A 57,671-nucleotide genomic window follows, 5' to 3' on the forward strand; every position below is an offset into this window, starting at 1 on the left:
GCCATTGCTCAGCCAATGTGTACATCTGTTCTTGTTGATTCATGTCTAAAATTTTGAATCAGCAAATTTAAACTAGATGATTTATGAATCAAAGATGCTTTTAGTGGGACCAATACGATTATGGAGGTTTTTTGGATTCGAAACTTATTTAAAAAATATTTTAATAGCTATCAACCTTTAATTTACGTGGATTATTGGTTTTAACAACTTAAGCTATTTCTATAAAGTGATATTATTTTACCCTCCGAGTTTCAGTATTGCACCCGCCGTTCTGAGGCCTGGCGAGGTTGGGGAAATAGGAGCAGAGTATTTTCTGTTTTGCGAATATTTAAGCAGCTTGTTATATGTCTTTTTTCTTTAGACACCGTCCTCTTGGAGCATCACTCTCATGAAGCACAATTTCGGAATGTAGGAACTGTGCGGCCTCTGCTGAATCTTTCACTTTGGAAGCACTGCGTTCTAACATTTCTGATTCAAACTCAGTTAATACACTTTGCCTCACTCCAGCTTTTCTCCATTGGGATAAAGATCTACATCCACTTGAGATCCCCCGAGCCAGCGTGAGCGCATCCAGCAGAGCCTGATTTGCTCCCTGCCCTTTGAATGGACTCATTGGATGAGCCGCATCTCCGATCAGAGTCACTTGGCCACCTTTCTCCAATAATTCTGACTCGAGTAATTCTCGGTCATACACGGGATAGCCGGAAATCTGAGCTTCTAGGGTTGCTACTAAAATCTGAGGAATGGGGTCGTGCCACTGAGTTCTGCGACACGCTTCTTCCTTGAGTGCCCGAGGTCCTTGAGCACTTAACGCCTTAGCCTCTTTTTCTGGCATTGGGAAGCTAAGTTGCCACATCACGGAGTCTGACGTATAAGGCATTATGTAGATCCGCTCCTTGCCATTGGCGGTTTGAAATACAGTGGCCGAGTCCAGTAAAGAATTATTAAGACCTTTGATAGCCGTCAAAGGACAAATACCCAATATCACAATACAGCCGAGGTAACGTAAAGGGGTAATATTCTCACCGATCAACAACCGCCGCACGGAACTACGAATACCATCGGCTCCAACCACAAGGTCAGCCTTGGAACTTTTTATCTTCCCGTCCACTTGAAAGCTTAGATCAACACCTTCACCCTCACATTCCTTAAAACCTACTAATTGGTGCCCCCACTGTACTGCATCATCTCCGCCAAGCTGCTTAAGTAGCGCTAAGCGCAATGATTGCCTTGAGATATGTATGTTTGAACGTTTCGAAGACTTTTTCGCATCTGACTGCATCCACTTTCTGATCCCCCATTCACCAATCACTTTTCCTTCTGTAGTATGAACCAAATGTCTTGTTGAAATCACCCCTTCTTCTAACGAGAAAACACCCAATCCCTCGATCGCTTTACTAGCTTGTTGCAAAGTGAGACCGTAGCCCTGAGATCGAGCATTGAAATCGGTATCGCGCTCATAAAGGGTAAAAGGAATCCCGCGGTGCAAACAAGCCACAGCTAGAGCCACTCCTCCGATACCACCACCAATAATAGCAACGTGTGGGTAGTTTTCTTTATCCGCAATAGGATAGCTAGTAGAGTGAAGCAGACCGGATCCGCAACACTTCAAGCATGAGTATAGGTGGGCCTTAGGACGAACTGGAGCCGTCCCTTCGTCTTTCTTTTTTTCAAATTGATCGAATGCCATTTGGTAGCGGAGTCGCACTTTATTGCTGAGCCCTCGACTTTTTTTGCCGCGTCCTTGACATTCCTGACAAGCAGTCCAGCTTGCTTTTTCATTTTCCACTTTTTTCACTTCCTCTTTACTTAACTTGATTTTGACTCCATTTTGTAAGAAAAAAACTTATCCGATACAATTGATGCTGGGCCTACTAGCAAAGTTGTGACTATGACTTTCATTACTTTTATATAATTTCACTTGATAAATTTATGTTTTTCAGCGTTTTGTCCCTTGTAGCAGTTGCGCAAATTTAGTCAAAAGATTACCAGTACAAAACTACTTTAGAATTTTCGCCTTTTTTCTATTGAAATCTTCAAATTGCCTGTTCTATAATTTAAGTGCCCTAAGAACATTTTTTGACGCTTTTTTCAACTCCTTTTTTGAAAAGTTAAATCAAACTTCTTTTTTCAAAAATAGAAATTATTGTAGTTTAAATCATATATATTTACATTGAAATTAACGGAAACTTGTTCGTTTATAGGTTTTTATACGTACTGACGTTGTGCGTAATTTTATAGGAGCAACGACAAATTCATTAACCGAAAAGCAACAACTTGTAAAAAAGTTGTTAAAAAAAGTAAAATGTTATACCTATGAAAAATATTCTAAGCCTATTATTCTTTATTTTCATGGGAACAGTTTCCGGACAATCCCTAAAAATAAAAAATCTTGAACAAAGTCTTTCTCAAACAAATTCAGATACTGGTAAGATAGAGCTGTTGATAAAAATTTCTTCAGCCTATACCAGCCATAATCCGATAAAGTCAATCCATTTTGCAGAAGAGGCTTTGTTACTGTCTAAAAAAAATCAGTATAAAGAAGGTGAAATGCGTAGTCTGAATAGCTTAGCTTTCTCCTTATTTGTTACCGGCAACTACTCAAGAGGATTGAAGACTTCTTTAGAAGCGCTAAAATTAGCTCAAAAACTAAGGAGTAAAGAAGGTCTGGTTTTGGCTTACAATAATATAGGAAATATTTACAGAAGACAAGGTGTTTACAAAAGTGCTATTACAAATCTTCTGCTTGCCAAAGATATTTGTGATGCAAATAAAAGTATTTCGTCCGCTCATATTATATCTACCTTGGGAATATGTTATTTAGAAATCGGCAAAACCGATTTAGCCATGGATTTCCTGCAAAGGGTTTATCAACAAGATATTAAATCAAAAAGCGAAAGCATATCTATTACCTATAATCGTCTGGGTGATTTACAATATAGGATAAATAATATTCCGCTTGCCTTAGAATATTACCGCATGGGTGTTAAAAGTGCCAATGAGTATGATAAACCCAGATGGTTGTGCTTTAATTATGTTTCTTTGGCAGAACTTTATCTCAAAGTGCATCAAACTGATTCCAGCATTGTATATGGTAAAAAGGCTCTTAAGCTGGCAGAAAATAAATTTCTGCATCAAGCACAAAAGACTGCTGTAATCCTGTCTGATAATTATACCCTGTTAAAAGAATCGGACAGTTGTCTCAAATATCTAAGATTGGCCATCGTTATCAAAGACACTATTCAAAGCAACAAAGAAGAATCTCAAATTCAGAATCTTGTGTTTGAAGAGCGCCTGCAAAAAATAGAGTCAGCTGAAAATGAAGCCAAACTTAAAGAAGAACGGTCACATAATCTTCAGTATTCTGCTATTGCAGCCACGTTAATTCTTTTCATCATTGTATTTCTATTATTGAGCCATTCGATATTAGTGAATGAGTCGATTATCCGTTTTTTAGGAATTCTGTCTTTATTAATTGTATTTGAATTTATCAATTTGCTGCTACATCCTTACTTGGGTGAATTTGTACATCACTCTCCAATACTAATGTTATGCATGATGGTATTCATCGCAGCACTTTTAATTCCTTTGCATCACAAATTAGAGCACTGGATAACAAATAAACTAGTAGATAAAAATACTCAAATAAGATTGACTGCTGCGAAAAGAACAATAGAAGCGATAGAAAAAAATAATCCAACATAAAAATGCAAACAAAACGAACGCACCAAAGCTACTGCAATCGAGTTGGGTATCAGCCTAATGGAAAGTTGGTTTTGTATTATGAAATTTAGCAGATCTGAATAATTGTTTTAATTTACCCAAAGCACTTAAATCTTATGTATTACCTACTGTTTATTTTTAGTAATAATATATTTGTCAAGTTTGTCTAAAAATCGTTCGTCAGCTATACCTGTACGATTAAACATTATCACACTTCCAATTCCCAAGTCTGGATAAATTCTGATTTCGCAATAATAACCACCGCCGCCACCTGCGTGGGCATAATATTGTTTGCCGTTTAATTGTCCTTTAAACCAAGATAAACACATCCCCGTCGCTTTGTTATTGTTTGTGTAATTTTCGATGAAAAGCATTCTTTTATAATGATCACTTATTAGTTTGCAATTAGGCTTTAAGAGTTCCTGAATGTATTTTACAAAAGCATTTGAAGTGCCAATCAAGCCACCATAGGAAACCCCGTTAACATAATTGTCTTTAAACGAATTCCATTTGCCTTCAGTTATGTCTATATATTTTGATTTGCTTATAAGGAAGCCTAAAAAAATATTTGACAAACTATATTTTTTATGATAACCTTTTGCGTGTTGATACATGTCGGTTACTGTAAAATCCAGTTCGGTTTGTTTAATATTTAATGGGTATAAAATATTTTCCCGGACATAATCCTCATAGCTTAATCCGGAAACCTTTTCTATGAGTTGCCCAAGCAAAACATACCCAAGATTTGAATAAGCATATTTTTCATTTGCTTTTGATTTCGTCTTGTTATTTTTTTTGAAAATTTGATTAAAAAAGGCATTCCTGTCAAACGATTTGTGCTCTTCTGCTAAATGTATCCAGCTTAATGGAATAGGGTTAGGGATACCGGAGGAATGCGTCATTAATTGACGAATTGTAATTTCTGATGAATAGGGAAATTCGGGCAAATATTTTTTTACGGGTTGCTCTATATCAAGTTTTTCCTTTTCTGCTAAATGCAAAATTGACAAAGCTGTAAAGGTCTTTGTTATGGAAAAAGCATTGTAAGTGGTATTTTCGGTTGTTTCTTTTTGCTTTTTTATATCCGCATATCCAAACTGAAATTTATGAATGATACTGTCTTTGTCAAAAATAACATATTGAACAGAAGGCGTTTTATGGCGCTCGACTAGTTTTTTCAAAATACTATCTATTTCATTCATAAGTATTTTTATTGTCTATGAGTTGCAAGAATTTGCAAAAGTTCCGAAGCAAAAAAAACACTGAATTTACTTTGAATTAAATTCTCCAAAATGCCATAAAATCCCCGAGGGATCGTGTAAGAAACACTCTTTTCCCCAAGCAAGCTCTCGTACAGGGACTAATTTAACATTTTCATATTTTACAGTAAGTTCTAATTCCAATAATTCGTTCCAAAATCGGGTGACATTTTCCACTTCCATAAAAACCATTGTGTTGTCTATCCACTCTTTCACGTAAGCATCTTGTAAATAAAAACCCAAACCATCAGTATTGAAATAACTCATGTTTGGAGATAAAATGATTTCGTTGAATCCTAGATCAAGATAAAAATCCCGAGACAATTTATAATCCTTAACTCCTATAAAAGGTCGAATAGATTTTGCTTTATGTTCCATTTTTTTTTAGATTAGTATTTTATTTTCCATTTTATCGGCTCAAACAAGGGGTTTTCTATATGAAGTTTCACATAATAACGTTAGTAAAGTCTTTCGTTATTTTTCTTTCTATTATTTCCAAACTCCGAATTGATTATTAAATTGGTTATGCTTTTTCATTTGCATCTAGTTCTAAAGTCAACAAAGTAATTACTTAAAGTCATTCTGAGATATTATTTTTTTTTTGACCGCAAATTTTCCTGCTATGTAAGCCGTAGGTACATATGCTCCAACTAAGTCGACAATATTATACCAAGTTGGAGAAGGAAGCATAAAAACACTGGCGATTCCACCCGCTAAGAAAAAAACACCAATGCCCAAAGCAAATTTCATCTTATGATTGGCGGCAATTAATGCAGCCAGAAAAGCACCTGTAAAAGTCCCGATAGCATGTGCCAAAAAGGGAAAAATAAAATGTTTGGGTTGGAATAAATGCATGGATGCTTTTAAACCTTCCGTAGTGGTAACATCCGCACCCTCCGGTGGAGGAATGATTGAACCGCTAACCATGATAATTCCCATATTAACGGAACTGCCAATGATAATCCCAGCTATAATTGCCAAAATGTTTTTAATGATGGGATTCATAGTTTGTTATTTATTTGTTAGGTTTTATTTATTATAAGGGCACATTGATAAAGAGCTAATTTATAAAAAAATGTTTACAAATTATAGGTAAACCTTTGGTAATCAAATACGAAATTATTTTAATAATCTGGTTCCTCTAAAATAACGTATAAAAGGATTCTTAAAAGGCGTCGTATGGGCCACAAAAAAAATTAATTAAAATATTCGATTTTTTTTTTCTGTAAATGACTTTATTACAGTTTTAATATTTTAAAGTTAAATTACTTTATTTTCTTATCCATTTACCGATCATTTAATCCCTTTCTATTGAGAATTTGCGGCGTATATTTTTCGACCCTTGACTCACGAGTTTTGGATTGTTTAGGTGCTGAAAAATAAAAAATATATGCTCTTTGTCGTCCTGGCGTCAATGCATCAAAAGCAATTTTCAAGGCAGGGTTTTTATTTAATTTATTTTGAAATTCCTTAGGAAATAGGAGTGCCGTACTTTTACTAAAATCTACTTTCATACCAGCTTTTTCCACTTCAATGGCTTCATAAATATAAGCTTTTATGATTGATTCCATCTCAATAATTTCTGGAACATTGGTGAACCGAATCAGGCGCGCCGACCGTGTATTATCCCCTGGCTTGTTTAGAATGCCAGCAGTATCCTTCAATAAAGCCCCTTTGAAAAAACTAAGTACACAGTATTCTTTTAATCCACCTATTATAACGATGTTACTTTTCTGAAACGTATAACAAGGAGCACTCCATTTTAATTCTTCAATAAGCTGACATTCAAGAATGATCCTTCTCAATTGTTCCAATTCTTCATGCCACTTTTCGACTTTATTTAAATATTCATCAATCTTAGAATTCATTCTATTAGTTTATTGATTAGCTGAAATTATTTTTATACCCGTTGATCTACGATACCACTACATTAAAAACCAAGTATAGAAGTTACAACGAAGGAAATAGTTCACTCATTTAATCCCCTTTTATTGAGAATTTGCGGTATACATTTTTCAACCCTTGATTCCCGAGTTTTGGATTGTTTAGGCGCCGAAAAATAAAGTATGTATGCTCTTTGCCTTCCTGGTGTCAATGCCTCAAAAGTAGTTTTTAAGTTAGGGTTTTTGTCTAATTTATTTTGGAACTCTTCAGGAAACAGGAATTCCGTACTCTGTTTAAATTGTACTTTTAAACCGGCTTTTTCCACTTCAATAGCTTCATAAATATAAGCTTTTAAGATGGTTTCCATTTCAACTATTTCGCGAATATTTTTGAACCGAATCTGACGTCCTGCCTGTGTGTTCTCCCCAGGTATTATTAGAATACTTTTGGTATCATTTAATAAGGCACCTTTAAAAAATAGAAGGGCACAGTATTCTTTTAATGGTAGTATGATAACTATATTGTGTTTTTGAAACGTGTAACAAGGCTTACCCCACTTCAATTCCTCAGTTAGCTGACAGTCAAGAAGGATCTTTCTTAATTTTTCCAATTCTTCCTGCCACTTTTTGGCTCTGGTAAAATATTCATCAACCGTAGGATTTATTATAATCTTTGTCATAGTATATAATTACATTCAAAAGTGTAGGGTTATTTGGTCTTTGTTCAAGTTTTCAAGTCTGTTATTGCAACCGTAAAATACTGATATACAATCAATGTACATTGTAATTCATTTTGGTTTAGCTAATATAGAACTTATTTAAGTAAAATAACAAACGTATTTTGATGAATTCTCCAGTTGTAATTATACAAGTACATAGTAATTATTTTAAGGTAATCTCTTTAATTCCAAATTCATAAAACACTGCAACAAATAGGTCTTCGGTAACGCGGTGTAAAACATTTATAGTTGTATCACCTGTGAAGGTTAATCCGTTTAACCTGCCAACATGGAATCGACCTGTTTTTTGCATGCTCACTGAGGATCTTGCATAACGTTTAATAAGAATACAATTAAATTTGTACGTTTGCAAAAAAATAGTAATTGTCAAAAATTATTAAATTAAAAACCAACTAAAGAGGATGACTTTATTATTTAAAATTTGCGCGTAATTATATAAAAAAAAAAAACAAAAGAATTCGATAAAATAATAACAACAAATGAGAAATTTTTTTTTACTGGTATTTGGGCTTACCTTCAGCATTACGACCTTGTTAGCGCAGACGAAAGACACGGTAAAAGTTAATCAACTTTCACCTGTAATTATTGAAGGATTATTACCCAAATACACAATTACAGGACTGGAACCTATTGTAGGAACTTATATTTTTTCGGGAAAGAAGAACGAAGTTATTTCACTTACTCAAATTAACGCAAACATTACAGATAAAACAGGAAGACAAATATTTGCAAAAGTACCAGGGGTTTTTGTATATGATATGGATGGGACAGGGAATCAAATCAATATTTCTTCCAGAGGACTTGACCCACACAGAGGTTGGGAATTTAACATTCGTAAAGATGGTATTCTAACGAATTCTGATATGTATGCATATCCTGCAAGTCATTATAGTATTCCATTGGAAAGCATAGAACGAATTGAATTAGTAAGGGGAACCGGTTCACTTCAGTATGGAGCTCAATTTGGAGGCATGCTTAATTATGTATCTAAGAAAGCCGACACAATTAAAACATTTAATTTTGAAAGTTTTAATACAATTGGTTCGTTTAATTTATTAAGTTCTTATAATGCAATAAGTGGAAAAGTTGGTAAATTAAAGTATTACGCCTATTTCGCAAAAAAAGCACGGGATGGATATCGTAAAATAGAACATACTAGTTATGATGCAGAAGGAATAACACTTACCTATGACCCCAATAAAAGCTTATCGTTTCGTTTAGAATGGGCAAGGTCTAATTATTTGTATCGTATTCCCGGACCACTAACTGACGCTATGTTTGCAACAGACCCAAAGCAAGCAACGAGGTCAAGAAATTATTTTAATCCAGCCATTAATATTCCATCATTTACTTTAAATTACAAAATCAAAAACAATACAAAATTTCAATTTATTTCATCCGCTGTAATTGGTTTAAGAAATAGTGTTTTATTTGATAAACCTGCAAATGTAGATGATGTAATTAATCCTCTAACCCTTGATTATGCAAACAGACAAGTTGATATTGATCGTTTTAAAAGCTTTACCAACGAATTAAGACTACTTCAACGATACAAATTAGGAAATCAAATAAGTTCACTTGCTGCGGGAGTGCAATATATGAATAACGATTTACACAGAACACAATTAGGAAAAGGTACTACAGGAAGTGATTTTGACTTAACACTTGTTGATCCAAATTGGGGTAGAGATATTCATTTTAAAACGCAAAATATGGCGATTTTTGCTGAAAACAACTTTATAATTCTTAAAAATATTTCAATCAATGTTGGTACAAGATTTGAAATTGGCGAAAGCAAAATGTCAGGAACTATAAACTATTATCCTGAAAATAAAATACCGGTTAGTATAAAACATAAATATCCATTATTTGGAGCAAGTTTTAGCTACAAGCCAACAGATTTCACAGGTGTTTATGGCGGTTTTTCACAAGTATACAGACCTGTCCTTTTTAAAGATATTGTTCCAAATTCTATGTATGAAAAAGTAGATGAGAATATCAAAGATGCAAGAGGATATAATGCAGAATTAGGTTTCAGGGGAAATTGGAAATCTTTGAAGTGGGACATTACAGGTTTTTTACTTCTATACAATAATCGTTTTGGAACTTTGGCATTAACTGATGACGAAGGAGTTTTTTACACATACAGAACAAATATTGGAAATTCTTTGACTAAAGGAATTGAATTATTTATTGAAAGAAACTGGGTTCTAAATAAAAAAACAGAAATTTCATTATTTACTTCAACTTCGTTTATGGATGGTCGCTACACAACAGGAAATGTTAAAACAGGAAATTCAAATGTAAATATTGAAGGTAACAAACTTGAAAGTGTACCAAACATTATTTCCAGAAATGGAATTACAGTTCATTATTGGAAAATAAGTTTGTCTGGACTTTATAGTTATACAGCTACAAGTTTTGCAGATGCATTAAATACAGCTGTACCAACAGCAACCGGTGCAGTTGGTTTAGTTCCTTCCTATGGAATATTTGACCTTAACGCAACAATAAAAATAACAAGCAAATTTGAAATAAAAGCAAGTTTAAATAACGTTTTTGATAAACAATATTTTACTAAACGGCCTTTATTCTATCCAGGTCCAGGAGTATGGGGATCTGACGGAAGAAACGGAGCAATTTCATTTATCGCAAAAATATAAGATAAAAAAAATCTGATTTTTGTTGTATCTGTATCGAGTGACACGTCGATAAAAAAAATGAAATCAGTTAATCCAATGTTAATGCACCTAATATTTCTTCAGATAAAAAAGGTCCACCAGGATAAGTAGCGGTGTAATCCAAGTTTAACCAGACTTGCCCTCGCTCATCAATGTGATAGTGTAGTTGTTTTTCATTACTTTCAGTTACAAACAAAACATTCTTTATTAGAAAATTCACTTTTTCTAAGTCATTTAGAGAGCCAATTAATATTTCCGGATAAATATGACCCTTAGTATGAATTAACCTAGGAGTTCCGCCAATCGATTTTATAGTGGCAGCCATTAATATGGAATGGTCATCACAATCACCCGAAAAATAGCCCAGCGATTCGCTTGCAGTTGCAATGTAATCTCTTTCTTTTGGATCACTTACATAATTCCATCGATGATTTATCTCTTTAAATACTGCAAAACATTGGACAATGGTCCTGTAATCAGAATATCCTTTTACATTTTTAAAATGTTTTGAAGTGGCCATAACCGCAAAATTTCTAATTTTCGGATTCTGATACTCTATAGCATTAATGATTTTTGATTTGTTCGGAAAAGGAAGTAGTTTAGCAATGATTATATCTTGTGGATATGGATTATCCGACATCGAATACATCATTGAATTATAATCTTCAAAAACATTGTTGAAACCATAATTACCGATCACCGAACCGTAAAGTAAAACTAATAAATACAATACAATGCAAATGAGAATGATTGTCCTTAAAAACCGTAGAATTAATTGAATAAGAACTATAATTAACAGGAATAAAAGAACTCTATCTATATTAAAAAACCAGTTGGGATTGATTAAATTTTGATGTATAATTATAAAAACCGGAATAGCAATCAATATGTTCAAAACAAAAATAATAACATCGTCCCAGGGTTTTTTGACCTGAAATTTTTGTTTAATACCTTGAAAAGTAATGTTTTTTATTTTTATCATAATAAGAATAAAAACAGTAATCTAGACTGTTTTTACAATATCTTCAAAAGTACCTTTTTTATCGATAATTTTAAGTTGAAAAAGTTGATTTTGAACTTTGTTTAACATTTTTTCTGATAATGGTTTTTGTGACCATTGCGTTAACGACAGCCATTCCTGAATATCTTCTATTTTTTGATGATAATTTGAAGCCAGCGTTTTGTCTATACTTGGGATATTTTTGAATTCCTGAGTAGCTTTATTAATGATTTCAAGAACTTTTGAAATAACTGTAGGCTCTTTTTCTAAGATTTCATCACGGACGGCAAGTACAAAACAGGGCCAAGGTGTTGGACAATCGGCTATACGACGGAAAATTCCTTTATCCACTAGTGGTTTTGTCATAAAACGCTCCCACATAAAATAGTCAGCAGTTCCATTGGTCAGGGCTTCAACTGCACCATCAATGGTGTTTACAATTTCAAACTGAAGATTGTCTGTTTTCCAACCATGATTACTGGCATTCATATATGCCATTAATTGCGAGCCTGAACCTAATCTGGAAATGGCAGCTCTAGTGTTTTCTAAATCCGCTACTGTTTTATAGCTAGATTTTGCTGCAACGTGAATCCCCCAAATTAACGGGCTTTCAACGTAAACCTGAACTATTTTACTTGGATTTCCGGCCACTATATCTTTGACGATTCCTTCAGTTAGGATTACTGCAATGTCCGTTTCTCCGTCACGAAGCATTTGGCACATTTTCCCAGTTCCTTCTGGAACATTAGTCCATTGTAAATTAATATTTTCTTTTTCAAACGCTCCGTTTTCTATTGACAAATGCCACGGAAGATTAAAATGTTCCGGGACACCGGCAATTTTTATTGTCTTCATTATCTATTAGGATTTTTTAATTCATACCAATTCCAACAAACTTCATCTTCCATATACTGCCCTGTCATTAACATTCCAATTTTTTGCAAGATTTTATTAGATGCAGCATTATCAGTATGAGCTGCGGCATCCATAATTTTAATTTTCATCACATTAAAACCATAATCCAACCAAGCATAACTGGCTTCACTTGCGTATCCTTTACCCCAGTGTTTTTCATTTAATCGATACCCGATGTCATAAAAATTAACTTTATTATTTACAATTTCAGTGTTGTATTTTAATCCTGCCCAACCGATTAATTCATTCGTTTCTTTTAAAACCACAACAAATCTTCCAATATTATTTTGAATGTATTGCTCCCTGACAAGTTCTATATAGGAAAGAACTTCGCTAATTTCAGTCAAAGGTTTCTTCCAAAGATAGTTATGTACATTAGGATTACTGTCCATTTCAAATAAAGCTTCAGCATCTGATGGCAGCATTTCCCTTAAAAACAATCGGTCGGTTTCTAAAATAAGATTCATTGATAAAAAAAGTTGGTGGTTAATAATTTGCGCCTCGATACAGTGGAATACTTTTCCTTCTTTCTATAGACTGTTATTCCAGGAATTAGCTCCTAAATTACACATTAATGTCTTTAAAATTATTCAATCTTGCATAACGTATCATATTAGTGAAAGACTCCTGATCCAGTTTTGGTATTTCTAGAATGGAGTTCAGTAAAGTCGTGTCATATTCATTGGCCTCGGTTATGAGATATGGTTTTAAATGTTTACCAATGCTCTCGTAATAAAGTTTTTCAATGGTGTTTTTGTATTTAAAATCAAGTGAGTTTTGAATTAGTGTGAAATTAGTATAACCTACTTCTTTCATAATCAATTGAAGTCCCTTTACAATATTAAAACTTTTATCATTCACAATGTTGAGTTGTTGAATGTCTCCTCTCTCAAATGTATTTACGATAACTTTTGCCACATAATCAACTGGAATTATGTTTAATCCTGTCTTTTCGTTGATGATAAAACGCACATTTTCCTGTTCACTTTTTCGTTGCGCAGTAAAATGGAAAAATTTTGCCAATAGATAAAAAACCATATATTTTGAAATAAAATAATTGCTTTCCTTTCCGAGCATTTTTCCGCCTATTACGCTTGGACGCAAGATTTGATATGGCAATCCTAAAGATTTACATTGCTCTACAACAAAATTTTCCGAATGAAATTTGGCGTTTTCATATGCATTGCGATGTTCTGGAACGAAATCTAAATTATGAAAGTCATTGTCTATAAGTCCTTTTCTTTCACCTGACGAAAAGGCGGTGCTGATGTAAATGAACTTTTTTATAAACGGATGGAATATATTAAAAAGGGATTTTGTGATTTTAGTGTTTTCGTCAAAAATCTTTTCCCTTTGTTCTTCATCTGTTGATAAATTCACGTATCCAGCCGAATGAATGAAATAAGCATCTTTTATTTGGCTTGAAAATGTATCCTGAATTTCAGCCAAATCGGTATCAATGATTTCTATATATTTGTGCAGTTTTTGTATTCCTTTGTCTTTTATGATTTTAGGTGTATAACTGCTGGATAAAAGCTCATTTATTCTGTCTAAAGCAGAATTTTTACCTTTATTTCTGGCGATAAGAAAAAGTTTTCCGTCAATTTTAGTTTTGATGAAAAGTTCCAGAATTTCATACATAATATGAGATCCCAGAACTCCTGTTGCACCTGTAAGTATTATTTTCATTATCGTTTTGTTGTAAAAACAAAGGTAGTTTTAAATACCAAATATTTCAGATTTAAAGTCGCGTCTGATTTTTGAAATCTTTAATCAATAATGATCAATTTTTTGCTTTCAAATCGGAAATAACAATTCTATAACCATCAGGATCAAAAATCATTTTTCCATTTTCATTCCAATATGGATTTTTTGAAGTTACAATTGAAATGTTATATTCTAAAATCTTTTCTATCAAATTATTATATTCGAAAATAGTTTCAGGATAGAAGACTAAAATAGCATCTTCATCAAAATGATGATTGGTTTTTTCGTTGGATATTGTAAATTCTAAATGCCAATCTAAATTGGGTTTTCCAATGAAAACACCACTATAAGTAGCATGGTTTTCAAAATTACCAAGTAAATCAAATCCCAAAATTTCGATATAAAAGAACTTTATTTTTTCTAAATTGTTTGTGTGTCTGGCAAATCGTAGTTTCATTTACTGGATTAGTATTAAATCAAAAACTATTTACTCAATTTATCCAAAGTATACGCAATCAATTCATCAACTGCTTTGTATGGATCTTCGCTAAAGGTTCCAGAAGCTCGATTGGCAATTATGGCATTCAATGACAAAGCATTATGTCCTAAAAGAGCTGAAAGTCCGTATATAGCGGCAGTTTCCATTTCTAAGTTTGTGATTTGGTTGTTACCAAATTTAAAATTATCCATTTTAGAATTTAGTGTCTCGTCTTGAATATTCAAGCGTAACACACGCCCTTGTGGACCATAAAATCCACCGGCAGTTGCGGTAATTCCTTTGTGCATTCTATTGCTTTCTATTCTTTTTTCAAGTTCTTCGGAACACGAAACCACATACGGTTTTCCTTTTCGTAAATCCCAATCTGTATGTTTTACAAAAGCATCTTCTATTTCGATATTCGAAACTTCATCAATTAAATAGGAGCGAAGCATGTTGTCAAGACCCAAACCAAATTTAGACATTACAAAACTATCAACAGGTATATCAGCCTGTAAAGAGCCAGAAGTTCCTATTCGGATTATGTTTAAAGGAGTTAAATCTTTTTTTGGTTGACGCGTTTTTAAATCAATATTAACTAAAGCGTCCAATTCATTCATGACAATATCAATATTATCTGGACCAATTCCCGTAGACATTACTGTAATACGTTTGCCTTTGAAAATTCCGGTTTGTGTTTTAAATTCTCTTTTTTGGGCTGAAAATTCGATACGATCAAAAAATTGCGTGATTTTTTCTACTCGATTTTGATCACCGACAAAGATGATATCGTGTGCAATATGTTCTGGTTTTAAATTCAAATGGTATACACTACCGTCCGGATTTAATATTAATTCTGATGCTTGTATCATTGATTTTTTGTTTTAAACACTAAGTGCACAAGGTTTTTCGCAAAGGTCGAAAGGCTTTTGTTTGTAATCTGTCTGTGATATGAAATCTCAAATCAGTAATCTTATCCCCCTACACGTTTTACTTTGAAGCCCTTAAGTTTTAAGATTTCCATGATTTTATCACGATAATCGCCTTGTATAATGATAGAATCGTCTTTAAAGGTTCCACCAACACTCAATTTTGTTTTTATTTCCTTGGCCAAAATTTTAAAATCCTCGTCAGTACCTTCGTAACCTTCGATTATAGTTGTAGCTTTTCCTTTCCGTTTTTCGAATTTGCAAATCATAGGTTCTTTTTGAACGTATAATTCGTGAGCAACTTCTTCAATTTTTTCTTCCGGACCAACCTGATGATCGGGAAAAAGATTTTTTAATTGGTCTTGTAAATCCATGTTAGGTTGTTTTTTGAACGCTGGCAACGTTAATTTTTTGATTACCACAGATTTAAATTAGTAAAAAACAAAAGACATTAAGCATAAACTTAATGTCTTTTATTAATTGACGCAAATTTAAGTTTATTTTTTGATAAGCCCTAAGTCTACTAAACGTTCATATAAATAGGCTCCCGCAGTAATATCTTCGAATTTTTTTGGATTTTCCGCATCAATACAGTTTTCCAAACAGTCCAATTTCATATCACTTACCGGATGCATAAAAAACGGAATTGAATAACGTGAAGTTCCCCATAATTCTCTCGGTGGGTTTACCACTTGATGAATTGTAGATTTCAATTTGTTATTGGTGTGACGCGATAACATATCTCCAACATTGATTACCAATTCATCCGATTCAGCTACGGCGTCAATCCATTCACCATTGTGATTTTGTACCTGCAATCCTTTTCCTTGAGCACCCATTAATAAAGTAATTAAGTTGATGTCGCCATGTGCCGCAGCACGAATAGCATTTGCAGGCTCTGAGGTAATGGGTGGATAATGAATAGGTCTTAAGATGGAATTCCCTTCTTTAGCATAATTATCAAAATAAAATTCATCCAAACCAAGGTGTAATGCTAAGGCTCTCAATACATAAATACCTGTTTTTTCCAGCATTTGATATGCTTCTTTGCCGACAACATTAAAACGAGGTAATTCTTTTACTTCGACATTTTCAGGGTATTCAGAGGCATATTTTGAATCTTTGGACACATATTGTCCAAAATGCCAGAATTCTTTCAAATCCCCTTCTTTTCTACCTTTGGCATGCTCTGTCCCAAAAGAGACATAGCCTCTTTGTCCGCCAATTCCAGGAATTTCATAACTGCGTTTTTTTTCTAAGGGCAGAGCGAAAAAATTTCTGATTTCACCATACAATTCATTAACCAATTGGTCGTCTAAAAAATGCCCTTTGAGTGCTACGAAGCCAATATCTTCAAATGCACTTCCGATTTCATTTACAAATTTTTGTTTACGTTTCGGGTCGTCCGAAAGGAAATCACGCAAGTCAACACTAGGAATGTTTTGCATATTTTTAAATATTTTTTAATAATTGCAAGGTTAAAAACCTTGCAGATACAAATGTAAAGAATAATTTTATATCTGAATTTTAAAACTTATAAACAAAATTAAAAAATATAACAATATAACACTAAACTGTTATATTTTTTTATCTTTGAACCATACAATAAAACGCAAAAAATGACCTTTGATAGAAAAAATCTTACTGACGATCAATTATTAGATTTATATAAAAGAATACTGAAACCAAGGCTTATAGAGGAGAAAATGTTAATACTGATTCGTCAGGGAAAAGTATCGAAATGGTTCTCTGGAATTGGTCAAGAGGCTATTTCTGTTGGGGTTACAGCAGTTTTAGACTTGGACGAGTATATTTTGCCTATGCACCGAAATCTTGGTGTTTTTACAGGAAGAGACATTCCGTTGTATCGCCTTTTTTCACAATGGCAAGGAAAAGCCAATGGGTTTACCAAAGGTCGTGATCGAAGTTTTCACTTTGGAACACAGCAGTATAACATTATTGGTATGATTTCACATTTAGGTCCTCAATTAGGAGTTGCCGATGGAATCGCTTTAGCCAATAAACTAAAAAATAATGGAAAAATTACCGCAGTTTTTACCGGTGAAGGTGCAACAAGTGAAGGAGATTTCCATGAAGCGTTGAATATTGCTTCCGTTTGGGAACTGCCAGTGCTGTTCGTGATAGAGAATAATGGTTACGGGCTTTCGACACCAATCAATGAACAGTATCGTTGTGAAAACCTGGCCGATAAAGGAATAGGATACGGAATGGAAAGTCACATTATTGATGGTAACAATATTCTTGAAGTTTATAATTTGTTATCCGAACTGAAGGCTTCAATGAAAATAAATCCACGTCCTGTTTTATTGGAATTCAAAACCTTTAGAATGCGCGGGCATGAAGAGGCGAGCGGAACCAAGTATGTTCCGCAGGAATTAATGGATATGTGGTCAATTAAAGATCCGGTAGAAAATTATAGAAAATATTTGACTGAAAACGGAATTCTTACAAGCGATTTTGATGCGACTTTACATACTGAAATTAAAGCTGCTATTGATGAAAGTTTGGCTACGGCCAATGCTGAACCGGAGATTGAAGCTTCGCTAACCGAAGAGTTAAATGACGTTTACAAACCGTATGTTTTTGAACAGGTTAACCCAACAGGGGAAAAAGAAAATATTCGTTTTATAGACGCAATTTCTAGCAGTCTGAAACAATCAATGGAGCGTCATGAAAACTCCGTTATTATGGGTCAGGATATCGCTGAATATGGCGGTGCTTTCAAAATTACAGACGGTTTTGTAGCGAAATTTGGCAAAGAGCGCATCATTAATACACCTATTTGTGAAAGTGCAGTTGTTTCGGCAGCAATGGGATTATCAATTAATGGATATAAAGCGATTGTAGAAATGCAATTTGCTGATTTTGTTTCAACAGGATTTAATCCAATTGTGAATTTATTAGCGAAATCACATTATCGGTGGTTGGAAAAAGCCGATGTGGTAGTACGTATGCCTTGTGGCGGTGGAACACAAGCAGGACCCTTTCATTCGCAAACCAATGAAGCCTGGTTTACTAAAACACCTGGTTTAAAAGTTGTTTATCCCGCATTTCCCTATGATGCCAAAGGCTTATTGAATACTGCTATAAATGATCCGAATCCGGTGTTGTTTTTTGAACACAAACAATTGTACAGAAGCATTTATCAGGATGTACCCAAAGATTATTATACTATTCCGCTGGGAAAAGCAGCTTTGTTGAAAAAAGGAAATGATGTTACAATTATTTCATTTGGAGCAGCGGTGCATTGGGCTTTGGAGACGTTATCAAAAAACCCTGAAATTTCAGCTGATTTATTGGATTTGAGGACCTTACAGCCATTGGATACCGAAGCAATTTACGCCTCAGTTAAGAAAACGGGAAGAGTTATCATTTATCAGGAAGATAGCATGTTTGGTGGAGTTGCCAGTGATATTTCGGCAATGATAATGGAAAATTGTTTCCAATATTTGGATGCGCCGGCGAAACGCGTGACAAGTTTAGACACACCAATACCATTCACAAAAGCATTAGAAGATCAATATTTGCCAAAAGGCAGGTTTGAAACTGAATTAAAACAACTATTGAGCTATTAACATGAATTTTTTATAGGTTATGTTTAGAATTTTGATTTTAAAAATAACCTAGTATCCAATATATTATTATAAAAATAATGATAGTACCGAAACAGCCGCCGCCTAATTTCTTGGCGCCGTAACCAGCCAGTATTGTTTTGAAGAAACCATTCATAAAGCTGTAATTTAAATGTTTTATAAATTTAGACTATATTTTTAGAATAGCAAGTTTTAGTTTAGTTCAATGAAGATTTTTTTAATTAAAGCTATTTCTTCCTGATACATTGTTTTTTTTCTGGTGGCGAAATAAAGTGTGTTTTTCAATGGATGATTTCCTTCCCAAATCAGTTTTATGGAACCATTATCCATTTCTTTTCTGCAAAGAAAATCGGGGACAACAGCTAATCCTTTGCCACTGCTCAAACAACGTATGATAGAATTTATATTTGGAACAATATAATTAGGTCTGAAATCAGGATATTTATTAAAATTGAACTGCCAAAAACGACGTAGATGCTCCATATCTCCTGTAGTTCCATACCATTTTTGTTGTTTTAACCAAAGCTCAGTTTCTTGAATAGTTCCATTTTTTTCAATGTTCTTAAATTTAAAATCATCTGTTTCGGAGCCTCCGACAAGTACAATGGTTTCCGATGAAAAGGGTTGATATTCAATGGTGTTTTTAACTACCATCTGAGGGGTAATGATTAAATCCAAAATACCTTTTTCTAAACTTTCCACCATTTCCGGATATTCACCAAACTGAATAATAACATTAAATGGCAATGTCGAAATGTACTGTTCTAGAGTTATTTGAAATGTTTCAAAACACATTCCAACGCTTATTGTCGGCGTATTTTTTTCGGTACTTCGCTGGAAGTTTTTTTCGGCTTCTTCTAGTTTGGTCAATGCTTCGATTATAAAATTATAAAGCACTTTTCCTTTTTCAGTTGGAACCATTTTTCGGCCTGTTCGATCAAATAACTTATAACCGACATAGTTTTCCAATGAACTCAAATGCAAACTCACACCTGGTTGGGATATAAACAATACCTCCGCTGCCTTAGTTAACGTTCCTGTTTTATAAACTGCTTTAAAGGTACGATACCATTCTAAATTCACCATAACTATTATATTTATGATACAAAGGTATGAATTATGTTATTTTAATAATGGAATTTCTCGTTCTAACTTTGCACCATCAAATTAAAAACAAAAATCATGACAAAAATATTTATAATTAATGGTGGACAAAAGTTTGGCCATTCAGGTGGTAGATTTAATGAAACTATTTCGAATGAAACATTGAGCTTCTTTAAAAATAATACTGCTTTTGAAATAAAAACCACAAATATTAATGATGCGTACAATCCTGCTGCAGAAGTTGAAAAATTTGTTTGGGCAGATGTAATCATTTACCATACACCAATATGGTGGTTTCAGTTACCTCACGGCTTTAAAAAATACATTGATGTGGTTTTTACTGAAGGGCATGCAAAGGGGATTTACAAAAGTGATGGAAGATCCTCAGAAAATCCAACTATTAATTACGGAACAGGGGGGATGCTTCATGGTAAAAAATATATGTTAACTACGTCTTGGAATGCACCAAAAGAAGCTTTTACTTTGCCAGGAGAATTTTTTAATCAACATAGCGTTGATGAAGGGCCGTTGTTTGGATTTCATAGAATGAATGCTTTTACTGGTATGGAACCATTGCAAAGTATTCATTTTCATGATATTGAAAAGAATGCAGATGTTGACAACGATATTAAGTTATATCAGAAACATTTAACACAACTATTTTTAAATTAATTATGCCAATAAATCTAACAGTTATTCTAAAAAGCAAGCCGGAAAGTGTAGAGTCATTAAAATCTCTTTTGCTCGATTTAGTTCAAAACTCTAAAAAAGAAATAGCTTGCATTCAATATGATTTGCAGCAAAGCATCGAAGAGCCAAATACTTTTATTTTTCATGAAATTTGGGAAAATCAGAATGGATTAGATAATCATAATCAACAGGCTTACATTCAGTCTTTTTTCGAAAAGTCGCAATTTTTTTTGCAAGAAATACCCATTCTCTATAAAACAAATAAACTAACATAATTGAGTGGCTGTCAGAAATGATAGCCTTTTTTTTGCGTATATTATCAAAAATAGTTTAGTTACAACGCAAAAGAAATACGCTATAATTTGGGTAATACTATTTCATAATTTAATTTTGAAAAAATTTAGCATTCCTAAAATTATGCAAGGCAGAATGAAACCTCTAAGAGAAAAATTGCTTATAAAAGACGCGACAATCAACAAAGTACAGTTTGATACCGAATGGTTTTATAAGCTAGATGATATGGCTTTTTATTTAAAGGAAGATTTATCTGAAGTTGAATTTGTTTATTTGCCAATGCTTATTGATGGCGAAAAAGAATTCGTCAAATGCGCTACGTTTGACGACATCATAAGAGGCCGAAAAGAATTATAAGTAAAATTAGTTGCTCTTGAGAAAATTTTTGAAAACCGATCCTAAAAAATGTCATTCTGGTTTTTCATTGATCTGTTTCTTCTTGCCTTACCTGTTTTTAAAATAGGTAAACCTGTTTAGAAAGCGAGTCTAAGCCAAATCAATACCTATTTTTTAACTTTTAATGAAATTGTTAGTCTACATGCTACTGTTCGAAAATATAACTTCTAACTGAACCAGTTGTATCAGATAAAAAAGACTTTATCGATTACTCAATTTAGCTTTTTCCTTGATAATATCACTGATTTTTCGATTTTCAATTTTACTTTCTAACCAGGAAATAATATCAAGATAAAGAAATGCCCTTTTTTCATAAGTGTTTTTCTCCAATTCGATAAACCGCTCTCTCATTTTTACAAATTCTTTTTTGATGTCACCAGGGTAAATAGAGTTTAAGTTTTTCATGAATTTGATAATTTCCTTTTGGACCTCATGCAAATCATTCATTTTTAACAGAAATTTATAGGTGTTTTTCAATTGGTTTTCCAAGTAATAATCCTTTCCTAATTCATAATGTGCTATCAGGCAAAGAATTCGGGAAAAGCACATTAAATCTTCTCGCATCGTAAGATTTTTGTTGTTTATGATTTTCTCCAAATAAAAGATGGATTCATTGTATTTTTCGTTACCAAAGTAAATCGAAGCTATCTTATAGTAAAATAACATTTCGTGATGTTCATCAAGATGTTCACTGTGTATTTTTAATTTCTCTAGGACTTCAGGAATTAAGTATTCGCTTTCAGCAAAGGTGCCTTCCAGAATATGATAATTTAATTTGTTATTATATAGATATAGGAATGATAAAGAAGCAATATTATCGTTCACAGGAAAGCGTCGATCTTTGATGGTTTCCTCCAGACGTACTAGGTATTTCTTGAATTTTGTTTTGTATTTGAGCATAAATAAAGACTCTAATAAATAATGATTTCCTTTTAAGAAAAATACAGGATTAAGGTAAATCATGTTAGGGTTGTCATAAAAAAGAGTCACCCATTTATAGGCATACTTGTAGCTTGCTAAAAAGTCCTGCACTAAAAAACTATGCCAAAGATTAGCATTGTAAAACCAGTATTTTTCACGAAATCCAAATTTTTTCTCGTCAAATTTAGAAATGTGTTTATTGAAATAATCATCAATATATTTATACTCTTCGTCACTTTTTACATAACCTGTTTTAAGCATAATACCATACAGCTGGAGGGATAAATTAGATAATTTACTGGAAATAGTATTGCGATAATTTAATTCTTTAGCTTGAATAACTAGCTCATCGGCACGTCCTTGAATACTTCGTGTAATGTATTGCGATTCTATTAATTTTTCGAATTCTACAATCTCATACGCCATTAGTTTTTCATCATTCTCTAATGCCAGAATCTTTGTTTTATCTAATATTTTTAAGCTTTGCTTGTATAAACCCTTATTATACAAAATAGCTGCAAAATCAATCTGTTCCCGTAGTTGATACCGAATGTTTTGGCTCGGAATATTCAAGCGGATACTCACTAAAATTTGCTTATATAAATAAGACTTAAGATTGGATAACTGCACTTTTTTGATGATGCCACTTTTCAAGATGAGCTTCTCATCATATACTTCTGATTTATCTAAAATATTGAATAATTCGATGAACTTTGTATTGGAACTCGTCTCGAGTCGGCTTGCAAAAATCTTAAATTGTCTTTTTTCAGACTTTGAAAGGGATTTTATTAATACAAATAAGAAATCTTTTTGATGGTTAGCCATTGTAAAATATTGTAGCTTAATTGGTTGTTAATCAGTTGCTTACAAAGTATTACTTCCCTTTATAAGCAGTATATTTCCTTAAAATGAATTTTATATTAAAGTAATGAAATATAAATTTGTTATCGAGATGTGAAATTACATTAAATAAATGAAAATGAATAGAGAGAAAGTTCAAATTTTTGATACCACTTTACGAGATGGAGAACAGGTCCCAGGATGTAAATTAGATACCAAACAAAAACTCGTTATAGCAAATCGCTTAGACGAAATGGGTGTTGACATTATAGAAGCTGGTTTTCCTGTTTCTAGTCCAGGTGATTTTTTGTCTGTTTCTGAAATTAGTAAGGTTGTGAAAAATGCAACTGTTTGTGGTTTAACCAGAGCAGTGAAAAATGATATTGATGTTGCTGCAGCTGCCTTAAAACATGCTAAAAAACCACGTATTCATACTGGAATTGGTACTTCAAATTCACATATAATACATAAATTAAATACCACTAGAGAAGATATCATCGCCAGAGCAAAATTTGCTGTTTCTCATGCTAAATCGTATGTTGAAGATGTAGAATTCTATGCAGAAGACGCTGGTAGAACTGATAATGATTTCTTAGCAAGAGTTTGTGAAGAAGTAATAAAATCTGGTGCGACAGTACTTAATATACCTGATACTACCGGATATTGCTTGCCTGAAGAATATGGTGCAAAAATAAAGTACCTAAAAGAAAATGTAAAAGGAATTGAAAATGTTATTCTTTCTTGTCATTGCCACAATGATTTAGGAATGGCGACTGCCAATTCAATTGCTGGGGCTGTAAATGGAGCGAGACAAATAGAATGTACGATAAATGGAATCGGAGAAAGAGCAGGAAATACAGCTCTTGAAGAAGTGGTAATGATTTTCAAACAACATCCTTATTTGAATTTATATACTGATATCGATACGAAACAGTTGAACGAAATGAGTCGTTTAGTTTCTGAAAGTATGGGAATGATGGTACAGCCTAATAAAGCAATTGTTGGTGCTAATGCTTTTGCGCACAGTTCAGGAATTCATCAGGACGGCGTGATTAAAAACAGAGCAACTTATGAAATCATGGATCCTTTGGATGTAGGGGTCAATGAATCTTCAATAGTTCTTACTGCCAGAAGCGGTAGAGCAGCATTGGCTTACAGAGCAAAGAAAGTAGGGTATGAACTTACTAAAGTGCAATTGGATATAGTATATGTTGAGTTTTTAAAATTTGCCGATATCAAAAAAGAAGTTTTAGATGATGATATTCACCAAATTATTGAAGCTTCTAAAATTTCAGTAATGAGCTAAGAATAAGCTAACAAAACATAAGTTACAGATAAAAATATAAAGAACGAAACATGAATTTAAAAATAGCCGTATTGCCCGGAGACGGAATAGGACCAGAGGTGACCTTACAGGCAAAGAAAGCTTTATATGCTATAGGTGTAGTGTATGATCATGAATTTGTTTTTGAAGATGCTCTTATGGGAGCTGTTGCTATAGATAAAACCGGAAACCCTCTTCCGGAACAAACGCTTAACCTTTGCCTTAATACCGATGCAGTTTTGTTTGGTGCCATTGGTGATCCAAAATACGATAACAATCCAAGTGCTAAAATACGTCCTGAACAAGGATTATTAAAATTGAGAAAAGAATTAGGTCTTTTTGCAAATATCAGGCCTATAAAGCCCTATAAGTCATTATTAGATTCTTCTCCTTTAAAAAGAGAAATAATCGAAGGTGCTGATTTTACTATTTTCAGAGAACTGACCGGAGGTGTTTATTTTGGTGAAAAAAAAATAAACGATGCTGGTACAATCGCTTCTGATTTATGCGAATATTCAGAAGAAGAAATCACCAGAATTACCCATTTGGCTTTTAAAGCAGCACAAAACAGACGTAATAAAGTAACGATGGTGGATAAAGCCAATGTACTTGAAACTTCTCGATTATGGAGAAAAGTCGTCAAAAAAGTCAGTGAGAGTTATCCTGAGGTAGTATTAGATTTTCTTTTTGTTGATAATGCTGCGATGCAAATAATTTTAAACCCAAAACAATTTGATGTCATTTTAACCGAAAATTTATTTGGAGATATTTTGTCTGATGAAGCTAGTGTAATTACTGGTTCTATAGGATTATTAGCTTCGGCCTCTTTAGGAAATAAAAATGCGCTTTTTGAGCCGATTCATGGTTCTTATCCGCAGGCAAAAGGAAAAAACATTGCTAATCCAATTGCTTCTATTTTATCAGCAGCAATGCTTTTGGAACATTTTGGACTTCATAAAGAAGCTAAAAAAGTGTACGAAGCAGTAGAAAAAGCCATTGAATATAATGTAGTCACAATTGATTTGAAAGCAGATTCAAAATTTGGCACAAATGAAGTTGGAGACTTTATTTCGAATGTCATTTTAAGTAAAGATGATTTATATTTTAAAAGTGACAATGTCCAAATAGGACAATCGACTATTGTTTAACAAAACAACTGTCAAAAGCGTATTTAATAATTGAAAAGTAGTAATAATTTTAAGGTTATTTTTTTTTTGTTCTATTTGTTTTTCATAATTTTGATGCAAATAAAAAAAATGAAAACCGTAATTATTATTTCTTCAATTATTAATGTCAATGTGGTAAACACAGATGCAATAGGAATGTTATAGATATAATTAAAAAAATATTTAAAAACCTTCCAATTATTTTGGAAGGTTTTTTTTTGGAAAAAATTTAAAAATTACACAAACATAGAATCATACAATGGAATTAAATAAATACAGCAAAATAATCACACAAGATGAAACACAACCAGCTTCTCAAGCCATGTTGTACGGGATTGGATTAACTGAAGAAGATCTTAAAAAAGCGCAGGTAGGAATCGTGAGTATGGGCTACGATGGAAACCCTTGTAATATGCACTTAAATGATTTGGCTAAAGATATTAAGACCAGCGTCTGGAAAGAAGATTTAGTTGGTTTGATTTTTAATACTATTGGTGTAAGTGATGGTATTTCAAATGGTAATGATGGAATGCGTTTTTCTTTAGTTTCTCGTGATGTAATTGCAGATTCTATCGAAACTGTTATGGGAGCACAATGGTATGATGGTATGATTGCTGTTCCAGGCTGTGATAAAAATATGCCCGGAGCCGTAATGGCTATGGGTAGAGTAAATCGCCCTTCTATTATGGTATATGGCGGTTCGATTCATCCTGGAAAATGGAAAGGTGAAGATTTGAATATTGTTTCTGCTTTTGAAGCATTAGGTAAAAAATTCAATAACACTATTACACCTGAAGATTTTAAAGGTGTGATACAGAATGCCTGTCCAGGAGCGGGTGCTTGCGGTGGTATGTACACTGCTAACACGATGTCATCAGCGATTGAAGCTTTAGGGATGAGTTTACCATACAGTTCTTCTAATCCTGCTTTGAGCCCAGAAAAGAAACAAGAATGTGCTGATGCTGGTAAAGCAATCAGAATATTACTGGAAAGAGATATTAAGCCTAGAGACATTATGACTCGTAAAGCATTCGAAAATGCTATTACAATAGTGGCTGTACTAGGAGGTTCAACTAATGCTGTTATGCACTTAATTGCAATAGCACATTCAGTAGGTATTGATCTTACATTAAAAGATTTTCAAGATATTAGTGATAAAACACCATTGCTTGCTGACTTAAAACCAAGTGGTAAATACTTAATGGAAGATTTACATAATGTAGGTGGCGTTCCGGCAGTAATGAAATATTTATTGAAAGAAGGTTTGTTGCATGGAGATTGTTTAACGGTTACCGGGAAAACAATTGCTGAAAACTTAGCTTCAGTTCCTGATTTGAATGATGGACAAGAAGTGATTCATGAAATCCAAAAAGCGTTAAAAGCTACTGGAAATATTCAGATTTTATACGGAAACATAGCTTCAGAAGGTTGTGTGGCTAAAATTAGTGGTAAAGAAGGTGAATATTTTGAAGGTACAGCGGTAGTTTTTGAAAACGAACACGATGTAATTAAAGGAATTAGAGGAGGCGAAGTAAAACCAGGAAATGTGGTTATTATTCGTTACTGTGGTCCAAAAGGAGGTCCAGGTATGCCTGAAATGCTTAAACCAACATCTGCAATTATGGGAGCTGGCTTAGGAAGTACTGTTGCTTTGATTACTGACGGTAGATTCTCCGGAGGTTCTCACGGTTTCGTGGTAGGACACGTTACTCCAGAAGCCTACGAAGGTGGAGGAATTGCTTTAATACAAAACGGTGATGTGATTTCAATTGATGCGGTGAAAAACACTATCAATATGAAAATATCTGACGAAGAATTGGCAAAACGTAAAACCAATTGGAAAAAACCAGAATCACCAATTAAACAAGGAGTGTTACTTAAATATATGCGTTCGGTCTCAAGCGCCTCTGAAGGATGTGTAACTGATAAGTAATTACTTTAATCATCGAAGGGAATAATAAATAGGTTTGGACTTTTATTTGAAAGTAAAAAATAGGAATACTATAGCAATCTCGACTCTCTCTCTCTCTCTTTTTGGAGAGGGTGGGGTGAGGAAAAATAATAAACGTACCCATGGGAACAAATAAAATATCAGGCGCAGAAGCCGTTATTAGATGCTTATTAGAAGAAGGAGTAGACTTGGTTTATGGTTATCCAGGAGGAGCCATAATGCCTGTTTATGATGAATTATATAAATTTAAAGATCAGCTGCATCATGTATTAGTTCGTCACGAACAAGGTGCTACACATGCCGCTCAAGGATTTGCAAGAGCGACAGGGAAAGTTGGAGTGGCGATCGCTACTTCAGGTCCAGGAGCAACAAATCTTGTAACTGGTATTGCTGATGCCCAAATTGATTCAACACCAATGGTTTGTATTACCGGCCAGGTCGGAAAACATTTATTAGGTTCAGATGCATTTCAGGAAACGGATATTATTGGAATTTCAACTCCGGTTACCAAATGGAATTATCAAATTACTGAAGCGCATGAAATACCTGAAATTATTGCAAAAGCATTTTATATTGCAAGATCAGGTCGTCCAGGTCCTGTTTTGATTGATATTACAAAAAATGCACAATTTGACGAAATTGAATTTAGTTATAAAAAATGTACCAGCATTAGAAGTTACAACCCAAAGCCAACTTTAGATATTGAAAAAATCAAAGAAGCAGCGGAACTAATCAATAATGCAAAAAAACCATATATCGTTTTTGGTCAGGGAATCATTCTTGGTGAAGCCGAAGAACAATTGAAAGCGCTAGTTGAAAAATCAGGAATTCCTGCCGCTTGGACTATTTTAGGACTTTCTGCATTGCCAACTGACCATCCATTAAATGTTGGGATGTTAGGAATGCACGGGAACTATGGGCCTAATTTATTGACAAATGAATGTGATGTTCTGATTGCTTTAGGAATGCGTTTTGATGACCGTGTTACAGGAAATTTAGCTACTTATGCGAAACAAGCCAAAGTAATTCATTTTGAAATAGATCCTGCAGAAGTAGACAAAAATGTAAAAACAACTGTCGCTGTTTTAGCCGATGTAAAAGAATCTCTAACTGCTTTACTTCCTTTTATCAAAAGTAATACACATGAATCTTGGCACAACGAATTCAAAGAAATGTATAAAATCGAATTAGAAGCGGTAATCAATGACGAGTTAAAACCTAAGAAGGAAGGAATTTCTATGGGGGAAACGATCGAAATGATTAACAAACATTCTAAAGGCGATGCAATTATGGTTTCGGATGTTGGACAACACCAGATGTTTGCTTGTCGTTATGCCAAATTCAATTCGACAAAAAGTAATGTTACTTCCGGTGGTTTAGGAACGATGGGATTTGCTTTACCAGCTGCTATTGGTGCCAAAATGGGAATGCCGGAACGTGAAGTGGTAGCGATTATTGGTGATGGTGGCTTTCAAATGACTATTCAGGAATTAGGAACTATTTTTCAAACCAAAGTTCCTGTTAAAATTGTGGTCTTGAACAACGAATTTTTAGGAATGGTACGTCAGTGGCAACAATTGTTTTTTGACAAAAGATATGCTTCTACTGAAATGATCAATCCTAACTTTATTGCGATTGCTGAAGGCTATTATATTAAAGCCAAAAAAGTAACTAAAAGAGAAGATTTAGATGCTGCCGTTGCGGAAATGATGGCTTCAAAAGAATCTTATTTCCTTGAAGTTATGGTAGAAAAAGAAAATAATGTATTCCCAATGATTCCAACAGGAGCATCGGTTTCTGATATGCGATTAAGTTAATATTATGGAAAATAAAACATTCACCATTTCTGTTTATTCAGAAAACAACGTTGGCTTATTAAACAGAATATCAGGAATATTCTTGAAACGCCATATCAATATTTTAAGTTTAAATGTATCCGAATCAGAAATAGAAAATGTTTCCAGATTCATCATTGTTGTGGACACAACTGAAAAATGGGTGCAAAATATTGTGGGTCAAATCGAAAAACAGATCGAAGTAATTAAAGCCTTTTATCATATTGATGAAGAGACCATTTTCTTAGAAAGTGCTTTGTTCAAAATAAATTCGAGTTTGTTATTTGACGAAAGACAAATACAAAATATCATAAAAGAAAGTCATTCTGAAATCGTTACAGTATCAAGAGACTTTTTTGTGATTTCAAAATCAGGTAGGCGCTCTGAGATTGAGGAATTATATGAAAAATTAAAACCTTTCGGAATCATGCAGTTTGTACGTTCAGGAAGAATATCTGTTTCCAAAGAAAAAATGGAAATATCAACTTTATTAGAAGAGCTTAAATAGAATTCATTTTGCAGTAACACTTTAGGGTACTGCAGTAATCAAAATTTCAATTATTAAATTTTAAAATCATTAAATAAAAAAAGATGGCAAATTATTTCAATTCATTACCACTTAGATTACAGTTAGAACAATTAGGCGTTTGCGAATTCATGGATCAGTCAGAATTTGCAAATGGTATAGCAGCATTAGCAGGAAAAAAAGTAGTTATCGTAGGTTGTGGAGCTCAAGGTTTGAACCAGGGTTTAAACATGAGAGATTCAGGATTAGATATTTCTTACGCGTTGCGAGCAGAAGCAATTGCACAAAAAAGAGCTTCTTTTATGAATGCTGCTGATAATGGTTTCAAAGTGGGAACTTATGAAGAATTAATTCCAACTGCTGATTTGGTTTGTAACCTTACACCAGACAAGCAACATACTGCTGTAGTAACAGCAATCATGCCTTTGATGAAAAATGGTTCAACATTAGCCTACTCTCATGGTTTTAATGTCGTAGAAGAAGGAATGCAAATTCGTAAAGACATCACTGTAATTATGTGTGCTCCTAAATGTCCAGGATCTGAAGTTCGTGAAGAATATAAAAGAGGTTTTGGTGTGCCGACTTTAATTGCGGTTCACCCTGAAAATAATCCAAACGGAGATGGTTTCGAACAAGCAAAAGCATATGCAGTTGCTACTGGTGGTCACAAAGCAGGAGTTTTGAACTCTTCATTTGTAGCGGAAGTAAAATCGGATTTAATGGGCGAACAAACCATTCTTTGTGGAATGTTGCAAACGGGATCAATTTTATGTTTCGATAAAATGGTTGAAAAAGGTATCGAGCCAGCTTATGCTTCAAAATTAATTCAATACGGTTGGGAAACTGTAACGGAAGCTTTGAAACATGGTGGAATTACAAACATGATGGATCGTCTTTCAAACCCTGCAAAAATCGAAGCGTATGAATTAGCAGATGAACTTAAAGACATTATGCGTCCATTGTTTCAAAAGCATATGGATGATATTATCTCTGGTGAGTTTTCAAGAAATATGATGATTGACTGGGCAAATGATGATATTAATTTATTGACGTGGAGAGCTGCAACTGCAGAAACTAACTTCGAAAAAACCGCGCCAACAGCAGCACATATTTCAGAACAAGAATACTTTGACAATGGAGTATTGATGATTGCGATGGTTAAAGCGGGTGTAGAATTGGCTTTTGAAACAATGACTCAAAGTGGAATCATTGAAGAATCAGCTTACTACGAATCGTTACATGAATTGCCTTTGATCGCTAATACAGTAGCAAGAAAAAAATTATATGAAATGAATAGAATCATTTCGGATACTGCAGAATATGGTTGTTATTTATTTGACCATGCTTGTAAACCGTTATTGACTGATTTCATGAAAACTATTGATACAAATGTAATTGGAAAATCATTTTCTACTACAAATAGTGTTGATAATGCGGTTCTTATCGCAGTAAATAAAAGTATTCGTCAGCATCCTATTGAAGAAGTAGGAGAGTGGTTGAGAGAATCTATGACTGCTATGAAAAAAATAGGATAATAAAAATTAGGAATTACACACATGAGGGTGTGTTGGGATTTGCATTATATCATTTGAATCCATAATATTTTGAATTAGTAAGCACTTATTAAAAGAAAAAAGAGATATGGATGCATATTACATTCACTTAACTTCAAATGAGTTTGACAGTTAAGTGAAGTAATTCCTTTCTAAAATAGAATTAGATAGTACTTTTTTGATATCTAAATTTACATTTTGAGAGGTTTCAGTTGGTATTATAATAATGTATATTTTTATTAATAAAATTATTTGTTGTTAAATTTTGTTAAGATAAAAGGCGGGGTAGAAATTCTATCTCGCTTTTTTTGTTTTTATCATAATTGTCAAAATATACAAAAAACGAACAAATTATCATTAAAAAGTTATTTTTTTTATGTAATGTTTAATTTTTCATAAGAATTTATAATTTAAATAATTTTAAGAATAGAAAGAGATTTAATACTTTTATAAAAAATTAAAAACATGAGCTACTATAAAATTGATAATTTAGAACAATATTTTAAACATTATAATAAATCAGTTCGTGAGCCAAGGAAATTTTGGGGTAAAATAGCAGAAGAAAATTTCACGTGGTACCAGCAATGGGATAAAGTTGTCGATTTTAATATGGCTGAAGCTGAAGTAAAATGGTTTACTGAAGCGAAAGTAAATATGACGAAAAATTGTATAGACAGGCATCTTGCCAAAAGAGGTGAAAAAACTGCTATTATTTTTGAACCGAATGACCCTACAGAAACTGCATTACATATAAGCTATAATGAATTGCACCAACGTGTTTGTAAAATGGCAAACGTATTGCGTGAACAAGGTATAAAAAAAGGAGATCGCGTTTGTATTTATTTGCCAATGATTCCTGAATTAGCTATCACAACCTTGGCTTGTGCCAGAATTGGTGCTATACATTCTGTTGTTTTTGCAGGATTTTCTTCTTCTGCTGTGGCGACAAGAATAAATGACTGTGAAAGTAAAATGGTTATTACTTCAGATGGTGGCTATAGAGGAAATAAAACTGTTGATTTAAAAGTAATTATTGATGAAGCATTGTTGAGCTGTTCAAGTGTGGAAAATGTTTTAGTTGTAAAAAGAACAAATACTTCAGTAGACATGAAAGAAGGGCGTGACCAATGGTTGCAACCTCTTTTAGACGAAGCTTCAGATAATAATGTAGCTGAAATTATGGATTCGGAAGATCCATTATTTATTCTTTACACTTCAGGTTCAACAGGGAAGCCTAAAGGAATGGTGCATACTACCGCAGGTTACATGGTCTACACTGCCTACACGTTCAAGAATGTATTCAATTATGAAGAAAATGATATTTTTTGGTGTACCGCTGATATTGGCTGGATAACGGGGCATTCGTACACACTTTATGGGCCATTATTGAATGGTGGTACTACTGTTATTTTTGAAGGTGTACCTAGTTACCCTGACTTTAGTCGTTTTTGGGAAATTATTGAAAAACATAAAGTGACCCAATTTTACACTGCTCCAACTGCGATTCGTTCTTTGGCAAAGGAAAGTTTAGATTACGTTCAAAAATACCCTTTAAAATCTCTTAAAGTTATTGGTTCTGTAGGAGAACCTATCAACGAAGAGGCATGGCACTGGTACAATGATCATGTTGGTGATAAAAGATGTCCTGTTGTGGATACTTGGTGGCAAACAGAAACCGGAGGAATTATGATTTCTCCAATTGCATTTGTCACTCCAACCAAACCAACCTACGCTTCCTTACCACTACCTGGAATTCAGCCCGTTCTTATGGACGAAAAGCGCAATGAAATTGAAGGAAATCAAGTTACTGGAAGTTTATGTATTAAATTTCCTTGGCCAGGAATTGCCAGAACGATCTGGGGTGATCATCAAAGGTATAAAGACACTTACTTTTCTACCTTTCCGGGTAAATATTTTACTGGTGACGGTGCTTTACGTGACGAAGTAGGGTATTACAGAATTACAGGTAGAGTAGATGATGTTGTTATTGTTTCCGGACATAATCTGGGAACAGCTCCAATTGAAGATGCTATCAATGAGCATCCTGCGGTCGCTGAATCAGCAATTGTTGGCTTCCCTCATGACATCAAAGGAAATGCGCTGTATGGTTTTGTTATTCTAAAAGAAACGGGAGAAACTAGAAATAAAGAAAATCTTATTAAAGAAATAAATCAGCACATAACGGATCATATTGGTCCAATTGCTAAACTGGATAAAATTCAATTTGTTTCCGGTTTACCAAAAACCCGCTCCGGAAAAATTATGCGTAGGATTCTTCGTAAAATAGCAGAAGGAGATTATTCCAATTTTGGTGATACTTCGACTTTACTAAATCCTGAGATTGTAGAAGAAATAAAAGAAGGAAAATTGTAAATTAATTTAAAAGCTGTTTGTAATAAGCAGCTTTTTTTTTGATTATAAGTGTTTGAGAGACTCTAAAGAAAATAGAGTTCAAAATATTTAATATATAATTATGTAAGTTTTATAGTAAATGATATAGCTACATTCTCAAACAAATCCATAAATTTACTTCTATATGAAAAATAAAGAAGTTTTAATTATGGGTGGTGGCTTAGCGGGATTAACTGCAGCAATTCATTTATCCAAAATTGGATTTCAAATTACCGTTATAGAAAAAAACCAATTTCCTAAACACAAAGTTTGTGGCGAATACATTTCTAATGAAGTACTGCCTTATCTGAATTGGTTAGATTTAAAAATAGGGGACTTAAAACCTACAGCTATTACAAAACTTGAATTTTCAACAGTTAGTGGAAAGAAAATTGAAAGTTTTTTACCGCTCGGTGGATTTGGAATTAGTCGTTATACCTTAGATGAATATCTATATAAGAAAGCAATTTCAATTGGCTGTAAGATTATTCAGGATTCAATAGAAGAAGTAGCTTTTGAGAATGAAATATTTACCATAACTACTTCTAATAAAACAATTTTTAAATCTGAAATTGTAATCGGAGCTTTTGGCAAACGTTCTTCTATTGATCAAAAATTATCTCGTACTTTTATTCAGAAAAAATCATCTTGGTTGGCTGTAAAAGGCCATTATTCTGGAGAATTTCCCAGTGATTTGGTGGGATTACATAATTTTAAAGGCGGTTATTGCGGTATTTCAAAAGTAGAAGGCGAGATTATTAATATTTGTTATTTAGCGGATTACGAGACTTTCAAGCAATTTAAAAACGTTGAAGACTATCAAGATAATGTTCTTTCAAAAAACCCGCATTTAAAAGCAATTCTTGAAAAAAGCACCTTGCTTTTCGAAAAACCATTAACAATAAGTCAAATTTCTTTCGAGAAAAAGCAAACAGTTGAAAATCATATTTTAATGATTGGAGATACCGCCGGATTAATTCATCCTCTATGTGGCAATGGCATGGCAATGGCAATCCACAGCGCTAAAATTGTTTCGGAATCAGTGGAAAAATATTTTAACAACGAAATCCAATCCAGAAACGAATTAGAAGCAAATTACAGTCAGGAGTGGAATTCTAATTTCGGAAAAAGATTAATAATGGGGAGATTGCTATCGAATCTTTTGCAAAGGCAAAAACTATCAGCAGCGTTGCTGCGTATCTTAATTAGATTTCCATTTTTAATACAGAAAATCATTGAAAAAACGCACGGAAAACCCATAATTTTAAACGCATAGATGTTTGTAGATACTAAATACAGAACCGATGAACCTGAAACGATGGATGATTTTGCCATGGAAGGAGAAATCTTACGTGATGCATTGGATAAAATAGCCAAAATTAATCAGCTTTTGGGCGGAAACCAGTTAACTTTACGAGGCGTTCAGGATCTAATTCAGAATGTTCCTAAATCAAATGAAATCAGGATTGTTGATGTAGGTTGTGGGAATGGTGATATGTTGCGCAGATTGGCAGATTTTGGATTAAAAAACAATCTTAAATTTCAATTAATTGGTATAGATGCTAATAATTTCACCATCACCCATGCGCAAAAATTATCAAAAAAATATTCTAATATATCGTACCAATGTGAAGATATATTTGATAAATCATTTGAAGAATTAAAATACGATATCGTTTTGTGCACTTTGACATTACATCATTTTAAAGACAAGGAGATTATTCATTTATTAAATGTTTTTAATACTAATTCGAATATTGGAATTGTTATAAATGACTTACAAAGAAGTGCTTTAGCTTATCGATTATTTCAGGCACTATGTTTTGTTTTTAGATTAAATGATATGTCACGGGACGATGGATTAATTTCTATTTTAAGGGGTTTTAAAAAAGAAGAACTAATTAAATTTTCAGAAGAATTAAAATTTAGCAACTATAAAATTAATTGGAAATGGGCCTTTAGGTATCAGTGGATAATTTCGAAAATATGAGTGTAAAAATCAAAACCGTAACAAAGCAGTTGCCAAAATACTCCAGAACAACCGAAGAAATCATTCCTTTTTTGGATGCTTGGTTAGTCGGACAAGACGAACGATTCATTAGAAAAGTAAAAAAAATTTTCGAAGGTGCGGCTGTTGATAAAAGGTATTCTATTATGGATCCAATTGAGGTGTTTACTAAAACTTCTTTTGAAGAAAGAAATGATATTTATGTTCGGGAAGTCATCGATTTAGGAGAGAAAGTATTAGAAAAAGCTTTAAAAAAAGCAAATTGGAATCCCAGAGATTTAGATTATATCATTACGGTGAGTTGTACCGGAATTATGATTCCTTCATTGGATGCTTATTTAATTAATCAATTGCAATTACGTCAAGATATCGTTAGGCTTCCGGTAACTGAAATGGGTTGTGCTGCAGGGATTTCTGGAATTATTTATGCTAAAAATTTCTTGCAGGCTAATCCTGGAAAACGTGCAGCAGTAATTGCAGTCGAAAGTCCAACAGCTACATTTCAATTAGATGATTATTCGATGGCTAATATTGTAAGCGCAGCTATTTTTGGCGATGGTGCAGCTTGTGTTTTACTTAGTTCCCATGAAGACGATGAAGGTCCGGAAATTCTAGCCGAAGAAATGTATCATTTCTATGATAATATTCAGATGATGGGCTTTAAACTCACTAATTCAGGTTTGCAAATGGTCTTGGATATAGAAGTTCCAGAAACGATTGCTTCTCATTTTCCGGATATAATTTATCCGTTTTTAGAAAAAAATAAGTTACAAATTGAAACTATTGATCATCTTATTTTTCATCCCGGCGGAAAGAAAATTGTTCAGACTGTAGAGGCTTTGTTTTCCAGTTTAGGAAAAAATATTGACGATACTAAAGAAGTATTACGTTTGTATGGGAATATGTCCAGCGCTACTGTTTTATATGTTTTGGAAAGAATAATGGATAATCAGCCCAAAAAGGGAGAGAAAGGATTAATGTTGAGTTTTGGCCCGGGATTTTCGGCGCAACGGGTTTTATTACAATTCTAATAGTCAACTGGTTCCTTTTGATTAATCCAAAATGATAAAAAACTAAAATATGACAAAACAAGAAATTATATCCAAATTGCCGTATTCCAAGCCCTTTCTTTTTGTTGATGAAATTCTTCAAATCAATGAAAATGGAGTGGAAGGAATTTATATTTTTGATGAAAATTTAGATTTTTATAAAGGGCATTTTAAAGATAATCCAGTTACGCCCGGCGTAGTTTTAACAGAAGTTATGGCACAAATTGGGTTAGTTTGCTTGGGTCTTTTTTTATTGAATGATTTATTTAATAAAAACACTTCAATTGCTTTAACATCAACGCAAATAGATTTTTTTAAACCTGTGTTTCCTAATGAGAAAGTAACTGTTATTTCAGAAAAAGTATATTTTAGATTCGGGAAATTGAAGTGTAAAGTAAAGATGATAAATGAAAGAGCGGAAATAGTTTGTATGGGAACAATAGCAGGAATGATTGTGTGATGTTTTTTGATACCGTTACTAAAATTTAAATCGTGTATATGCAAAAAAGAGTAGTTATTACAGGTCTTGGCGTTGTTGCTCCAAATGGAGTAGGACTTGAAGCGTTTACTCGTGCCATCAAAAACGGAATTTCTGGAATCAAACACGATTCGGAATTAGAAAGATTGCAGTTTTCCTGTCGGATATCTGGAAGACCTGAAATTTCTACTGAGTTAGCCTTACGATATTTCTCGGAATTAGAGTTGCGAAATTTCAACTCCACAGGGATTCTCTATGGTGTAATTGCTGGCATCGACGCGTGGCAAGATGCTGGTTTATCTTTGGAAATTAGCGAGAATCCAGATTGGGACAGTGGAACTATTTTTGGAACAGGAACTTCTGGAATTGATAAATTCCGGGAAAGTATTTATAAGATAGATGATTTTCAAACTCGCAGATTAGGAAGTACCGCTGTAGCACAAACGATGAATAGCGGTGTAAGTGCTTATCTCGGAGGAAAATTAGGTTTGGGAAATCAGGTTTCTACTAATTCTTCTGCTTGCACAACAGGAACCGAGAGTATTTTAATGGCGTTTGATCGAATAAAATCAGGACAGGCTAAACGAATTCTAGCAGGAAGTACAAGTGACTCTGGTCCTTATATTTGGGCCGGATTTGATGCGATGAAAGTCTGTACTTTTAAAAATAATGAAAATCCTGAACAAGGTTCGAGACCAATGTCTGCAAGTGCTTCAGGATTTGTTCCCGGAAGTGGAGCAGGGGCTTTAGTATTGGAAGATTTAGAAAGTGCAGTAGCACGAGGTGCAAAGATTTATGCGGAAGTTCTAGGTGGAAATGTAAATTCAGGAGGGCAACGCGGTCTAGGTACTATGACTGCTCCAAATCCGATAGCTGTTCGAAAATGTATTACAAATGCTATTGAAAATGCGGGAATTTCACCCGGTGATATTGACGCTATAAACGGACATTTGACAGCCACATCAAAAGATAGTTTGGAAATTCAGAATTGGAGCGAGGCTTTAGGAAGAAAAGGAAAAGATTTTCCATACATAAACTCATTGAAATCAATGATTGGTCATTGCTTGTCTGGTGCGGGAAGTATAGAAAGTGTTGCTGCCGTACTGCAATTGTATGAGGGATTTGTTTTTCCCAATATTAATTGTGAAGATTTAAATCCTGAAATTGCAGCATTAATTAACGAGTCAAGAATTCCGAGAGAATTGATTAAAGAAGAATTACATATTGTTGCCAAAGCCAGTTTTGGTTTTGGCGACGTAAATGGATGTGTCCTATTGAAAAAATACGGTTAGTCACAGGCTCACTTGAGATAAAATTTACGAATTATTAGATTAATTTGAAGTCCAATCGTTATCTTGAAATAAATTTAAAAAATCTGCCAAATAGCACTAAGTAATAAACAACTATGGATAAAGAACAAACAATAGAGCAATTAAAAAATATCGTAAAACCATATATTCAAAACCAGGAAGCATTTGATGTTCTTACAGAAGATACTGATTTTATAAACGATTTAAAAATAAATTCAGCCAATCTGGTGGATGTGATATTAGATATTGAAGAGAAATTTGATATAATAATCGACAATGAATCAATGGAAAGGATGGTCAGTGTAAAATTAGCAATGAACATAATTGAAACCAAATTATCCGAAAAGTGATAGGGAATGATATCGTAGATTTAGTATTGGCAAAAAAAGAAAGCAACTGGAGACGGAAAGGATTTTTGAATAAAATCTTTACTCGGGAAGAGCAATTATTAATTTCTAATGCTATAAATCCAGAACTGATGGTTTGGAATTTGTGGACTAGAAAGGAAGCAGCTTACAAAATCTATAATCGGGAAACTGGAGTCCGAGGATATTTTCCTTTACAATTAGAATGTTTTTATGAAAATTCAGTTTTAGGGACTGTTTGTATTAAAGGAAAAAAGTATTTTACAAAAACTAAAATTTCAGAAGATTCAATTCACACCGTGGCAGTTTTGAATAAGGAAAATTTAGATTGCGTAAGGGCTATAGCGGCAACCGATAAAATCAGTAAAATTAATGAGATTCCTTTTGTGACAGATTCATTTTCCAAAACTAAAAAAGCAGTTTCAATTAGTCACCATGGAAGATTTTGGGAAGCTGTAACATTGTAGGTTAAAAACGAAAAAAGGGAATAAAATTACTTTATTCCCAGTCTTGATTTTAATTTTAAGAAAAGCAGGGCGATTTTGTATGCATCTTCCGATGAAGAATTTCGATCGCTTTTGGGAATCTTGTAGATGTTGCATAATTCATCAAGTGAAAATTGTCGATCATTAATATCTTGAAGTTTTCTATACATGACATCAACATCTAAGGCCTCGTTTTTTAATCGGCCACAATCTAATCTTTCAAGGGCTGCATTGATCATTTCCACGTCAAAATCAATGTGATGTCCAACCAAGACCCCATTTCCAATAAAATCTATTAAAGAGGTAATCGCTTCTGGTTCTGAAAGTTTTTTCATTTTACTTTCGACTATAAACTCGTTCGAAAGTCCATTATCGTGTAGAAACTTGTATTGCAATAGAACGGCTTCAAAGCTATCTCCGATAACAATGCTGTCATCGACCACGGCAAAAGAACCAATTGATAAAATAACATCTTTTACAGGATTTAAACCAGAAGTTTCTGTTGATAATATTACAAATCGCTTTGATTTTTTATCAAATTTTGACAAATAGGTTTTCCAAAATTCAGGGTATTCCTTATTAATATTTTTAAGCCAGTCTAACATAGTTATGAAAATTGAGTGAGTTGAAATTTACTTTTTATTAACTCTTCCAATTCTTTCATTGGAATCAAAGCATTTTTCAATTTTTCCTTATCAATTTTTGATAATTCATTTAAATTTATAAACTGACCAGAACTGTCATTTTTTAAGCCTTCCAGGGTTCTGAATTTTGACAAAGTCAAAAAAGCTTCGGCACAATTAAGATAAATTTCGGCATATTTGGGATCAGAAATTGCTAATTGCTTGAATCGTTGAAAGGTATTGTTAATTCCTCTTATGCCGTGACTCATTGTAAATAAACGTGCACCGTCGATCAATGGCATCAAAGCACGCGTTTTTATATCAAATTTATCTTTGTTCGGACCCTCTTCTTCTACATTGAAATTTTTGAAAAAAGTCAACGGTGAATTTTTTCTAAGGGCGTCATTTCCGAGAAAGTCAAAGAATAGTGTATTGTTTTTTGCATTTTTAAAAACGATATTTCCAATAGCATCTTCAATTCTTTGTTCTCCAAAAGTTATCTCATAATCGAAGAAAATACTACTTAAGTCATTACTGTTTTCACCTGGAGTATTCATCCAGCTGTCGTACTGTTTTGTCCAGTCAGTCAAAGACTTACACCATAGCATATTACTTCCCATGTGGCCGTTTGGACACAATTCATAGCCGATTTTTTCAAGCGTTGCTGTGGTTCTTTTTCCAAGTTTAAGAAAATAGTCTTTCACATCTCTATATTTATCCGGTGTGACATCTTCAAAAATCAAAATACTGTCCTGGTCGGTTAACAATAATTGTTCTTTCCTTCCCTGGCTACCAATACTTAACCAAGCAAAACGGGCAGGAGGTGAGCCTAAATCCAAAATTGATAATTCAACCGAACGTTTAATGAGTGCCAGATTAATTTCACTGGCAATATTGAAAACATGAGAGAGTGGTATGTTTTTAGAAATGGAAGTCTGAATCAGATCGGTTAAACGCTCACGAATTTGTTTTAATTCTTTTGGATTCTGAGAACGCTTAATTTCTTTTATCAAAACACCGGGATTATTGGCCTGAGCAACTATTAAATCATGTTCAGTAATAATTCCTTTAACATCAGATTTATCTGTTCCGTCTTGTGTTACACACAAATGTGTCACATTATGTTTTAACATAAGCAACTGAGCCTCTGCCAGTGAAATATTCTCTACAACAGTTAGAACAGGTGATGACATTATTTTATCTACTGTAGCTGTAACAGGATAACGACCAGTAGCTATTTTTGAACGCATATCAGTATCTGTGATAATGCCTAAAGGAATATTATTCTCACATACAACGACATTGTTCTTTAACGTTTCTGTCATCAATTGCGCGACATCTTTTACAAGAGCTGAAACAGTAGTTTTTAAAGGAGAATTGTTATAAGATAAAGATTGAAAATATTGCATTTCTGATTGTTGATCCGAATAGAATACATTGTCAGATATCAATTTCCCAATTAAATTTTCTTTATCCTTCGGGTTGCGGGTATTAACCGCAAAACTTTCTAATAAAAAATTTAAAACCTCAGAGTTATTGGCAACAAAAGGCCTGAAAATGGTGATAGGAATCGCGTATACGATACTTTCCTCCCTGGCTTTAGCTGTCATCATGTAATTATTTTTGGCAAAAAATGGACGTAAACCAAAAATATCACCTTCATTACATTTGTTTAACAACGTTTCTTCGGCATCAGCGATTACAGATAAATTTATAACACCAGAAGCCACAACATAGAAACTGTCGTGCAGAACATCGTTAATTTGAAATAATATTTTGTGCTTTTCTAAATTTACAACGCGAATGCTTGTAGCTATTTCAGATAACTCTTGAAATGTCAAGTGATTAAATGGTGGGTATTCTTTTAAAAAATCAGCAATGTGTTCAGCAATTGTATTCATAGTTCGGCAAAAATATAAAGTATTGTTTGTAAAAATAACAAATTTAAAAATTATAACACTGTCATTAATGAGGAAAACAATTAATTTATAAAATACTTAATTGTTTCTTAAAATATTTAAGAATTTTAACAAATTAAATGAAGTTATTTTACTTTTATGACTTAAACTAAAACATTTTAAATCATGGGATTACTTAGAAAAATACATTTTTCGCTTATTGCATTATTTTTTATGAACTTCTTGATTGCGCAAGAGAAACCTTCCAGTACCAAGGAAGTAGCCACAGGAAAAATTAATGGCGCTACGATTACTATTAATTATGGTAGTCCATCTGTTAGAGGTAGAGAAATTTGGGGTCAATTAGTGCCATTTAATCAAGTGTGGCGTGCTGGCGCAAATGATGCAACTACTTTTGAAACGGATAAAGAGCTAATTGTAGAAGGTTCAAAATTGCCAGCTGGTAAATATTCATTTTTTGTTATACCAAGCGAAAAAGAATCCATTGTCATTTTTAACAAAGAAGCGAAACAATGGGGAGCGTATAAATATAAAGAAAACGAAGATCAGCTAAGGGTTACGGTAAAACAAGAAGTTGCAAAGGCAACGACTGAGAAATTAGTATACTCAATAAATAAAGATAATATTGTTTTGAGCTGGGGAAATTGGAATATTCCCATTTCTGTAAAATAATACTTTTAGTAATTTTATGAAAGCATTGCCAATTGGTGATGCTTTTTATATTTTATAGATTCGCCTGTCTCGTTCTAAAGATTTATTCTATTTTACATAATATAAATTATAGTGCATTACTATATTTTACTTACTTGATGGTCAATTGTTTAACTATAATAAAAATTATATGTTTAACACTGGCTTAATAGATTCGCTAAAAATTCGTGTTAAACTTGAAAAAGTTCACATACTCGACCAGCGATTAATAACTGATTATATTGCTTATTATCCAAGTATTCAGGAATTAGATAATGAAGGAATTGTAAACGAATATTTAGGCGATTCTTTTAGAAAAGCTGAACCATTTGTAAAAATCGTAAATGGTATAACTTACCGTATTTATATAAAAGCTTTTATAGATGCAAAAAAAATGGCACATGAATATGTGGTATTTCAAATTTCTGCGAAAATGCTTAAAGAAAAGTATTTTGAAGGGATTACTTACAAAAACTACGATTGTATAGTTGATGACATTAATGCTTTTGGTGTTTTAAAAATATCCAAAAAAGATTTTTTACAAGGTTTGGTTTCAGATATCGATATCTGTATTAATCAATTGATAGATTTAAAAAGTTTAAAAACTGCATTTTCTTTTATTCTTCAAAATCCCAACAATGGGAAACTACCTTTAATACACCACATTTCACAATCGAACACCCAAAAAAATACGTTTAATCTTGGTATGGATTTTAATAAACGGGAAAAGGCTTCTAATTCTTCGCCGTACTGTAAAATCTATCACAAAGGTTTTGAATTGCTTTCAAAATCTATTGTTTTCTATAAGGCTTACTTAGAACCTATGAAATCATCTATAATAGATAATTTGGTACGTTATGAATTTACAATAAAAGCGCATAAACACAAAGAATATTTAATTTCAAAAGGATTTAAAGCCAATTTTAAGACATTATTTGATTTGTTGAGTGCCAATCCTAAAGATTTAAAAGAAATTGCTAAAAGCGGTTTAAAACACTATATCGAACCGAAAGAAAAGTCTAGCGTAGATAAAACATTAAGCCCAATGGATATAATGGTGCAATTTTATCAGGAAAATTTAATCAAATTGGGATTTGATGAAGAAAAACTATTAGGTTTTACCTATTCAATAGAATGCCCAGTAGCAAAATCAAGAACAAAAACAAAAGCAAAAAAATTAATCGATGATTTGAAAAATAGAGATAAAAATATTAAAGCAGAAATACAACAAAATGATCGTTCAAGTAACTTTTTAAAAAACCTCGGAATATGATTCAAAATCACTTTTATTATTGTCCAGTTCTTGGATTAATAATTTTACCATTTAAGCCACAAAAAAAGAAATTTCCACTAGTAAAAAGTGTTTTTCTATCGTCACAAAAAAGAAGTTTAAAATCACTCAAAAATTAACCTCTCAAAATAGGCAAAATCCCGACTAATGATAGTCGGGATTCATTTAACATATTTGTTAATCTAAAATTTTAAAAATTATGACTGAAAATTGCGAAAATTGCACCTTTTTCGATGGCTCAAAACATGAGAATGATAGCCGAACAAATCACGCAGGAATATGTTCAAAATGGACTCAAATTGTATTTAGAACTGAAACTTGCAAACAGTACTTTTCTAATCAAAACAAGACAGAAAAAGAAATATTTATTCCCTTGGTAGACGTATCAAAATTACCCCCAACTAATCAACTAAAATTTTTTTAAAATGGAGAAAACTACACGAAATGAAATCATTTTTTTTACTGTAATAATTATTTCAATAATTACAGTTAGAATACTAACACAAACTTATTATAAATAAAAGGGAGTGTGCCCACACTCCCCTATTTCCCCAAATCATGACAAATACTAAAACCTACACAGATTTCACAAAATTATCATTTAAAGACATTGAGGCTTTACTAATAACGGTATCGGAACGAACCGCAAAACAATATCTAACAGATATTAAAAAGCAGTATGAGACAAAGCACGTTTTATTTGTTCACTTCAAGCAATACTTCAAAATAACGTAAACTTACTAAAAAGCGCAGATAATACAAAACCCTTTAACGAGGGTTTTTTTTATGGGCAAATTTGGCTTTTAATAATTAATCAAAACATGAAATAAATGGAAATTTTTAGCTCTACAGGTAAAAACATTACAAAATCGGGGGTGCTTCTACAGACAAAGTCTATCGGCTCTTTGATTGTTTCTATGTCGCTAGATTTGGAAGCCTTAACAACTGAACAAATCAAAGTCGAAGTAGAAAAGATTGGAGGAAATGAGGAAATAACAAAAGGCTTTATGTCTCTAGCGGATTTCATCTACATGACAACTTTTAAAGAGGATGCTGTAACAAGTGATGTGAATTACAAAACAACTGCAAAATGTGAGATTTGCGAGGATGGTTCTATTCAATTGGGAGAAAAAGACGTCATCAAAATCGAATTGACAGGTTTAAAAACGGCTGAAAGCTATGTTTTAAATGGAATCGAAGAACCTCAAAGTTCTAGAAAAACGCTTTCATTTCAGAACAAGTCTATGGCTTCGGATGATAAAAGCAAAGTATTTGAAGTTGCCGATTGTGATATTGTTGTAATTGACAATTCTGAAACAATCGAAGAAATTTCGTATACGTATGTTAACGGTGTAGTTGTAAAATATACACTTCATGAGTTGCGTGTATTGTCTCGTAGTATTGACCCAGTAGCATACATTAAACAGGATGGTACTATAAAATCTTCGTTTGCTTCAAAGATTCAATTGCCGTTGTTCGGTGTTAATACAATCGAAGTGAGAAAATCACAAGGCTCTATTATTAATTTGATTGTACGCTACGAGGCGAACGATTCAAACGAATTTTAGTGTATGTCTATATTTACAAAAATAGGCAAAGCAATCAAAAAGGGAGCAAAACAAATTTCCCTTAAAAACATAGTAAAGGTAGGTACTCCGTTCCTTTCAATGATACCAGTAGTCGGAGGTGTAGCGCAAAATGTTGTACAAAATGCAAGTGCAGCAGCCGAACTAAAGAAACAAGCTAAAATAGCAGAGGAACAAGGTAAACTTGCTCAAGCGGAAGCATTACGCGCGCAATCCGATATACTTGCTCAAGATGCAGGAAAAGTTATAGGACAGCAAGCAGGAAGCGTTCTGAATGCATTTACAAAAGGTGCAACAACTGAAGCTATGGCACAGGTAAGCAATACAGCTAAAGAAACCGCGGGTAAAATTGGCGCAGAGATAGCGGACCAATCTATTCTGGAATGGTTAAAAAAGCATGCTAAACATCTGCTTATCGGTGCAGTTGCTATAATTGGCGGTGTATTTCTCTATAAAAAGAGTGCTAAACCTAAAAGAAAAAAAGCATGGTAAAACCACTAATTGCTAGTTACGGTATAATGTCATTACAGGGGGTGCAAACCATCCCCACCGATGGCACTCCAATAAGCGAGATTATTAAAATTGTCATTCAATTAATAATAGGTGGCTCGGCTCTGTTTCAACTCTTTAAAAAGCCTAAAGAGGTAATCACAAATCAAAATTTACAACCTTAAAACATTAAAAAATGTCAACATTTAAAGCAAGAATAACAAACGATCGTTTTGGACAGCCATACCAAGTAATAGGCTGTAAAGACAAAAAAGGGACAGGATTCTCTAAAGGATATGTAGAATTAGGTGGAAAACTCTACAAGTTAGAGCCATCAAAAGCTACTAAAGATGGTGTGGAAGTTTGGATAAAAGTTACTGCAGTAAAAAAACAGACGCAAAACTCAAGCATGTAAAAAGTAACAAGCCTCTGCAAAGAGGCTTATTAAAACAAAAAAAATGAACAAAGTAAACGGAATTGTAAACGGTCTAAAATTCGTATTAAAATACGGAATTTACCTTATGGCGTTAGTCAAAATCATAGAGTTTGCAATTGAGACCCTAACGGCTATCGATGGCAAAGAAACCGCCAAAACTCAACTAAATGAGTAAGTCTTTTTTAAACAATCACAAGGTTCGCGGATTAAGAAATAATAATCCAGGCAATCTAATTAGAACCTCAGACGCTTGGCAAGGTAAAATTCCATTTCCGCAAAGTAAAGATGTAAAATTTGAACAATTTACAGCGGTTAAATTTGGATTGCGTGCCATGCTTAAAGACTTAATTCACGATATTAATAAGGGTAAAAACACAGTTAATCAATTAATTAATGAGTATGCTCCAAGTGTTGAAAATGATACTAAAGCTTATATACTCAAAGTTTGTCAAACATTAGGTGTAAAACCAACCGACAAGTTAACTGAGATTAACAATTCGTTTTTAATTCTATTGTCTCGTGCAATCATTAAAGTTGAGTTAGGCGCTTCTCATACATTGATAACTGATAGTGATATCAATGATGCAATTCAACTTTTGGGAGATGTATCTACATCAAAACTAAAAGTTACTATCACAAAGGAAAAAGTAAAGATGTTTATACCTGCAGTGGTTTTCGTCGTGGTTTTTTTTTGTTCACTAATTATCAAAAATATTTTTTAAATAATAAATCAAAATCAAAATCCATATGGAAAAAGTAACAACATTCGTAATTAAAAATCAAGTATATATCATTTTAACGGTAGTCGTTGGGGTTCTTGCTCTAGGCTTCAAAGTGTTTATTCATGATAAAAAAAGATAGTCAAAACAATGCCGTAAATGATGCGTTAGACTTCATAAAACGGAATTGGTTAATCATAACGGGATTGCTTGTGGCAATCCCTTATCTTAATCGATACATGAAAGAGCAAGCAGAAAAGACAAGGCTTGCAAATCTGCAAATTGCTCTCGATGCAAAAAAGGGTAATGCTCAAATTATCGTGGATAATAGACAAATTGAAAATCTCAATCCATTAACACAAAATCAAAAAAGATTAAAGATTACAGCATCTAAAGATTTACATGCTGCTTCTCAAGATTTAGCGCACCATTTCGGTGTATTATATTCTGACGCGGGCAACTGGTATGATTTTCTTAACCCTAAAGGATGGTCGGAAAACGATACTGAAATTAGAAAAGTTTTGGTTTTGTATCGTAACTATTTCGATAAATTAGAAAAATTATACTATGAAGTCGATACAAACAGTCGAAGTCTGAGAAAGGATATTTTGAAGCTTCTTAATAAAGACGAACTAGTTTATCTAAAAAAATACTTAAAAATTTAATTCATGAGTGATTCCTTTTTAGTTTCATACAATCGAAATGGCAAATTAGCCTATCACGATATAAAAATTCAAGAAGATAATACGGTCAACTGTATTCCTATTTTTGAAGATTTAATATTCACAGCCATGTTTTTAAGTGGTAAAAGAATTTTACAACCTGTAGACGAACAACAAAATGTATTCTTCCAAAAGTTCACACAGCAAGAAAGATACTTAATTGCATCAGAATTTTTTGATTCTTCGCTAATCAATGAGCAAGATTTGAGAAAACAAAACACAGAATTTTGTCCTCAAATAGTGCTTCCATTACCTGAATTGTATATAGCTGGTGATTATAACCCAGTTACGGGAAATGTAACAATGTATAATTACATACCATCACCAATTGCAGAGGGTTCTATTGTATTATTAATAAATGATGTACAGTCAAATCTATTCATTCCGGTTTATGATACAAATAATCTAGGTTATGTTTTAAATGTTGGTGTTTTCAATGAAGAAACCGTAATGACTTTAAAATATGTGCCTTTGAATATCGTGGCTACTCAAACATATACGCCACCTTACACAAACTTTATTATGACTGCTGATTGGTTAGCACAAGGTTTTACAGATGCTATGGCGTTTCAAAATTGGTTACAGAATATTAACCCTACTGCAACGGTAAGCGATTGGAATTTAACGGGTAATTTACTAAAATGTAATCTTGCAAACGTTACTAGTATGCAATTAATGGGTATTGGTATTACACAGGTCATAAACGTAGATATTCCAAGTCTTGTTAATTTGCGTATGGATGGTTGTTTTATAGAGACTTTTGGGGATTCACTAAGAAATCTATTCAATTTACAAGTATTGGGCTTAAATGGCAATCCTATTACGGCTCAAGGATGGATAGATTTAGAACCATGGGCAACTATAGTAACGCCAAGCGGTAGTATATATGCTTCGCAAAATGGATATGCTTACCCTAATTATATTGATGCGTCACAATGTAAAACTATCTTAAATGGTAGATCGTGGCAAATTTATTCGGCTTAATTTTTTAATAAGAAAAAATATGTATATTTGTCAGAACTTCAAAGAGGGGTGAAAGTAGTGGAATACTTCTCTCAATGATAAAAATCAAATAACATGCAAAAATCGAACTATTTATATAATAGAACATTTCCATTCTCTGGAGGTGTTCTATTTTTTTTATCTCTTATCCAAACAAGCCCTTTAATTAATTTTTTTTATCTCTTATCCTAATGAGCACTTACGAGGGATTAAAAGGCAAAAATGATTATTCGGTAACGGTATTTCAAGGCAAAGAAAAAAGGCTATTTACTGAATATGTTCATTCAATATATAGTTATTCGCAGTGGCTTAAAAAACAAGCTATTACTTGGGATTACTTACTAGTATATGTACGAAGAAGTAGAAAGATACTTTGCTATTATAAAAATGGGGATTTTCTACATTCAGACCCCGATTTTTCTATAAGAGGCAGAATAAAAACAGGTTGGTAATATAAACAAAAAAAGAGGCTCAAACGGTAGTGGAATACCTCGCCTCTCATTGATAAAAATCTATGGCAAATATACATAAAAAATCTTTACATACTATAAATTATAGTGCAAATTATGACATTGTAACACATTTAGTGTTTACAGTGATTTAGCACTTTATTTAAACAAAGAAACGACCAAGTATAGTACTACTGTTCGTTTCTTTATTCAAAAATAATTAAATAATCCTAATCTACCTAATTAGATATTTAAATTCCTTCAACCAATTTAATAGTATTTTTTTTAGATGATTTATAAGTACTATAACCATAATATGTTACAACAGATAAGCACATTAATGGTAAAATAAAGGAGAAGTTTACTTCAGGAATAAAACCAAATAATTTAATATCTGCGAAACCTGTACCGCCTAAATCCAAGATGCTTCCTTGCATAACGGGCATTAAAGCTCCACCAACGATAGCCATAACTAAACCAGCAGATCCAATCTTTGCTTCATCTCCCATGTCTTTTAGTGCTATACCGTAGATAGTTGGAAACATAATTGACATAAAAATAGAAATACACACCAGAGCGATTAATCCAGGCATACCTTGCAATATAATCGCCCCGGATGCACATATTATTCCTCCAATACCAAATACCATTAATATCTTTGAAGGATTTATGGATTTCATTAAACCAGTTCCGATCCATCTGCCTAATAAAAATAATATCATAGCTGCTATGTTGTAATATGTGGCAGTTAATTCTAATCCAAATGTTTTGTTGATATTATCTACATATTGAAAAATAAAGGTCCAACACATAATTTGTGCACCAACATAAAAAGCTTGTGCTATAACACCATGTTTATAGTTTTTATTTGCAAATAACTTTTTGAATGATTCAGCGATAGACATTTTATCTTCGTGTGCCGTTTTAGGCATTTTTGTTAGAATAATAATAATTAAAATTAGCAAAACAAAAATTCCTAATCCAATGTATGGAATGCTAATAACACTCAAATCATTTTCTCGAATACTTGCGAGCTCATTTGAACTTAAAGCTTTATAAGCTTCTTGTGTATAGTCATCTGATTTTATTTCTTTAATAACTAAAAACTGAGCCATGACTAATCCGGTTATTGCGCCAATAGGGTTAAATGCCTGTGCTAAATTTAAACGTTGTGTTGCTGTTTCTTTATTGCCCAGAAATAAAATTAAAGGATTTGAAGTTGTTTCAAGAAAAGCTAAACCACAGGTTATTACCCAGAGTGAAACAAGAAAGAAAGTATAGCTTTGGTAGTGTGCTGCCGGATAAAATAAAAAAGCACCGATTGCATATAATAGTAATCCTAATATTATTCCAGATTTGTAGCTGTATTTTCTAATGAATAACGCAGCCGGCAACGCCATAAAAAAATACCCAAAATAAAAAGCAAATTGTACTAATGACGCTTGCGTATTGGAAAGTTCCGGCATTACTTTTTTAAAAGTAGAAACCATTGGGGTTGTTAAATCATTTGCGATCCCCCAAAGGGCAAATAGTATGGTTATTATTATAAATTGAAAAACGAATTCTTTACTAACTACAGGAATTTTTTTGAATTGATTCATTGTTTTGTTTATTTAAATAATTACGGATGTATTTGATGCGAGTCCTTACAACTTATTTTATCAAAACCGTTTAAGAATTCCTCTATTTCTGATTGTAAAATTACTGGGTTAGCTCCTTCATTTTGAGCAACAATAGCACCGATGGCACTAGCAAAATTAATTGCGTATTGTGGGTCTTCTCCGTTGAGTAACATTATGATTAAGGAAGCTAAAAAGGAATCTCCGGAACCTACAGTATCAACAACATTTACTTTGAATCCGCAATTATGATAAAAGGTATCATTACAATACAATACAGCTCCATGGGATCCTAAAGTAACGCAGACAGTATCTGTATTGGTTTCTTTCGCAATGAATTTTATATTTTGCTCCAATGACTTCTTGTTTGAATTTAAATCCTCACAAATTTCATTTAACTCATCATCATTAAATTTTATGAAATCTGCTGCATGTAATAATTCCAAAACATTTTTCTTAGTATAATGCGGTACTCTCAAATTCACATCAAATATTTTATATTTGGCAACATTTAAAAGTTGTTCCAGTGTATTTCTGGAAACTAGATCTCTTGAAGATAAAGTCCCGTAGACAAAAAAGTCTGCTTTTTCAACAATTGCAAGATTCTCATTTGAAGTTTCAATTTTATCCCATGCCGAAGGATAATTGATATCATATGAAGCGTTTCCTTTTTCATTCAGAATAACGTGGACTAAACCCGTTGGATACTTATCCATTACTTGAATAGCATCTGTGTTAATCCCTGAAAGACTTAAGTAATCTATTAATTCTTTCCCGTCCAGATCGTTTCCTATTCCACTAATAACGGAAACCTCCCCTCCTAGCGAATTTAATCTGGATGCCACATTTAGAGGAGCTCCTCCAATTTTTTTGTGTTCAAGGAAAACATCGAAAAGAATTTCTCCAAAACAAACGCCATTTAATTTCTTTTTCATTTTTTTACAATTTTGTGCAAAAAAGCATTTAGTAATTACTTTTTTTACGGTTAATGATTAATTTATATTTGATTAGTATACCATTTATCGACCATTTTTCTCATGAAGGAAAGACTACCTTTCGCAAGATCTTCTGAGTTGTATTTTGAAGGTCTCCACAACGAGGTTGGGCCGATTAATTCTTTAATTTGTGAAGAAAAGTTTTCAAGAACCAGTGGGCCCTGGTAGTCGATTTCTGCTAGAGCTTTGAAAAAATCATCCCAATGAACATTCCCTTCGCCAGTCATGCCACGATCACTCTCTGTTATATGTATATGTTTCAACCTATTTCCGGCCCGAATAATTGGATCATAGAAATTTCCTTCTTCGATATTCATGTGAAACGTATCCAAATGCAATCCCATAGTACTAGCGCCAATAGTTTCAATCATTTCTAAAACATCATCTGCAGCTGTAAACACATAGCTTTCGTACCGATTAATTGGTTCAGGAGCAATCGTGATATTGCGTTTTTTTGCATAATCAGCTACTTCCGTAAATACTTGCTGGATGATTATTTTTTCATCTTTGTTACAAGGATTCCCCGTAAATGTTCCTATTGACGAGTGCAATACGCCTCCTAAAAAATCACCCTCCATGTCAGCTATTTTGTCAAGTGCTTTTTTAATAAGTGATATTGCTTGTTCGGGATAAAAAGGAATGTGACAGTTTGGAGGCAAATTCAACGTACAGCGCCCTAAAATTCCGTTCTCATCAAGTTGTTTCTTTGTTGCTTTGGCATCGAAATCCAACGAAGCGGGCAAAATAATTTCAAGCATATCAAAACCGTATTCAGCAGTCTTTTTTATGGCAAAATGACCTCCTTCGGGACTCCATCCTGGAATAAATGATAAAATTGTTGTTCCAAAAATTGGCATATTTATATGATTTTAAATTTGTTTATTTTAAGATTTGCTTTTTTAGAATAACCACCACTCTGTTTTTACTCCAATATAAGAACCCCAACTTTTTTGATTCACTTGCAAATAAGGAGAGTAATTATGATCCCTGGCAAAATCGTTGTAGTGCGCTAGGGTATAAACAAGACGGATGTGAGGACGGCTCCACGGATCTTTTTTTCCTAATGGCACAATTGTCGGAGCAAAGGAAAATTTCCACAGGGCTGCCTCCGGGTTAGTTCCGTCTTTTCGAACAGCGTAATGTACTTCTTCAATTAAGTGTAGCCACTTAGTGACATAATAGAGACTTCTGAAACCTACTACGAAATCCATTTTTTGATTGTACAATTGATTTCCATTAAAATAAGTATCCATATTGGTATTGGCAGAACCTCCTTTGCTTTTTGTGAAAACACCGTATCCATTAATGCTAAATTTTGGAAAGAGGTTTAACAGAAAATGTTCTACCACAGTAAAAGAATATGCATTAGTATATTTTCCTTCTGTATCAGGCACACCATATGTAGCCCATGTGAAAGTGTTTCCGTTGTCACCTCCATTTGCAATTCCGGAACCATATCGAACAGAAAATTGATTAAATGAACCTGGTAAAGCTGTTTTAATTGGATTGTTGTATTTAATTCCAGCCACCCAGCCCCTGTCAGATGAATAATTTTTAGAAGTATTTTTTGAGTTCGCAGAAACATAATGAAATTCGGCCAAAAGTTTAATTACATTGTCATTTTTCAAATGAATACTGTGCTCTCCAATCCAAACCATGCGTTGGCGAATAGCTGGATTTGTTGCACCGGCAACAGTAACTTCGTAATTATAAGGATAAACGCCTGTAGAATCTGCTGAAGCAGGCATCAACATCGTAAGTTCGGTGTTTTTATGGCTTACCCCGAAACCCTGGGCCGAATGATCATCGAAGTAAAAATAATCACTGATGTGAATATCGTCATAGCGACGAAAACGGGATCCTACCCATGCGGACCATTTGCTTCCCATAATGTTTCTTGCTTCAATATAGGCTTCGGGAAGAATAAAGGTTAGACCATTATTTGACCGAGAACTTACATTTCCCACAAACTGTCCGTTGGCAGCGTACATTCCCAAACGCATCTGGAAGGTCACATTTGTGCTATCTTTTCCAATAATCTTTGGTGTGAAGTGTACTGCAGGCAATATATCTACATAATCAGTTTGTTCCATTCGTCCTGCTAATGAACCCTGGCCTGATAAATTTAATGGCTTCCACATATTTCCTTCGCCATTTGGAGATACTCCAACTCCTATACGACCGGTTGTTCCCAATGAAAAATTAGAATTAGTTATTACAACCTGTGAATAAGCATGTATAGAGAGCGTTGAAAAAAGAAAGATAGAAAATGCTTTTTGCATGTAACAGTAGTATTTAAATTTAGGCTATAACAAAATGTATTGAACGATTCTAGGTTGGTAATAACTGGTATTGGATTTAATAAACAACTTGGTTTTTAGTACTGTTAATGTCTTAAATACATCTGTCTGTCTGTTCCATAAAATTTGAGACTAAAATTAGATTTATTGCTTTTTATTATTAAGCGTCATTTTGAATATTATTTTTCAAATGTATTATTTTTTTTTAATTTATAATAAAAAAAAGTAAATAAATATTTAATATAACTAAAGTTATTGCTTATTTGGTGGTTTTTTAATAAATTACAAGTAAATTGTTACAAATAATATAAAACGTAATAGTGACGATTAATAAATAAAATGAAAAACAATATAACAAATATGTTATTGCAAATAAATCATTAGTTTTGTACTATTAAAAGAGTAAACAAAAACTTTACAAGCTTTCAATAAATATAATTATATCCTTCGCTATATGCTGTCTAAAATAATTCCAAATATATCTGTTGACTGCGTCGTTTTTGGTTTTGACGTCAATACAAAATCACTTAATGTATTATTGATAAAGCGCTATTTAGAATCTACCGAAAATCAGGAACCTCTAGTTAACGATTTTGTTCTGACAGGGTATCATACATTTGAAAACGAAACCATAGATGAAACTGCCAGTAGGGTCCTGAAGGAGTTAACAGGACTTGATAATGTATATAAAAAACAATTTAAAGTTTTTGGAGATCCAAATCGTTTGATTAATGAAAAAGATATTATTTGGGCAAAAAATGAAAATTTTAACCAACGGACGATCACTATAGCCTATTATTTTTTATTAAAAACACAAGAGGTTACTTTAGAAAATAATCAATACAATCCACAATGGTTTCCGGTTAATGATTTGCCTGAATTAGGGTTTGACCACAGGGACATCATCAATGAAGCATATGCTGATCTAAAAGAAAAAGCACTGTACAAACCTATTATTTTTGAACTTTTGCCCGATAAATTCACCTTCAAGGAATTGCAGGATACGTATGAATCGATATTTGGAAATGGTATTGATAATCGAAATTTCAGGAGAAAACTATTGACAAAGAAATACATCATTGAGTTGGATGAAAAACAAGTGGGAGTTTCAAAAAGACCTTCTCAGCTTTTTATGTTTAGCAAAGATGTTTATCAAAAAATTTATAAGGAAACGTCCTTAATCAATATTTAGGGTAGCATTAAGAATAAAAAATAGTATTGCTGAACAATTTCTATGTTATTTTGATAGTATAGATTGGTTTCAATTTGTAATATTACCGCAGAAAGTGATTCGATTCGCATCATAATTATTTACCTTTGCAAAAAATTAAAAAAGTAATTTGATGACCGATAAATCAATCACAAAAACAAAATATATAAAATTAATTCTAATTTTAGGTTCATTAACAGCACTCGGTCCATTTTCAATCGATATGTATTTGCCTGGGTTTTCAGGAATTGCAAAAGATTTAAATACTTCTGTTGCCAATGTCTCCATGACATTATCAAGTTATTTTATTGGAATTTCTGCCGGACAATTACTTTATGGTCCATTATTAGATCGTTTTGGCAGAAAAAAACCTCTATTTATAGGATTGATCGTTTACATTTTAGCTTCTCTAGGTTGTGCTTTTGTAACAGACATTGATACTTTTATAGGTTTGCGTTTTATTCAAGCTATCGGTAGTTGTGCTGCAACTGTAGCTTCAGTTTCGATGGTTCGGGATTTATTTCCTGTTAAAGATATTCCTAAAGTATTTTCTTTATTAATGCTGGTTGTTGGGCTTTCACCAATGTTAGCACCTACAGTTGGCGGATATATAACAGCTGATTATGGTTGGCACACCGTCTTTTTTATACTAATGTGTATGGGGATTTTGATTCTGCTAGCAGCTCAGATTGGATTGCCAAACTCTTTTAAACCAGACACTTCAATTTCTTTAAAACCAAAACCGATTATAACTAATTTTGTCAGCATTGTAAAAGAACCTCAGTTCTATACTTATGCATTTACTGGAGCTATAGCCTTCTCAGGTCTGTTTACTTACGTTGCGGCTTCGCCTATTTTATTTATGGATATTTTCAAAGTGGATGCCAAAACGTACGGCTGGATATTTGCTTTTATGTCGTTAAGTTTTATAGGTGCCAGTCAGATTAATTCGTTATTATTAAGGAAATTTACAAGTGAGCAAATGATTTATGGTGCATTGATTACGCAATCAGTCATTAGCATTTTATTCTTAATTTTGGCAATAAACGGGTCTTTGGGTCTATACGGAACTATCGCTATGTTATTTTTATTCCTGGCTTGCCTTGGAATTTCCAATCCAAACACAGCGGGCCTTACTCTTGCTCCTTTTCCAAGAAATGCTGGAAGTGCTTCGGCTTTGATGGGTGCTATTCAGTTAGGGTTGGGCGCTTTGGCGTCTTTTGCTGTAGGAGTTTTTGTAAAAGATACCATGTTGCCTATGGTTGTAATTATAACAGTCACCACAATTTTGGCATTAATCATTTTGATTTTTGGAAAACGAAACATAAAAAAAACTATTGCAACTTCTCCTGATGAAGGAATTGCAATAGTTCATTAATTATGAATTTGATCTAGCATTGTTTTGGTTCTGCCTTTATTTTTTTGTCGGGTCTTATAATCATTCGTAAGGATTGATCTTTTGCAAAATAAGCAATCATCCAGTTAAAGAATGTTTTTATCCTGTTACGATATGTTATCAATGAAATTAGGTGAATAAATAGCCAGATTATCCAAGCAAAAAATCCTTTGAAATGCATTTTTGGTTTTGGTAAATCAACTACAGCCTTGTTTTTTCCAATAATAGCCATAGAACCTTTGTCATTATATTTAAAGGCTTTTAGTGGCTTATTTTGGTTCATTAATTTAAAGTTATTGGCCAAATTTATTCCTTGTTGAATAGCAACTTGTGCTACCTGTGGATGGCCATTTGGGAAATCAACATCTGTAAGTTGAATACAGGTATCTCCTATAGCAAAGATATTTTCAGTACCATTAACTTTATTAAAAGCATCGGTTGCCATTCTTTTTCCGCGACCATAACTTTCAGCCGGAATTCCTTCAAAAACTTTTGCCGAAACTCCTGCTGCCCAAATTAAATTTTTAGTTTGAATCGTTTCACCATTAGAGAAATATACTGTATCATCGATATAATCCACAACAGTATTATTTAATTTTACGACAACGCC

The 57,671-nt window shown here is 33.2% G+C and carries 57 protein-coding genes (1 of these 57 running past the window's edge); 33 read left to right on the forward strand and 24 right to left on the reverse strand.

Translation table 11 applies throughout. The annotated features are described in order from the left end of the window. Positions 1-340: 340 nt before the first annotated feature. On the reverse strand, positions 341-1,798 hold the full coding sequence (locus ACNQGN_RS15860) for an FAD-dependent oxidoreductase (RefSeq protein WP_417988807.1): 1,458 nt from the start codon (positions 1,796-1,798) through the stop codon (positions 341-343). Between the two features lie 518 nt (positions 1,799-2,316). Between ACNQGN_RS15860 and ACNQGN_RS15865 the strand changes: the two genes are divergently transcribed. Continuing rightward, on the forward strand, positions 2,317-3,705 hold the full coding sequence (locus ACNQGN_RS15865; protein WP_417988808.1) for a tetratricopeptide repeat protein: 1,389 nt from the start codon (positions 2,317-2,319) through the stop codon (positions 3,703-3,705). A 143-nt stretch (positions 3,706-3,848) separates the two neighbouring features. On the opposite strand, the gene ACNQGN_RS15870 is transcribed toward ACNQGN_RS15865, so the two are convergent. The 6 genes from ACNQGN_RS15870 to ACNQGN_RS15895 all read right to left on the reverse strand — a co-directional run bounded on the left by ACNQGN_RS15870 (position 3,849) and on the right by ACNQGN_RS15895 (position 7,897). Further along, positions 3,849-4,925, reverse strand: coding sequence for a serine hydrolase domain-containing protein (locus tag ACNQGN_RS15870; RefSeq protein WP_417988809.1), 1,077 nt, complete (start codon positions 4,923-4,925; stop codon positions 3,849-3,851). Positions 4,926-4,991: 66 nt separating this feature from the next. Beyond that, complete coding sequence (locus tag ACNQGN_RS15875) at positions 4,992-5,360, reverse strand: VOC family protein (protein WP_417988810.1); 369 nt, start codon at positions 5,358-5,360, stop codon at positions 4,992-4,994. A 189-nt stretch (positions 5,361-5,549) separates the two neighbouring features. Continuing rightward, positions 5,550-5,987 carry a hypothetical protein gene (locus ACNQGN_RS15880; RefSeq protein WP_417988811.1) on the reverse strand — a complete coding sequence of 146 codons (438 nt, stop codon included), beginning with the start codon at positions 5,985-5,987 and terminating at the stop codon, positions 5,550-5,552. A gap of 281 nt (positions 5,988-6,268) precedes the next feature. Continuing rightward, positions 6,269-6,850 carry a YdeI/OmpD-associated family protein gene (locus ACNQGN_RS15885; protein WP_417988812.1) on the reverse strand — a complete coding sequence of 194 codons (582 nt, stop codon included), beginning with the start codon at positions 6,848-6,850 and terminating at the stop codon, positions 6,269-6,271. Positions 6,851-6,951: 101 nt separating this feature from the next. Beyond that, positions 6,952-7,530: a YdeI/OmpD-associated family protein gene (locus ACNQGN_RS15890; RefSeq protein WP_417988867.1), complete on the reverse strand. Its 579-nt coding sequence runs from the start codon at positions 7,528-7,530 to the stop codon at positions 6,952-6,954. Between the two features lie 217 nt (positions 7,531-7,747). Beyond that, entirely contained in the window at positions 7,748-7,897 is a 150-nt protein-coding gene (locus tag ACNQGN_RS15895) for a hypothetical protein (RefSeq protein WP_417988813.1), read from the reverse strand. A gap of 187 nt (positions 7,898-8,084) precedes the next feature. On the opposite strand from ACNQGN_RS15895, the gene ACNQGN_RS15900 reads away from it, so the two are divergent. After that, positions 8,085-10,268, forward strand: a complete 2,184-nt coding sequence (locus ACNQGN_RS15900) for a TonB-dependent receptor family protein (RefSeq protein ID WP_417988814.1) — start codon at positions 8,085-8,087, stop codon at positions 10,266-10,268. A 67-nt stretch (positions 10,269-10,335) separates the two neighbouring features. Here ACNQGN_RS15900 and ACNQGN_RS15905 read toward each other — a convergent pair whose 3' ends face one another. The 8 genes from ACNQGN_RS15905 to ACNQGN_RS15940 form a co-directional block, all read right to left on the reverse strand. Next, entirely contained in the window at positions 10,336-11,268 is a 933-nt protein-coding gene (locus tag ACNQGN_RS15905; RefSeq protein ID WP_417988815.1) for a transglutaminase, read from the reverse strand. Positions 11,269-11,289: 21 nt separating this feature from the next. Beyond that, positions 11,290-12,141, reverse strand: a complete 852-nt coding sequence (locus tag ACNQGN_RS15910) for a substrate-binding domain-containing protein (RefSeq protein ID WP_417988816.1) — start codon at positions 12,139-12,141, stop codon at positions 11,290-11,292. Next, entirely contained in the window at positions 12,141-12,668 is a 528-nt protein-coding gene (locus tag ACNQGN_RS15915; RefSeq protein ID WP_417988817.1) for a GNAT family N-acetyltransferase, read from the reverse strand. Before ACNQGN_RS15915 ends, ACNQGN_RS15910 begins: the two co-directional genes overlap by 1 nt. A 97-nt stretch (positions 12,669-12,765) precedes the next feature. Continuing rightward, complete coding sequence (locus ACNQGN_RS15920; RefSeq protein ID WP_417988818.1) at positions 12,766-13,890, reverse strand: SDR family oxidoreductase; 1,125 nt, start codon at positions 13,888-13,890, stop codon at positions 12,766-12,768. Positions 13,891-13,984: 94 nt separating this feature from the next. After that, positions 13,985-14,365, reverse strand: coding sequence for a VOC family protein (locus tag ACNQGN_RS15925; protein ID WP_417988819.1), 381 nt, complete (start codon positions 14,363-14,365; stop codon positions 13,985-13,987). A 26-nt stretch (positions 14,366-14,391) separates the two neighbouring features. Next, positions 14,392-15,258, reverse strand: a complete 867-nt coding sequence (locus tag ACNQGN_RS15930; protein WP_417988820.1) for a nucleoside phosphorylase — start codon at positions 15,256-15,258, stop codon at positions 14,392-14,394. A 101-nt stretch (positions 15,259-15,359) separates the two neighbouring features. After that, entirely contained in the window at positions 15,360-15,689 is a 330-nt protein-coding gene (locus ACNQGN_RS15935) for a translation initiation factor (protein ID WP_417988821.1), read from the reverse strand. 123 nt (positions 15,690-15,812) lie between these two features. Further along, the gene (locus ACNQGN_RS15940; RefSeq protein ID WP_417988822.1) at positions 15,813-16,763 is read right to left on the reverse strand and encodes an isopenicillin N synthase family dioxygenase; all 951 of its coding nucleotides are present in this window, start codon (positions 16,761-16,763) and stop codon (positions 15,813-15,815) included. Positions 16,764-16,934: 171 nt separating this feature from the next. Between ACNQGN_RS15940 and ACNQGN_RS15945 the strand changes: the two genes are divergently transcribed. Next, a complete protein-coding gene (locus ACNQGN_RS15945; RefSeq protein WP_417988823.1) occupies positions 16,935-18,911 on the forward strand; it encodes an alpha-ketoacid dehydrogenase subunit alpha/beta in 1,977 nt (658 codons plus the stop codon). A 210-nt stretch (positions 18,912-19,121) separates the two neighbouring features. Here the strand turns inward: ACNQGN_RS15945 and ACNQGN_RS15950 are convergent, their stop codons facing one another. After that, positions 19,122-20,015 carry a LysR family transcriptional regulator gene (locus ACNQGN_RS15950; protein WP_417988824.1) on the reverse strand — a complete coding sequence of 298 codons (894 nt, stop codon included), beginning with the start codon at positions 20,013-20,015 and terminating at the stop codon, positions 19,122-19,124. A gap of 96 nt (positions 20,016-20,111) precedes the next feature. On the opposite strand from ACNQGN_RS15950, the gene ACNQGN_RS15955 reads away from it, so the two are divergent. The 3 genes from ACNQGN_RS15955 to ACNQGN_RS15965 all read left to right on the forward strand — a co-directional run bounded on the left by ACNQGN_RS15955 (position 20,112) and on the right by ACNQGN_RS15965 (position 21,374). After that, the gene (locus tag ACNQGN_RS15955; RefSeq protein ID WP_417988825.1) at positions 20,112-20,705 is read left to right on the forward strand and encodes an NAD(P)H-dependent oxidoreductase; all 594 of its coding nucleotides are present in this window, start codon (positions 20,112-20,114) and stop codon (positions 20,703-20,705) included. Between the two features lie 2 nt (positions 20,706-20,707). Next, positions 20,708-20,998, forward strand: a complete 291-nt coding sequence (locus ACNQGN_RS15960) for a putative quinol monooxygenase (protein WP_417988826.1) — start codon at positions 20,708-20,710, stop codon at positions 20,996-20,998. A gap of 154 nt (positions 20,999-21,152) precedes the next feature. After that, positions 21,153-21,374, forward strand: a complete 222-nt coding sequence (locus ACNQGN_RS15965) for a hypothetical protein (protein ID WP_417988827.1) — start codon at positions 21,153-21,155, stop codon at positions 21,372-21,374. A 240-nt stretch (positions 21,375-21,614) separates the two neighbouring features. Here ACNQGN_RS15965 and ACNQGN_RS15970 read toward each other — a convergent pair whose 3' ends face one another. After that, positions 21,615-23,159: a hypothetical protein gene (locus tag ACNQGN_RS15970; RefSeq protein ID WP_417988828.1), complete on the reverse strand. Its 1,545-nt coding sequence runs from the start codon at positions 23,157-23,159 to the stop codon at positions 21,615-21,617. Between the two features lie 154 nt (positions 23,160-23,313). Here ACNQGN_RS15970 and ACNQGN_RS15975 point away from each other — a divergent pair, with 154 nt between their 5' ends. The 14 genes from ACNQGN_RS15975 to ACNQGN_RS16040 all read left to right on the forward strand — a co-directional run bounded on the left by ACNQGN_RS15975 (position 23,314) and on the right by ACNQGN_RS16040 (position 39,597). Further along, on the forward strand, positions 23,314-24,480 hold the full coding sequence (locus ACNQGN_RS15975; RefSeq protein ID WP_417988829.1) for a 2-isopropylmalate synthase: 1,167 nt from the start codon (positions 23,314-23,316) through the stop codon (positions 24,478-24,480). 50 nt (positions 24,481-24,530) lie between these two features. After that, complete coding sequence (leuB, locus tag ACNQGN_RS15980) at positions 24,531-25,646, forward strand: 3-isopropylmalate dehydrogenase (RefSeq protein WP_417988830.1); 1,116 nt, start codon at positions 24,531-24,533, stop codon at positions 25,644-25,646. A 277-nt stretch (positions 25,647-25,923) separates the two neighbouring features. Beyond that, complete coding sequence (ilvD, locus tag ACNQGN_RS15985) at positions 25,924-27,597, forward strand: dihydroxy-acid dehydratase (RefSeq protein ID WP_417988831.1); 1,674 nt, start codon at positions 25,924-25,926, stop codon at positions 27,595-27,597. Between the two features lie 140 nt (positions 27,598-27,737). Next, positions 27,738-29,432 carry a biosynthetic-type acetolactate synthase large subunit gene (ilvB, locus tag ACNQGN_RS15990; protein WP_417988832.1) on the forward strand — a complete coding sequence of 565 codons (1,695 nt, stop codon included), beginning with the start codon at positions 27,738-27,740 and terminating at the stop codon, positions 29,430-29,432. 4 nt (positions 29,433-29,436) lie between these two features. Further along, the gene (ilvN, locus tag ACNQGN_RS15995) at positions 29,437-29,958 is read left to right on the forward strand and encodes an acetolactate synthase small subunit (protein WP_417988833.1); all 522 of its coding nucleotides are present in this window, start codon (positions 29,437-29,439) and stop codon (positions 29,956-29,958) included. Between the two features lie 83 nt (positions 29,959-30,041). After that, positions 30,042-31,511 (forward strand): ketol-acid reductoisomerase, encoded by a 1,470-nt coding sequence (ilvC, locus tag ACNQGN_RS16000; protein WP_417988834.1) that lies wholly within the window; start codon positions 30,042-30,044, stop codon positions 31,509-31,511. A 483-nt stretch (positions 31,512-31,994) separates the two neighbouring features. Further along, complete coding sequence (acs, locus tag ACNQGN_RS16005) at positions 31,995-33,902, forward strand: acetate--CoA ligase (RefSeq protein WP_417988835.1); 1,908 nt, start codon at positions 31,995-31,997, stop codon at positions 33,900-33,902. A 163-nt stretch (positions 33,903-34,065) separates the two neighbouring features. After that, on the forward strand, positions 34,066-35,196 hold the full coding sequence (locus ACNQGN_RS16010; RefSeq protein WP_417988836.1) for an NAD(P)/FAD-dependent oxidoreductase: 1,131 nt from the start codon (positions 34,066-34,068) through the stop codon (positions 35,194-35,196). Further along, the gene (locus tag ACNQGN_RS16015; protein WP_417988837.1) at positions 35,197-35,910 is read left to right on the forward strand and encodes a methyltransferase domain-containing protein; all 714 of its coding nucleotides are present in this window, start codon (positions 35,197-35,199) and stop codon (positions 35,908-35,910) included. Beyond that, complete coding sequence (locus tag ACNQGN_RS16020; RefSeq protein ID WP_417988838.1) at positions 35,907-36,959, forward strand: type III polyketide synthase; 1,053 nt, start codon at positions 35,907-35,909, stop codon at positions 36,957-36,959. The genes ACNQGN_RS16015 and ACNQGN_RS16020 overlap by 4 nt, the downstream gene beginning before the upstream one ends. Before the next feature lie 49 nt (positions 36,960-37,008). Then, positions 37,009-37,437: a 3-hydroxyacyl-ACP dehydratase FabZ family protein gene (locus ACNQGN_RS16025; protein WP_417988839.1), complete on the forward strand. Its 429-nt coding sequence runs from the start codon at positions 37,009-37,011 to the stop codon at positions 37,435-37,437. Positions 37,438-37,475: 38 nt separating this feature from the next. Beyond that, positions 37,476-38,747, forward strand: a complete 1,272-nt coding sequence (locus ACNQGN_RS16030) for a beta-ketoacyl-[acyl-carrier-protein] synthase family protein (RefSeq protein ID WP_417988840.1) — start codon at positions 37,476-37,478, stop codon at positions 38,745-38,747. A 113-nt stretch (positions 38,748-38,860) separates the two neighbouring features. After that, entirely contained in the window at positions 38,861-39,115 is a 255-nt protein-coding gene (locus tag ACNQGN_RS16035) for an acyl carrier protein (protein ID WP_417988841.1), read from the forward strand. Then, positions 39,112-39,597, forward strand: coding sequence for a 4'-phosphopantetheinyl transferase family protein (locus ACNQGN_RS16040; RefSeq protein WP_417988842.1), 486 nt, complete (start codon positions 39,112-39,114; stop codon positions 39,595-39,597). Before ACNQGN_RS16035 ends, ACNQGN_RS16040 begins: the two co-directional genes overlap by 4 nt. Before the next feature lie 26 nt (positions 39,598-39,623). Here the strand turns inward: ACNQGN_RS16040 and ACNQGN_RS16045 are convergent, their stop codons facing one another. Further along, positions 39,624-40,220 carry a 3'-5' exonuclease gene (locus tag ACNQGN_RS16045; protein ID WP_417988843.1) on the reverse strand — a complete coding sequence of 199 codons (597 nt, stop codon included), beginning with the start codon at positions 40,218-40,220 and terminating at the stop codon, positions 39,624-39,626. Positions 40,221-40,222: 2 nt separating this feature from the next. Continuing rightward, positions 40,223-42,139 (reverse strand): DUF294 nucleotidyltransferase-like domain-containing protein, encoded by a 1,917-nt coding sequence (locus tag ACNQGN_RS16050; RefSeq protein ID WP_417988844.1) that lies wholly within the window; start codon positions 42,137-42,139, stop codon positions 40,223-40,225. A gap of 183 nt (positions 42,140-42,322) precedes the next feature. Between ACNQGN_RS16050 and ACNQGN_RS16055 the strand changes: the two genes are divergently transcribed. The 11 genes from ACNQGN_RS16055 to ACNQGN_RS16105 all read left to right on the forward strand — a co-directional run bounded on the left by ACNQGN_RS16055 (position 42,323) and on the right by ACNQGN_RS16105 (position 49,544). After that, positions 42,323-42,829, forward strand: a complete 507-nt coding sequence (locus ACNQGN_RS16055) for a DUF2911 domain-containing protein (protein WP_417988845.1) — start codon at positions 42,323-42,325, stop codon at positions 42,827-42,829. Positions 42,830-42,998: 169 nt separating this feature from the next. Then, the gene (locus tag ACNQGN_RS16060) at positions 42,999-44,120 is read left to right on the forward strand and encodes a hypothetical protein (RefSeq protein ID WP_417988846.1); all 1,122 of its coding nucleotides are present in this window, start codon (positions 42,999-43,001) and stop codon (positions 44,118-44,120) included. 848 nt (positions 44,121-44,968) lie between these two features. Next, positions 44,969-45,706, forward strand: a complete 738-nt coding sequence (locus ACNQGN_RS16065; protein WP_417988847.1) for a hypothetical protein — start codon at positions 44,969-44,971, stop codon at positions 45,704-45,706. A 3-nt stretch (positions 45,707-45,709) separates the two neighbouring features. Beyond that, positions 45,710-46,216 (forward strand): hypothetical protein, encoded by a 507-nt coding sequence (locus tag ACNQGN_RS16070; RefSeq protein WP_417988848.1) that lies wholly within the window; start codon positions 45,710-45,712, stop codon positions 46,214-46,216. Next, entirely contained in the window at positions 46,210-46,398 is a 189-nt protein-coding gene (locus tag ACNQGN_RS16075) for a hypothetical protein (protein ID WP_417988849.1), read from the forward strand. Before ACNQGN_RS16070 ends, ACNQGN_RS16075 begins: the two co-directional genes overlap by 7 nt. Positions 46,399-46,409: 11 nt before the next feature. Next, positions 46,410-46,628 carry a hypothetical protein gene (locus tag ACNQGN_RS16080; protein ID WP_417988850.1) on the forward strand — a complete coding sequence of 73 codons (219 nt, stop codon included), beginning with the start codon at positions 46,410-46,412 and terminating at the stop codon, positions 46,626-46,628. Positions 46,629-46,671: 43 nt separating this feature from the next. After that, the gene (locus ACNQGN_RS16085) at positions 46,672-46,824 is read left to right on the forward strand and encodes a hypothetical protein (protein WP_417988851.1); all 153 of its coding nucleotides are present in this window, start codon (positions 46,672-46,674) and stop codon (positions 46,822-46,824) included. After that, positions 46,817-47,371, forward strand: a complete 555-nt coding sequence (locus tag ACNQGN_RS16090; protein ID WP_417988852.1) for a hypothetical protein — start codon at positions 46,817-46,819, stop codon at positions 47,369-47,371. The genes ACNQGN_RS16085 and ACNQGN_RS16090 overlap by 8 nt, the downstream gene beginning before the upstream one ends. 122 nt (positions 47,372-47,493) lie before the next feature. Beyond that, positions 47,494-48,033 carry a hypothetical protein gene (locus ACNQGN_RS16095; RefSeq protein WP_417988853.1) on the forward strand — a complete coding sequence of 180 codons (540 nt, stop codon included), beginning with the start codon at positions 47,494-47,496 and terminating at the stop codon, positions 48,031-48,033. Positions 48,034-48,036: 3 nt separating this feature from the next. Further along, positions 48,037-49,074, forward strand: coding sequence for a hypothetical protein (locus ACNQGN_RS16100; RefSeq protein WP_417988854.1), 1,038 nt, complete (start codon positions 48,037-48,039; stop codon positions 49,072-49,074). Positions 49,075-49,283: 209 nt separating this feature from the next. Beyond that, positions 49,284-49,544, forward strand: coding sequence for a hypothetical protein (locus ACNQGN_RS16105; protein ID WP_417988855.1), 261 nt, complete (start codon positions 49,284-49,286; stop codon positions 49,542-49,544). Between the two features lie 248 nt (positions 49,545-49,792). Here ACNQGN_RS16105 and fucP read toward each other — a convergent pair whose 3' ends face one another. The 4 genes from fucP to ACNQGN_RS16125 all read right to left on the reverse strand — a co-directional run bounded on the left by fucP (position 49,793) and on the right by ACNQGN_RS16125 (position 54,437). Further along, complete coding sequence (gene fucP / locus ACNQGN_RS16110; RefSeq protein ID WP_417988856.1) at positions 49,793-51,142, reverse strand: L-fucose:H+ symporter permease; 1,350 nt, start codon at positions 51,140-51,142, stop codon at positions 49,793-49,795. A 20-nt stretch (positions 51,143-51,162) separates the two neighbouring features. After that, positions 51,163-52,095 carry a carbohydrate kinase family protein gene (locus tag ACNQGN_RS16115; protein WP_417988857.1) on the reverse strand — a complete coding sequence of 311 codons (933 nt, stop codon included), beginning with the start codon at positions 52,093-52,095 and terminating at the stop codon, positions 51,163-51,165. A 62-nt stretch (positions 52,096-52,157) separates the two neighbouring features. After that, a complete protein-coding gene (locus tag ACNQGN_RS16120; protein ID WP_417988858.1) occupies positions 52,158-53,012 on the reverse strand; it encodes a sugar phosphate isomerase/epimerase family protein in 855 nt (284 codons plus the stop codon). Positions 53,013-53,054: 42 nt separating this feature from the next. Continuing rightward, positions 53,055-54,437, reverse strand: a complete 1,383-nt coding sequence (locus tag ACNQGN_RS16125) for a carbohydrate porin (RefSeq protein ID WP_417988859.1) — start codon at positions 54,435-54,437, stop codon at positions 53,055-53,057. A 472-nt stretch (positions 54,438-54,909) separates the two neighbouring features. Between ACNQGN_RS16125 and ACNQGN_RS16130 the strand changes: the two genes are divergently transcribed. Together ACNQGN_RS16130 and ACNQGN_RS16135 are read left to right on the forward strand one after the other, a co-directional pair. Continuing rightward, positions 54,910-55,647, forward strand: coding sequence for an NUDIX hydrolase (locus tag ACNQGN_RS16130; protein WP_417988860.1), 738 nt, complete (start codon positions 54,910-54,912; stop codon positions 55,645-55,647). Positions 55,648-55,813: 166 nt separating this feature from the next. Beyond that, positions 55,814-57,043, forward strand: coding sequence for a multidrug effflux MFS transporter (locus ACNQGN_RS16135; RefSeq protein ID WP_417988868.1), 1,230 nt, complete (start codon positions 55,814-55,816; stop codon positions 57,041-57,043). A 13-nt stretch (positions 57,044-57,056) separates the two neighbouring features. Here the strand turns inward: ACNQGN_RS16135 and ACNQGN_RS16140 are convergent, their stop codons facing one another. Continuing rightward, positions 57,057-57,671, reverse strand: the end of a protein-coding gene (locus ACNQGN_RS16140) for an NAD(P)/FAD-dependent oxidoreductase (protein WP_417988861.1). It continues 666 nt past the right edge of the window; 615 of the gene's 1,281 nt are visible here — the last part of the coding sequence; its start codon lies beyond the right edge, outside the window — the gene reads right to left on this strand; its stop codon occupies positions 57,057-57,059.

The organism is Flavobacterium rhamnosi (assembly GCF_048286515.1).
In the GTDB taxonomy this organism is placed as follows: Bacteria; Bacteroidota; Bacteroidia; order Flavobacteriales; family Flavobacteriaceae; genus Flavobacterium.

What these genes read in the sequence shown, in the direction of transcription:
- ACNQGN_RS16045 (WP_417988843.1), bottom strand. Translation starts at nt 40,220, where the DNA reads ATGTTAGACTGGCTTAAAAATATTAATAAGGAATACCCTGAATTTTGG.
- ACNQGN_RS16085 (WP_417988851.1), top strand. Translation starts at nt 46,672, where the DNA reads ATGAACAAAGTAAACGGAATTGTAAACGGTCTAAAATTCGTATTAAAA.
- ACNQGN_RS15875 (WP_417988810.1), bottom strand. Translation starts at nt 5,360, where the DNA reads ATGGAACATAAAGCAAAATCTATTCGACCTTTTATAGGAGTTAAGGAT.
- ACNQGN_RS16130 (WP_417988860.1), top strand. Translation starts at nt 54,910, where the DNA reads ATGCTGTCTAAAATAATTCCAAATATATCTGTTGACTGCGTCGTTTTT.
- ACNQGN_RS16035 (WP_417988841.1), top strand. Translation starts at nt 38,861, where the DNA reads ATGGATAAAGAACAAACAATAGAGCAATTAAAAAATATCGTAAAACCA.
- ACNQGN_RS16020 (WP_417988838.1), top strand. Translation starts at nt 35,907, where the DNA reads ATGAGTGTAAAAATCAAAACCGTAACAAAGCAGTTGCCAAAATACTCC.
- ACNQGN_RS16095 (WP_417988853.1), top strand. Translation starts at nt 47,494, where the DNA reads ATGATAAAAAAAGATAGTCAAAACAATGCCGTAAATGATGCGTTAGAC.
- ACNQGN_RS16090 (WP_417988852.1), top strand. Translation starts at nt 46,817, where the DNA reads ATGAGTAAGTCTTTTTTAAACAATCACAAGGTTCGCGGATTAAGAAAT.
- ACNQGN_RS16115 (WP_417988857.1), bottom strand. Translation starts at nt 52,095, where the DNA reads ATGAAAAAGAAATTAAATGGCGTTTGTTTTGGAGAAATTCTTTTCGAT.
- ACNQGN_RS16055 (WP_417988845.1), top strand. Translation starts at nt 42,323, where the DNA reads ATGGGATTACTTAGAAAAATACATTTTTCGCTTATTGCATTATTTTTT.
- ACNQGN_RS16050 (WP_417988844.1), bottom strand. Translation starts at nt 42,139, where the DNA reads ATGAATACAATTGCTGAACACATTGCTGATTTTTTAAAAGAATACCCA.
- ACNQGN_RS15895 (WP_417988813.1), bottom strand. Translation starts at nt 7,897, where the DNA reads ATGCAAAAAACAGGTCGATTCCATGTTGGCAGGTTAAACGGATTAACC.
- ACNQGN_RS15960 (WP_417988826.1), top strand. Translation starts at nt 20,708, where the DNA reads ATGCCAATAAATCTAACAGTTATTCTAAAAAGCAAGCCGGAAAGTGTA.
- ilvD (WP_417988831.1), top strand. Translation starts at nt 25,924, where the DNA reads ATGGAATTAAATAAATACAGCAAAATAATCACACAAGATGAAACACAA.
- ACNQGN_RS16025 (WP_417988839.1), top strand. Translation starts at nt 37,009, where the DNA reads ATGACAAAACAAGAAATTATATCCAAATTGCCGTATTCCAAGCCCTTT.
- ACNQGN_RS16105 (WP_417988855.1), top strand. Translation starts at nt 49,284, where the DNA reads ATGAGCACTTACGAGGGATTAAAAGGCAAAAATGATTATTCGGTAACG.
- ACNQGN_RS16100 (WP_417988854.1), top strand. Translation starts at nt 48,037, where the DNA reads ATGAGTGATTCCTTTTTAGTTTCATACAATCGAAATGGCAAATTAGCC.
- ACNQGN_RS15970 (WP_417988828.1), bottom strand. Translation starts at nt 23,159, where the DNA reads ATGGCTAACCATCAAAAAGATTTCTTATTTGTATTAATAAAATCCCTT.
- ACNQGN_RS15910 (WP_417988816.1), bottom strand. Translation starts at nt 12,141, where the DNA reads ATGAAGACAATAAAAATTGCCGGTGTCCCGGAACATTTTAATCTTCCG.
- ACNQGN_RS15975 (WP_417988829.1), top strand. Translation starts at nt 23,314, where the DNA reads ATGAATAGAGAGAAAGTTCAAATTTTTGATACCACTTTACGAGATGGA.
- ACNQGN_RS15945 (WP_417988823.1), top strand. Translation starts at nt 16,935, where the DNA reads ATGACCTTTGATAGAAAAAATCTTACTGACGATCAATTATTAGATTTA.
- ACNQGN_RS15905 (WP_417988815.1), bottom strand. Translation starts at nt 11,268, where the DNA reads ATGATAAAAATAAAAAACATTACTTTTCAAGGTATTAAACAAAAATTT.
- ACNQGN_RS16070 (WP_417988848.1), top strand. Translation starts at nt 45,710, where the DNA reads ATGTCTATATTTACAAAAATAGGCAAAGCAATCAAAAAGGGAGCAAAA.
- ACNQGN_RS16060 (WP_417988846.1), top strand. Translation starts at nt 42,999, where the DNA reads ATGTTTAACACTGGCTTAATAGATTCGCTAAAAATTCGTGTTAAACTT.
- acs (WP_417988835.1), top strand. Translation starts at nt 31,995, where the DNA reads ATGAGCTACTATAAAATTGATAATTTAGAACAATATTTTAAACATTAT.
- ACNQGN_RS16030 (WP_417988840.1), top strand. Translation starts at nt 37,476, where the DNA reads ATGCAAAAAAGAGTAGTTATTACAGGTCTTGGCGTTGTTGCTCCAAAT.
- ACNQGN_RS15950 (WP_417988824.1), bottom strand. Translation starts at nt 20,015, where the DNA reads ATGGTGAATTTAGAATGGTATCGTACCTTTAAAGCAGTTTATAAAACA.
- ACNQGN_RS15880 (WP_417988811.1), bottom strand. Translation starts at nt 5,987, where the DNA reads ATGAATCCCATCATTAAAAACATTTTGGCAATTATAGCTGGGATTATC.
- ACNQGN_RS15965 (WP_417988827.1), top strand. Translation starts at nt 21,153, where the DNA reads ATGAAACCTCTAAGAGAAAAATTGCTTATAAAAGACGCGACAATCAAC.
- ACNQGN_RS15915 (WP_417988817.1), bottom strand. Translation starts at nt 12,668, where the DNA reads ATGAATCTTATTTTAGAAACCGACCGATTGTTTTTAAGGGAAATGCTG.
- ACNQGN_RS15900 (WP_417988814.1), top strand. Translation starts at nt 8,085, where the DNA reads ATGAGAAATTTTTTTTTACTGGTATTTGGGCTTACCTTCAGCATTACG.
- ACNQGN_RS16125 (WP_417988859.1), bottom strand. Translation starts at nt 54,437, where the DNA reads ATGCAAAAAGCATTTTCTATCTTTCTTTTTTCAACGCTCTCTATACAT.
- ACNQGN_RS15870 (WP_417988809.1), bottom strand. Translation starts at nt 4,925, where the DNA reads ATGAATGAAATAGATAGTATTTTGAAAAAACTAGTCGAGCGCCATAAA.
- ACNQGN_RS16015 (WP_417988837.1), top strand. Translation starts at nt 35,197, where the DNA reads ATGTTTGTAGATACTAAATACAGAACCGATGAACCTGAAACGATGGAT.
- ACNQGN_RS15920 (WP_417988818.1), bottom strand. Translation starts at nt 13,890, where the DNA reads ATGAAAATAATACTTACAGGTGCAACAGGAGTTCTGGGATCTCATATT.
- ilvN (WP_417988833.1), top strand. Translation starts at nt 29,437, where the DNA reads ATGGAAAATAAAACATTCACCATTTCTGTTTATTCAGAAAACAACGTT.
- leuB (WP_417988830.1), top strand. Translation starts at nt 24,531, where the DNA reads ATGAATTTAAAAATAGCCGTATTGCCCGGAGACGGAATAGGACCAGAG.
- ACNQGN_RS15940 (WP_417988822.1), bottom strand. Translation starts at nt 16,763, where the DNA reads ATGCAAAACATTCCTAGTGTTGACTTGCGTGATTTCCTTTCGGACGAC.
- ilvC (WP_417988834.1), top strand. Translation starts at nt 30,042, where the DNA reads ATGGCAAATTATTTCAATTCATTACCACTTAGATTACAGTTAGAACAA.
- ACNQGN_RS15885 (WP_417988812.1), bottom strand. Translation starts at nt 6,850, where the DNA reads ATGAATTCTAAGATTGATGAATATTTAAATAAAGTCGAAAAGTGGCAT.
- ACNQGN_RS16080 (WP_417988850.1), top strand. Translation starts at nt 46,410, where the DNA reads ATGTCAACATTTAAAGCAAGAATAACAAACGATCGTTTTGGACAGCCA.
- ACNQGN_RS15955 (WP_417988825.1), top strand. Translation starts at nt 20,112, where the DNA reads ATGACAAAAATATTTATAATTAATGGTGGACAAAAGTTTGGCCATTCA.
- ACNQGN_RS16075 (WP_417988849.1), top strand. Translation starts at nt 46,210, where the DNA reads ATGGTAAAACCACTAATTGCTAGTTACGGTATAATGTCATTACAGGGG.
- ACNQGN_RS16120 (WP_417988858.1), bottom strand. Translation starts at nt 53,012, where the DNA reads ATGCCAATTTTTGGAACAACAATTTTATCATTTATTCCAGGATGGAGT.
- ilvB (WP_417988832.1), top strand. Translation starts at nt 27,738, where the DNA reads ATGGGAACAAATAAAATATCAGGCGCAGAAGCCGTTATTAGATGCTTA.
- ACNQGN_RS16010 (WP_417988836.1), top strand. Translation starts at nt 34,066, where the DNA reads ATGAAAAATAAAGAAGTTTTAATTATGGGTGGTGGCTTAGCGGGATTA.
- ACNQGN_RS15935 (WP_417988821.1), bottom strand. Translation starts at nt 15,689, where the DNA reads ATGGATTTACAAGACCAATTAAAAAATCTTTTTCCCGATCATCAGGTT.
- ACNQGN_RS16065 (WP_417988847.1), top strand. Translation starts at nt 44,969, where the DNA reads ATGGAAATTTTTAGCTCTACAGGTAAAAACATTACAAAATCGGGGGTG.
- fucP (WP_417988856.1), bottom strand. Translation starts at nt 51,142, where the DNA reads ATGAATCAATTCAAAAAAATTCCTGTAGTTAGTAAAGAATTCGTTTTT.
- ACNQGN_RS15865 (WP_417988808.1), top strand. Translation starts at nt 2,317, where the DNA reads ATGAAAAATATTCTAAGCCTATTATTCTTTATTTTCATGGGAACAGTT.
- ACNQGN_RS15925 (WP_417988819.1), bottom strand. Translation starts at nt 14,365, where the DNA reads ATGAAACTACGATTTGCCAGACACACAAACAATTTAGAAAAAATAAAG.
- ACNQGN_RS15930 (WP_417988820.1), bottom strand. Translation starts at nt 15,258, where the DNA reads ATGATACAAGCATCAGAATTAATATTAAATCCGGACGGTAGTGTATAC.